We start from the raw sequence: 57,671 nt of genomic DNA on the forward strand, positions 1-57,671 counted from the left end.
CCACATAACAACAATAACTAATATACCACATAATAAAAAATATAATTTGCCCAAGAGCATTTGATAAGAAATAACCAACAAAAAAATTAAACAAAAAAAAGGTAAAAACTTTAAGAAAAACACTATAATATTATTTCAATTTTTAAAGCTATTAATGTTATTGTAAATTGAAGATAATTTCTCATGTTTCACCTCCATTTTGGCAATTAAATATTTTCAAAATTATCAATGATGGTCTTTTGAAAGCATTAATGCTTTCGTGGAGGCTTTTTCTAGATATCCACTATTTAATTGCCATTTTTAAAAAATAATCATGTTTAAATATGATATTCTATAAATTATTAAATAGAAATTTACTTTTTTAGTAAACTTCTGAGATGAAATTTATTTAATGTCTGTATGGAATATTGTAGAGATTTTTCTCTGCAATAAGACATTAACATTATTTTTTAAAAGACAATTAATTCATTTGTTCATATCCAATAAAAGCTATATTTAAAATCGGCTCTTTTGGATACAGTTAAATTCTAACACATTATTGGTTTAATTCAGATTATTTATCTATGAACATGTTATGGGTATTGAAATTACTAATCGTAAAGTTTTCAAAACACATTATTTTCTAACTTTTTTTCTAAACATGTTTTTGTTATAGATTTAACATGATTGTGATTCCATGTCAATTAATTAATCTGAGTTTTTTAAATGCACGTTTCAGTCTATTTTTTTCGCGTATGGTGAAAATAGATAGTTTTATAAATTGCAGTTTTTAGGTCTAGTTCCATAAAATATTTCTTCAAATGGGGGTGTGTTTTTTCATAAAGTCACACTTCAAAAAAATTAATTATTAAAGAAATTGAAATATGATAGTATAAGAGTAATCGTTGGTGATTGTTAATGAATAATAGAAAAGAGATTGCTCATGAGTTTGCAAAGACAATAAATTCAGATAATATTATTAAAATCATATTATTTGGTTCAGTTGCTCGTGGCGATGATACAGAAGAATCTGATATTGATATTTTGATTGTATCTAATGACCGTGAAAATATTGAAGATGTAATCGCTGAAGAAGTAGCGTGGATTATGTATGATAAAAATGAGTTAATTTCTACTCATATTATGTCTGAAGATAGATTCATCAACACACAGCATTTTTCTTTTTTATCTAATGTTCTTTCAGAAGGTGTTGAAATTGGATGAAACTCAAGCATTTTTCAATAAATCTAAAAAGAAATTGCTTAGTGCTCAATCTTCATATGATTAGAGGATTATTCGTCTGCAGTTAGTTTATCGTATTATTCTATGTTTTTGGTTGCAAAAGCTTTGATACTAAAAAAAGGAGTTAAGGCTCCTAAAACACATAATGGGTTAATTTATCTTTTTAAAGTGAATTATATCGAACAAGATGATTTTTCATATGAAAAGTATGTTTATTTAGCAGACACACAATCTGACCGTGAAGACGCTGATTATGATGCATTTGATGAACTTGATGAAAGAATTGCTAGAAAAAGAATTAAACAAGCAGAAGAATTCATTGCCGAAGCTGAAAGATTCATTTAATTGACTAAAATGTATTATAACTATAATTTCAAAAATTTCTAATTCATAATCCGGATTTTTATTGTTTTGGAAGTGGTAAGTATACTATTTTTTAGTAATTAACATTTGTAAGTAAATTTTTAATTATCAACTGAGTTTAACTTAATTTAAGAGTTGTCATGTTTCTATTAACTTTAAATTAATAAGTCAAAAGCTATTTTTTTACTTGAAATAAATTATCACAAAAATCATGACTTTTTTAAGACTTACAAAGGATTTCGTTTGTTTGGTGGTGATGGATCTGATTTTGAAATTCCTGATTTTGAAGAAGTTCGAAAAGAATTCCATATCAAAGACACTGAAAAATACTGAAAACCAGCTCAAGCCAAATTCTCATCCATTATGGACCTATTAAATGGATTTATACTCGATGGAATCATGGGCAACTACAAACAAGCAGAATTACCACTAATGCACCAAAACCTAGAAAAATATCCAAGAATTAATCACACCAGAAAAATCAATTTTCATTTTTGACAGAGGATACAACGCAATGGAAATATACGCCAACATAATATCCATAAATAGTTATTTTATCGTCAGATTAAAAGATAAAAGCTATATAGAAGACAGATACAAAATAACAGAAAACGACTCAGAAATCCAATTAGAAATCACAAAAGAACGACTAAAAAAATTCCACAACAAAGACCTAAAAGAAAAATACGGCAAAGAAAAACACTTAAAACTAAGAATACTAAAAATAACACTCGAAAACGGAACAACCTAATACCTATTAACAAACATATTGGATAAAAACTTCACAATAAGAGATTTCAAAGAACTCTACAATCTACACGGGGGAATCGAAACCAACTACAATACAATGAAAAACAGACTAAACATAGAAAATTACAATGGAAAAAGAAAAATAACCATCGAACAAGACATATATTCCAAATTCCTCAAATATAACATCTTCCAATACTACAAAATATACTTCAACCTACTAATCAACCGAACAAAAAGACAAAAAGGAATAAAACAAGAATACAAAGTCAATCAAGCACACCTCATACGAAAACTCAAAAAATACCTGCCAATAATGATTCTAAATCCCACAAAAGACATAATAAGAAAATACACGAAAAAACTAATAGATTCCTGCACGCAATCACCAAACAAAAATGTCAAAAACCCAACAACAACCAGAAACAAGAAAAAACAACGAAAATTCAACATCAACTACAAACCGACATGAAAATCAGGAAAAAACATGAAATCAAAAATTAAGTTGACGACATTGCTATTTTTTCTTTGTTTCTCTAATTACATATCAATTTAAATATTTATAATTGTAAAATAATACATGTTTTCAATTAAATTTTAACATTATAACGGACAGTAACATGCAACAAAATACTTTAGATACAAAAACACGTAATCTGATACTTATTCTATTTTTAATAGGGGTATTCATGGGTTCTTTGGATACCGGAATAATCGGCCCGGTACTTCCTTCAATCGAACAGAGTTTTCATCTTACAAGCAGGGACTCAAGCTGGATATTTACCTTATTTGTAATTGCATTTATGGTCGGATCTCCTGTAATGGCCAAATTTTCTGACTTTTACGGACGTAAAAAAGTTTTCATCTTGGATGTGATACTATTTGGAATAGGGTCATGTCTTATTGCATTTTCAATCAGCATCGAATCAATATTTCTTGGAAGAATCATACAGGGCTTTGGCTGTGGGGGCATATTTCCGGTAGCAGGAGCATTTGTTGGAGATGCATTTCCTTTAGAAGAGCGAGGTAAAGCATTGGGAATTCTTGGTAGTGTATTTGGAATTTCTGCAATTGGCGGGCCTTTGGTTGGAGCAGTTTTAATTCCATATGGATGGAACTGGTGTTTTACAATTAATATACCAATCAGCATTTTTTTAATAATATTTGCATGGAAAATTCTGCCTGGCTTTGAAAGTAAAAGAAATCTGAAAATAGACTATCCTGGAATTTTCGTTCTGATTCTGCTTTCAGTATTCCTTTCCTATGGATTGAATCAGATTGATTCAAGTAATTTTGTAAACAGTCTGCTGTCTTTTAGTGTACTTCCATTTTTAGTAATGTTTGTAGTTTTAATTCCGATTTTTTTCAAAATTGAAAATATGGCAGAGGAATCAATTGTACCGATACACATGTTGAAAAATAAGGAAATAGCAATTGCATGCATTGAAACATTGTGTTATGGAATAATCTATTCTTCAGCAATATTCATTCCGTCTTTGGTGATTCTTTCAATGGGATTAAGCGAACAGTTTGCAAGTCTTATGCTGATTCCGATTCTGGGTGCCAATGCTGTTGCGGCACCTATACTTGGTAAAATTCTTGACTCTGCAGGTTCACGAAAGATTATGGCAGTTGGAACACTGATGCTGACTGCTGGTCTGATTGCAATTGCAGTATATCCTAATAACTTAATTCTTTTTATTGTTGCTGGAACTTTGATTGGAGTAGGTCTGGTTACAATTATTGGAGCCCCATTAAGATATATTGTTTTAACTGAGGCAAAACCTACCGAAAGGGGAGCAGGTCAGGCTATTGTAAATATGCTGTCAAGTGCAGGTCAATTGATAGGCGGAGCTTTAATTGGTGGAATAATTGCATCATTTTCAGGAATCCTGGGTTATCAGGTCAGTCTTTTATTGGCAGCAGTTGTAGGATTTGTTGCATTTCTCTTTACCTTGAAATTGAAAAGCCGTGACGAACAAATTGCCACCATTAAATCAAATCTATGATTTGTCATATTGCTTTTAGTGGAAAAATATTTCATCATTTGAAAATTCATTTATATGATTTATAATATATTATTAAGTAATGAAGGCTCTTGAAAAAACCCTAAAATCTGTAAGTGAAAACCCCAGATATATTTTTCGTTTAACAATCCAGGGGGTTCTGGTTGGTATATTCGCCGGACTGATGGTATGTCTATACCGATTTTTACTTGCAGGTTCTGAAAGTGTTTTAAGAAATTATCTAAGTATAATTCATGGAAATGTATTGTATATTGTCCTGTTTTTTATAGCTCTGGTTGTCATGGCTCTTTTGATTGACTGGCTGACCAAATGGGAAGCTGATTCTGCAGGAAGTGGAATACCTCAGGTTTATGCTGAGGTCAAAGGGCATATGGAAGCCAATTGGGCTAAAGTACTGTTTTCTAAAATCACAGCAGGAGTTATAACTGCTTTAGGCGGTCTGTCACTTGGTCCTGAAGGTCCTTCCGTTCAGATTGGAGGTATGGCAGGTAAGGGAATTGCAAAAATATTTAAAGGTTCCAAAACTGATGAGCTCAGATTAATTCTTGTTGGCTCAGCAGTTGGTATTACTGCAGCATTCAATGCTCCTCTGGCAGGAGTAATATTTGTTTTTGAAGAAATAAATCACGGATTTGACAAGACCTTAATTTTCATTGCATTGGTGTCAGCTATTGTGTCTGATTTCATATCAAAAGCCATTTTCGGTCAATCAACAATCCTTCATTTTCCTGTTTTAAATATTCCTCTTGAATCATTTTGGATTCTTGTGGCTCTGGGATTTATAATTGGTATTCTGGGTTATCTCTACAATTTAGGAATGATGAAGTCAAGTGATTTTATGGCCGGCTTAAAGATTCCTTCATGGCTCAAGTTTGTAATTGTGTTTATGATATCAGGTGTTATAGCGCTTCTGCTTCCTGAGATAAGTGACGGAGGTCACTTTATGATGGACATGCTGGATGTGGCCATTCCATCTTTAGGCGTTCTGGTATTGTTGCTGGTTTTAAAATATCTATTTTCCATGTTTTCATTTTCATCAGGAGCTCCTGGAGGCATATTCCTGCCTATACTTGTATTGGGAGCATATATCGGTGCAATATTTGGTTCTATTGTAGTTCCTGCATTCGGCTGGCAGCATGATTTGATATACAAATTCATCATCATTTCAATGGCAGGCTTTTTTGCAGCAACTGTCCGCTCTCCTATTACAGGCATAGTGCTTCTTGCCGAGATGTCAGGTTCAACAGAATCGCTTGTTGCAATGATTATTGTTTCTCTGATAGCTTATGTTGTTCCGACACTTCTTGGAAACGAACCGATTTATGAATCATTATATGACAGATTGCTTCTCAAGAAAAACAGAGAATTTGTTAAAAAGCCTTCAAAACATGTATTGTCAGAATATGTGGTGCCTCTTGATTGCAACTACATTAATTTTAAAATCAAGGATATTCCATTTCCAAAAAATGCAATTGTAGTGTCTGTTATCCGAAATGGCAAATATATTATTCCGACAGAGGATTTCCACATCAATTACAGTGACCAGATACAGGTGCTGACAGACAGTAATGATTATCCTTACGTAAGAGAGGAGATTGAAGAGTTGTTCGGTGGTTAAATGAGTATCATATTCAAAAGGCATAGCGTCCGCAAGTTTACACAGGAAAAGGTTAGTGATAAAAAAATTGAAAATCTGCTCAAAGCTGGAATGCAGGCTCCATCATCATGCAATTCACAGCCATGGGAATTTATTGTTGTATCAGATGAGGAAGATAAACTGGCAATTTCAAAAATGCATCAGTTTGCAAAGCCTGCTGCTAAAGCATCACACCTGATAATAACTTTAGGTAATCTCAATGAGGCAAAAGTGATAGGCATGATTGAACAGGATTTGGGGGCATGCAATGAAAACATTTTACTTCAGGCCACTCATGAAGGACTGGGTGCTGTCTGGTTGGGATTTCATCCGATAGAAGACAGAACATTAAAACTGAAGGAATATCTGGAAATTCCTGATTACTGTATACCTTTTTCAGTAATTTGTGTTGGCTATCCTGCAAATCAAAGTGAAGTGAAACTCAGATATGACAAATCTAAGGTTCACTATGACAGATTCTAAAAAAAAACATTATTTCTTTGAAGATTTTTTTAAGACTGCATTTTGGCGAAAGCTAATTTAATTTTAAATTGAAATACATTTTATATATTTATTCGTACAAAGTATATTTAGTAAATGTAAAGATGATTAGATGATAAGCAAACAACTTAGAGAATTTGAGCTATTGAATACTACCACTCAAAGTATTTATGAATTAAATGAGTTAAAGGTTTTAATAATACTTAAGGACGGATCCAATTTAACAGATTGGAGTTTTGTTGAAAACAAAGAGGACATTATCTATATCAGTGAAGATCTCTTTGGAATAACCGATTTGACCGGAAGATATGAGGATTTGATAAACCTTAAGGCTATTGTAGCATTCGGTTTTGGTGAAGTTCACAACATGGAAAGAGTGTTTAAGGGATGTGAATCCTTAGCTGACATAAGCTCTTTAAAATCATGGGACGTTTCTAATGTGGTAAGCATGGCCAGCATGTTTGAAGGCTGCCAGTCTCTGAGTGACATTTCCGCCCTGTCTGGCTGGAAAGTATCTAATCTGAAAAATATCTCTAATATGTTTTGGTATTGTGCTTCCCTTGAAGAAATTTCAGCTTTAGAAGATTGGGATATCAGCAATGTGGAGGATATGCATTATATATTCGCCGACTGTTATAGTCTCAAGGACATTTCAGCTTTAAAGAAATGGGATGTTTCAAATGCAAGGGATATGGGCTGCATATTTGACTATTGTACTTCACTAACAGACATTTCAGCTTTAAAAAATTGGGATTTGTCAAGTGCCTTCAATATCACTGCAATGTTTAGAGGATGTGAATCTCTAAAAAACATATCTGCCCTAAAGAATTGGGACCTTTCAAAAATGCGTGAAAATTCAGGATTATTATCTTTATTTGCAAACTGTACTTCACTAACAGACATTTCAGCTTTAAAGAAATGGGATGTTTCAAATATAACAAGAATCAGCGGACTGTTTGAAGGATGTACCGCGCTGACAAATGTTTCTTCATTGAAAAAATGGGATGTTTCCAATGTTTCCAATATGGAAAGCCTGTTTAACGGATGTGTATCTCTGGAAGATGTAAACGGCTTGAAAAAATGGGATGTTTCAAATGTCACCAACATTACTGAAATGTTTTGCTCTTGCACTTCTCTTAGTGATATTTCCGCTCTAAAAGAATGGAATATAGGCAATCTATCTAAAATGGAGGATTTATTCAATTCATGTGAGGCACTAACAGAGATTTCTGCACTGGAATCATGGGATATCTCCAACATTGAAAGTTTAACTGGTGTATTTGCAGGCTGTGTGGCATTGTCAGACATATCTGCACTGTCATCATGGGATGTATCAAACGTAAAGACAATGGAAAGTTTGTTTGATGGCTGTGAAGCATTGAATGATTTGTCTTCACTTGAAAAATGGAACATGGCTAATGTGATAAACATTTCAGACATGTTTAAAGACTGTAAGGCTCTTGAATATACTGATAAGCTGGATTTCTGGATTTTATATAACGTTCAGTATGCTGAAAATGTATTTGAAGACTGTGAAAATATAAAAACCTATCCTTTATGGTATCTTGGAGGCATCTTTAGAGGAACCAGTGAAACCCTGCTTGAATTCAACAGACTAAACAAAACCACAGAAAGCGTTTTCGATTTGGGAGATTTGGAGGTTCTGATAATCCTGAAGGACGGAACCAATTTAACCCGTTGGGAGGATGTAGAAAGAAGAAGTGATGTTTTATATGTAAATGAAGACCTTTCAGGATTGGAAGACATATCTGAAAGATATGTAGCATTTACATCTCTTAAAGCTATTTTTGCATATGGTGTCGATAAGGCTGAAAGAATGATGGGAATGTTTGCAAAATGTGAATCTCTGGTCGATATTTCATTTTTAAAATTATGGGATGTCAGCAATGTAGTTGATATGAAATTCCTGTTCAATGACTGCAAATTCCTAACCAACCTCTCTCCAATTGCCTATTGGGATGTCAGCAATGTCACTGACATGAAAGGGATGTTTTTAGGTTGTTTTTCATTGGTTGATGTGCCATTGTCCAACTGGAATGTGGGAAATGCCAAGTATATGAGGGCAATGTTCTGGAACTGTATTTCATTTGTAAATCTCTTTTCATTGGCAAACTGGGATGTTTCCAATGTTGAAAATATGAATGGAATGTTTTTCGGATGTATTTCCATGAACAACATATCTCCTCTTGCCAATTGGAATGTTTCTAATGTAACTGTAATGTCTGGAATGTTTGAACATTGCAGGGCTCTCTCAGACCTTTCTCCAATTGCGAATTGGGATGTATCCAATTTAACCAGTCTTGATCATATGTTTTTTGACTGTGAAAAATTAGAAGATGCATCTGTTTTGGATAACTGGCAAATTAAAGAACCTGAAAATATGGAATTGGTATTTGGTGAGTGCAACTCTCTTGAAAAACTTCCAAAATGGTTTACAATTGAGCAAGAAAGACAAAAAGAATTAATAAAACAAAAAATCATCGAAGAACAGGAAGAAGAAATGGAGCAAAAGCTTAAAGAAGAAAAAGAAAAAGAAGAGATTAAGCAGAAGCTTAAGGAAAAGCAGGAATTGGTGGATAAGGAAAAGGAAGAGATTAAGCAGAAGCTTAAGGAAAAGCAGGAATTGGTGGATAAGGAAAAGGAAGAGATTAAGCAGAAGCTTAAGGAAAAGCATGAGTCAGATAACTAAAATTTTTTGGTGGTTAAGTTATGGTTCATGATGGAGTTTTTCTATAATTTCCATTTTGTATGCTTCATATTCAGTATTGTTTTCCTGCATTTTTAACAATTCTTCAAAACAGTTCAGGGATTCAGGCAATTTATTCATCAATCTTAGAACTAGTGCTTTGTTAAAAAGAGAACAATAATAATTTTTATTTATATTTAAGCATTTATCAAAGCATTCAATAGATTTTTTGTATTTTTTACAGATAAATAACACTCCTCCTTTATGGTTTAGTGTATTTATATCATTTTTATTAATTTCTAAAATCAGATTAAATAGTGTAAGTGCTTTTTTGTGATTATTTTCTTCGTTGAATGCACGCAATGCCTGAATTTTTAATCGGTCAATTTTATTGTTGATGTCAAATTTGTAATCGTCATATTTGAATTCTTTTTCAATGATTATCAGTATATCATCTATCAATTCATTTACATGTTTTTTGCATGTTCGGTCTGCAGCAATAGCTTCCATTAAGGTTTCAAATGAGTCCCATAATTTATTTTCATTTTTTAATTTAATGCCATTTTCAATCAGTTCATTTGCCTGTTCATTAAATCCGTTTAAATAATTTTCATTTGTTGCAACTTCATTTTTCAGGATATTCACGATACTTTTCAAATTTGGATTTAGTTCGCATGCTTTATCATAATACTGAAATGCTTTATCAAGGTTATTTCTATGTTTACATATATTTCCTTTATTTAAAAATGCTGATGGATTTTCATGTAGTGATAAAGAATGATTGAAACATATTTCGGCTTTATCTAATTTATTAAGTTTCATTAGTGTAGATCCTTTCCCATTAATGGCTTCAATATTTTCTGGTTCGATTTCCAATATTTCATCAAATATTTTTAGGGCGTTCTCACTATCATTTTGCATATAGTCGTAAGCTTCCCTAATTTTGCCGTTAATGTAGTTTTCTATCATATTTTCACTTGAAAAACATCATTCTGAAAAAATAGTATGGATTTAAGTGAAAAATGATTAATATGGTTTTTAGTTATACAGGTAGATAATTTACAATAAAAATGGGAGTATATTGCTTTACTCATGCCAAAATTAATCATTTTTTAACACCTAATATTTACTATTAATGTCTAAATTAATAAATGATATAAAGCAAAATATTTCATTAACTATATCTTTTAAATCAATAGGATTTAAATTATATGTCTAAAAAATGTGACAACATAAGTTATCTTAAAAAAAAGAGTCTGTTAATGTTTTTATATCGATTTTTTTTGATGTATGATTGTTTTTGTAAAATATATGTGATTATGTGCTTATTATTAAAAATTAATCTGTTTGATTAAATGTATTTCTTTATATAAGTTAAATATTTATAAGTTCTATATTATGTGTGTTAGATTGTTCGAGGTGAAAGTTTAATATTTGGGCATCGGAAATATGGCCTGTATTTATAGCCGTTTTTAAGTTATTGATGTTGCAATGAATGAATGAGAGTTTTTCGCACCATAGTAAGAGTGGGTCATGATGAATTTCAATTGTATATGTCAATAGTTAATATTTTAAATAATGTTAAAGATATTATTTAAATGATTGAATTGTAAAAGAAGTTTACAATTTTAAAGCTTAAAAAGGGTTATAATTATGTCTGAGTTAAAATATATGGATTTATCATTGGATGAGGTCATCAAAAATATCAGTATGTGCAAATCAGTAATCGCAAATCAGGAAGAAGCCATCTGTAAATTCAGAGATGTTATTCTTACTGCATCCAATAAACGCGTTGCCTCCAGTAGAAAAACTACAATATTTGTTGCAGGTGCCGGAAGATCAGGTCTTGTTGCAAAGGCATTTGCCATGAGGCTGATGCATCTTGGATTTTATGTGTTTGTATTCAATGAAACAATAGCTCCTCCTGTTCGTGACGGGGATATAATAATAATTATTTCCAAATCAGGCAAATCCAATTCAATTACTCAGATTGTAGAAGACTCTAAAATTGACAATGTTAAGTTTTTAACAGTTTGCGGCAATACAGATAGTGAGCTTTCCCAAAAAGCAGATGCAAGAATAGTAATTGATTCTCTTCCGCAGATTCTTGTAAATCTTGAAGATGAAGATATTTCCAATTTCGTTGAATTTTTACCAAAGACAATCATGAACTTTGAAACAAATGAAGAGGTTAAGGCTAAATTGGAAGCACTTCCTAGAAAATCATTGGACATGTCCGATAAGAAGGTCATGGCCAGTCTTGATGAATTGCCTTCAGAAATTTCAGGAATAGCTAATATTTATCGTCCTTTGGAATTGCTTTTGATGGGAACTGCCTTTGAAATTTCAGCTTTGATAATACTTGATGCATTAATAGTTGAATTGATGCATAAATTAAATTTACGTGAAAAGGACTTAAAGGCATTCCATGATGTTTTAAGCAGTGCAATTTAGATGTCTTTAAGTCACTGCCATAAATTTTGGAGAAAATTATTATGTGTGACTCAGATATAAACAAAACCGTTATTATTGATTCAGAAGGTTCCACTTTAATTTCAGAAAAGATTGCTGCTGTAAACAATAAAGTCCGATTTTCTATTTTGGAAATTTTAAGAGATAATCAGAAATCCAATAAATTCAAACAGGGTGATTCATTATACTCCCGTGAAATCAACACCCTTCTTTTAAAAAACTATAACATTAAAATTACTCCCCAAATGCTGGGTCAGCACATGAAACAGCTCCAGAATGCCAATCTGGTTAGTGAAGTTGAAGTCAAAAAAGAAGTGCCCAACAAAGTAGGAAAAAGAACAGTAAAGGCATATTTCTTAAAGGAAGACGCATTTGAAGACTTGTTTTTGGACATTAATTTTTTATCAGATAAGCTTTTTTCATTCTTTGATCTGTTCAAGTCAAATCAGAAGTTCCATGAAGACGGCAACTGTGTTTTGACAATATTCAATGGTGTTGATAAAGGAAAAACATTCAAAGTACATAAGGATGAAACTGTTTTAATAGGCCGTAAAGGCAATTTCTCACAAGGGGATTTAGCCCCATTTTCAATTCTTCTCGATAACAGTTATGAAACAGTTTCAAAAATATCCAAGCCTCATTTGAGATTATTCTACAAAAATGATGGATGGTATATATTTGATGAAGCCAGTTCAAACGGAACATTTATGGGGGATATGGAAGTTGAAAAAGGAAAACCTACTAAATTAAAATCAAATTCATTTTTAAAATTGTCCAAAGGAAATGGCGGTGCTGTTATTTTTTGTTCTTTTTAGTTAGATTTTAAAATCTGATTTGGTGGTTTAAGTGGGCTTTGATGAGGTTAAATACCAAATTGAAGAATTTTTCAACGGCAAGTTTGAAGTTAAAAAATTTCTGGGTGAATGACCCTTTGCAAAGGTTTATTTGGTTTTTCGACCACGGATTTTTCTCGGCAATCCTTGTTTTAAACTCATGAGGATATCTGATTCAGGAAAATTCAAAAAATCATGACTTTTTTCTTCTATCCTATTGTGGACGGCGCCACTGCAATTCTGCTGCACAATTATTACAGGAATGTTTTACAAAAAAGCCCATTTAACTTGCCTGCACTCCATCCGATTCAAAACCCTCTATCATATCTGCTGATATTGTGCGACGAACTTCAGGAATGGAACAGACAGCCTTTTGGAATTAAAGACAAAAAGAGAAGCCACATAAATGATTTGAATCTGATAATAGATGATACAAGATTGGAAGTTGACTACATTGTAAAAAACGGTTCTATGGGTTTGGGATTTTCTGAAGATAAGGAGGAACTGCTTAAACATGTACTCTCAATACCCAGCATCTTTCAAAGGGGCTTACTGATATTTGCCGATGTGAAAAACGACGCAAATATCTTAAGAGAAATTGTCAAATCAGAAATTCAGTCTCCGGACACTCTGCTTAGAAACGTTGAAAAATTGGCACTTCAGATTCACCAGCAGTATATTGAAACCACAACCATTCAGTTTGAAGAAAAGAAAGCCAAAGGCGAATTGACCGATGAGGATATAGAAGAATTCAAGCAAAAGACAAAACCTTTCGAACAGCTGTCTTCACATCTCAAGATTGCTAATATCCGCCAGGCAAAAACCATTCCTAAAAAGCTGAGCATGATTGGCTGTGAAATAGCTCACATTCAGGATCCTAGGGAGGAAATAACAGAATTCAGTACCAAGGATGTTGAGGATTTAGCTATCTATGAACATAATGAATGGTGGGAAGAAAGAGAAGGTATGGGCTGGATTTACGGTCCTGTAAAAATTGCCGAAAAGCGTATTTCCCCATATCTGGTTTCATGGGATGAACTTGAGGAAGATAAGCATAATGATGGAATAAAGGATTATGGTAGGGATGCCGTTAAAAATATTCCTACACTTTTAAATTCCATAGGTTTAAAGGTTGTAAGAAGCAGATTCAAGGTTCTCACATATAAGATGAATGAACTGTATGAAACAAATAAAATTGATTTGGAATCTGATGGAAAAGAAAGATTTGATGAGTTGAATAAGAATATTCAGTTTTCTAATTATAAGCAGACTGAAGATTTGATTAAAATCTTAAAAGAAAAAGGATTTGAACTGGTTTCTGTAGATGATATTGGAAATCCTGTTGAAGCATTTGATGAGGAGGACATATGTTACTTTGCCAAAAGGGAGCATGAAGCATGGTATAAGCTTAAGCTTAACATGGATGATACCTCCAGTAAAAACTTTGTTCCGTGGGATATGGTTTCTGATGAATTAAGAAATAAAAACAAACAAACCTTTGCCCGTCTTCCGGAAGTCTGCGCTCATCCTAAAGTGGGATTGAAGATTATAAGAAGTGCATAGATTTAATGTTGATGGAATAACTCCTGTGGGAGTTATTTTATTTTTAATTTTTTTTTTTGAATTGCCTCAAAAGGTATATTTAATATCATTTGCAAATATATTTGTAATGAATTTAATGGATACTTTTGGTTCGGATATTATTTATTTCATAATTGAAATTGTAGTTTTCACTATTTTAATATTTGTTGGGGATTCTATCTATAAAAAAATCCTTAATAGTGATAACAGGTATTTAAATCCAAAAGAATTTCTTCCTGATGATGAATTATTAACTTTAAAGCAGGTTTTCTATCTAATTATTATGGGTGCTTGTTTTATTGTTGTTTTTTATAATTTTGTATATATTAGTGAGGAACTGTATTCTTTAGCCATTTTTGACATTGTTATTTCATTATATATTGCAGTTCAAGTGAAGAATCGTTCTGTTAAAAATATATTAATATTTTTATGTTTGGTCCCTTTCGGGTCTTTTACAGTATTTTTTGACTATTATAGTTATTTATATCTTTTAGATATTTTCCACATTTTAATTTTCATATATTTCATTAAGGTTTATTATGAAAAATTTAATGAATATACAAATGCAAATGGTCTGGGAATCACTATACTTTTATTATTTTTCATAATCTTCATCAGTTTTTTAACGACTCAATTTACTGAACATGTAAATCCTCTTGACTCTCTTGTAATGGTTTCTAATGCTTTTACAAGTAACGGATATACAGTTTTAGGCAATTCTATAGTTGGAAAAATTAACAGTATCTTTTTAGTTTGGGGAGGATATATTATATCCGGTGCAGGTACAGCCACTTTAACTGCAGCTCTGTTATTAAGAAGATTTAATAAAAGGTTTAAGGAACTTGAAAGACTAATAGGAGAGGGAAGTGATGATAATGATTGATTTTATTTTGATTATTGTAGAGTTAATTATTGAGATTCTACTTACAATAGTCTTATTTTACGGTTCAGTTATTTGTATAAAATGGGCTTACAACAAGATTAAATCAAGTTCCATGATTCAAAATTCAAAATATTTTAATCTCTTGGAATATCTTCCTGAAGAAGAAGCAAATTCAATGAAGCAGCTATTTTATTTGGTAATGATAACCATTTTTGTTTCAAATATCATTTATCTTATATTGGGATTGCGTGGCGAATCGTTTAATTTGTTATTACTGGATATTTTAGTTTCAATATTTCTTGTAATCAATGATGAAGTTGATTTTTCAAAAAAACTGCTGTTATTTGCAGTAATTCCGTTCGGTTCTGTTTCCTATTTGATATTTGGAAATATCCTCATTGTTTTCCTTGATATTTTCCATGTCTTTGCGTTTTTATACTTCATTAAAGTATATTATGAAAAATTCGTTGAATTCACCGAAACAAACAGTTTGGGAATTACTATAATGCTTTTATTTTTGATAATTTTTATCAGTTTCCTGCTTACTATGCTGGTTGAAGGTAAAACTCCTATTGACTCTCTTGTAATGGTTTCTAATGCTTTTACAAGTAACGGTTATGCTGTTTTAGGCAAAACTGGTTTGGGTAAGATAGATTCCTTAATACTTGTTTGGGGCGGTTTTTTCCTCTCCGGTGTTGGTACTGCAACTTTGGCGGTAGGTATTGTAATGAGAAAAACAGATGAAAAATTTGATAGACTGGAGGAATTGATTAAAAAGAATAAAAAGAATTAACTGATTATTCTTTTTGCAAATTCCTGTGCGTTTTTTAAATCCTCTTCATTTGGATGGCCTCTGTGGACGAACTTGAATGCTCCTCTGCAGTGGAATTCATCTTCACTCATCTTAAGACCTTTTGCTTCGACTTCACCTTTGACCTGTTTGTAGGTGGATTCAATCAAAGCTGCTGATGAAAAATTAACGACTTCTCCAACATTAACATCAATGTTTGCAATGAATTTTTTTATTTCTCCGCTTATTCCGGCGCCATATACTGCACTTCCTAAAAATAAGATATCTACATCTTCTGTTAGTGGTTCATCTACTGTTTTTGGTTCAACATTGATTGCGCTGCCTATAGCTTCCGCAAGTTTTTTTGTATTTCCTGTTTTTGTGTAATATCTGATTTCAATTTTCATAATAATATTAATATTATTTAATATAATATAAAATTAATGCCTGCCAATGATAATATTGAACTGATTACTGCAAATCCCCGAAGGGCCATAAACAAACTGGCTTTTCCTACAATATTGTCTTTGCTTTTGATGTTTCTAAATAATTTAATAGACAGTTTTTGGGTTTCAGGGATTAATTCAGATGCTCTTGCGGCTTTAGGTTTCATATCTCCATTATATCTTGTTATGATAGGTCTTGGAAGCGGTATTGGAGCCGGCGCAAACTCATTGATATCTAGATATGTAGGAGCCAGACGTTTCGAGGATGCAAACAATGCAGTAATGCACTCCCTGATTATCATGGTGATTGTATCCTTTTTGGTTTTATTAGTTGGTGTTTTCTTTTTGGAGGATTTGATTGTTCTTCTTGGAGCTTCAAGTGTTCGTTCATATTGTCTGAGCTATGGTGGTGTGATATTTTTGCTCAATATTGTATTTTTGGCACCGAACATTCATGCAAGCATATTCAGAGCTGAAGGGGATGTGGCCCGTGCAACAAATCCCTTGATTATGACTGCCATTGTAAATATGATTTTGGATCCGATTTTGATATATTGGCTTGATTTGGGTATTTTCGGAGCAGGACTGGCAACAGTTGTTTCCTCATTTTTGGGATGGCTGTGGATGATTTACTGGATTTATATTAAAAAGGACACATTTTTCAAGTTCAAATTCAGCTATTACAGGGGTAAACTGGAGATATATAAGCAAATATTGTTTGTATCTCTTCCGGCTGCAATAGAAGAGATAATCTTTTCTCTGGTTGCAATAATCCTTAACTTTTTGATAATCCATACTGCAGGTGTCAGTGAGGTCGCATCATTTACGATTGCCTGGAGATTCATTTCAATTGCGTTTCTGCCGTGTATGGCAATTGGAATTGCTACAATAACAGTTTCAGGAGTTTCCTATGGGGCCAGAAATTGGCAGAACTTCAATGAAACAATTAAATACTCCACAATTTTGAGTTTAGCTATCACTCTTCTGATTTGTTCGATGTTTTATATTTTTGCATTTCCGATTTGTGATGTTTTCAACTTTCAGGCAGGCAATCCTGAACTGGTTGAAAGGGCGGCTGAAATCCTGCGGATTCTTGTTTTCTATAACTGTCTGATTTCCCTTGGTGCAACTGCAGCATATACATATCAGGGTATCGGTTCGGGTTTCAAGTCTCTGGCATTGACAATCCTTCGTGAACTGGTATTGAGCATGGCCTTTGCATATGTTCTTGCAATACCGTTGAACATGGGCGTTTTTGGAGTCTATCTGGGAGCTATTATAGGCATGAATCTGGGCTCCATTATTGGTTTTGTCTTCATCTGGATATTCAATATGAAGTTCAAAAAGGAATGTGGACTCTGAAAAGTATTACTTTTTTTGCTAATTTTTAGGTTTTAGTAATACTTTTAACATTAGTATTACTTTTATTTATTTTATTTAAATACTCTGTATTACTGTTTTTAATTTTAAAAATATAGTATTACTTTTTTTAAGATTTTAAGGGTTTTCGTAATACTTTTTTTAGAAAATTATATAATGGATTTTATTACAAATTTATTAATGGTAGTAATATTTTTGTTTAAAATTTTACTATTCAACTCTCAATTACCTTTAACTTAAAGGAGATTAAAATGAAATTTTATAGAAAAAAACAGAATATAATTTTGATACTTTTAATAGTTCTATCAGTCTTGGTGCTGTCTGGAGCGGCATTTGCAGTGTCAAATGATACTTCAACAGCCGGTGATGTTGATAGCGAAGCAATTTCTATTGCTGATGCGGAAGTACACAATATTAATTCTGGTGGCTCTAATAAGATTTCAATTGATAATTCAAATGAGGATTTATCTGATTCTCAAAATACTACTTTATTTATAATTAGTGATAATCCCGGAACTAATATACTGGATAAAGCTAGTGTCGAACTTTTTAATGAAAATAAATTGAATAATGTCAATTTGGTTATCAGGAGCGGTGACCAGGTTAAAACAATGAGTGAAAATGAATTGACATATTTGCTTGCTAGTTGTGATGCATTTATTGGTGAATGGATTAGCAGTGATGTTGATTCAGTTTTAACAAGTGTTTTAGGAAAAAATCCCGGTTTGTCCAATAAAAAAATATTCTTAATATTGGAACCTCCTTCTGGTAATTTAAATTCTGATTCCAGTTCAATTAAACTGCTTAGAAACAATACTTTGAACTATAATAGAATATTTACTACTTATTCTAATGAAGAACTAATCAAATACTTTAAAAATACAAAAAGAGGTCTTTCGTACTCAAAAGTTAATGATTTCATAACTAATGATGCAAAAGATTTCAATAATTTTTTAAATCAGCTGGTTCTTTACAAAGACCTGAATGATAAGGATAATTTAAAAAATCAGATTTTATACATTTTAAATTATTTGGGTTTAAATGTTGCTTATAAAGCACCTACATTTACAGGCAGTCAAACATACGGTATTTATAGGGATAGATGGTACTCATTAGATGAGTATATCGCTACATTTTTCAATCCTGAATATAATCGTACAGTTGGTGTGCTTGAAAGTACAATGTATATTGGGTCTCAGCAGTTGCATACCTGTTATTCCATAATTGAATCTCTCGAGGCAAGAGGTTATAATGTAATTCCTGTTTTTGCTGCTGGAGGTTCATCAGACCAGCTTAAAGTCATGGTTGAATCATGGACAAGTGCAGGTGAGGATATTGCCGGATTTTTAGCAGATTCATCTTCTTACGATGTTTATGTTGATGCTATCGTTTCTATGGTTGCATATGGTGTAGGTGGTGAAAACTTCACTAAAGCAACTGACTTCTTTGAACAAGCAGGTGTTCCTGTATTCAGGGCAGTACACTCAGATTATGTATCAAATGAACGTTGGGAACTGGGATCAACAGGTTTAACAACAGAAAAAAGTGATAAATGGTGGCATATTACAATTGCTGAAGCGCAGGGAATCATTGATGCTACATTTATAGGCGGTGCATCCAGCTACATTTCAAATTTAACCGGAGCCCGTATCACCACATACATTCCTCATCAGGGAAATATTGAACTTTTAGCCGATAGAATCGATTCATGGGTAGATTTAAAATACACTTCAAATGATGATAAATTATTATCTATAATATATTACAATTACCCTCCTGGAAAGCAGAATATCGGTTCAAGCTATCTTGATACAATAAAAAGTATTTATAATATACTTTACACCTTAAAGGATGCAGGATATAATGTTGGTGATTTGCCTAAAAATGTTTCAGAGCTTGAAAATTTAATCATCTCCTGCGGTATCAATGTAGCTACCTGGGCACCGGGGGAACTTGCTAAATTAGCCAACAGATCTGAAGTCACTTTGCTTCCTGTAAGTGAATATACCTCCTGGTTTAACTCTCTTGATGATATTGTTAAAATCCAGGTTAATAATGGTACAGTCGCATACATAGGAGAGCTTGCAAGACGCGCTGTTGAGCTGAATTATACTGCAACAATCTCTGATACAATTGATGATTGGTACAATCAGGTTGTCTCACTTCTTCCGGATGAAAAAGCAGATGAAGCTAAAAAAGTTTTAGACAATATTGTTTTGAGTTTAAAAAATTATGCAAAAACTCAATCAATAGATTATTATAATTTATATTTAAAGTACTATGATGAATTTAAGAATTTAAACATTTCAGGATTAAACGGTTGGGGTGAAGCTCCGGGTAATGTAATGGTAATAAATAAAAATGGAACCGATTACTTTGTAATACCTGGTTTGACCTTTGGTAATGTTTTCATAGCACCTGAACCTCAAAGGGGATGGGAATCCGACATTGAAAACCTTTACCACTGTACTGCAGTTGCTCCGACCCATCAATATTTGGCAGCTTACTATTATATGCAAACTAAATATCCAAATTCAATGATTTTCGTAGGAAGACATGCAACACACGAATGGTTGCCTGGTAAGGAAATTCTTTTATCATCAACCGATTATGGTTCTGTTGTTGTCGGAGATGTTCCACAATTGTATTTCTATATCAGTGACGGTTTGGCTGAAGCTATTCAGGCTAAAAGAAGAGGTTTTGCTGTAATCATTTCACATCTGACCTCTCCAATGGCTTACACTCATCTGTATGGAAATTTAACTTTTGGAGCTGAATTGATTAATGATTATCAAAATACTAATGATAAATCTAAAAAACAATCCATTGAATCTCAATTGCGTAATTTAATTATTTCCAACGATTATTCCACAAACTTGGGATTAAACAAAAGCGAAGTGGAAAAGATTCCAATAGATTCATTAATCGACAAGTTTAACATGTTTTTAAAGGCAGCTCAGGATACATTATATCCTTTGGGTCTTCATGCATTGGGAGATTATTGGAGTGAAAATGATTTGGCAAATACAGTTTCCGCAATGCTTTCTAAAGATTATGTTTTACAAAACAATCAGGGAGTTATTAATTTATTCAGTGAACTTTCAAAAGCTTATTACTCAAAAGAGTACAGTCAATTATCAGCATTTGAAAGGGAATTCATCTTGAATAAATCCTATGATATCTGTAAGGCTTTAATTTATTGGGATGCGGATACAGTTAGTCAAATAATAATTAATTCCAATGAAAAACTCAATAATTCAAATGTTATCGGTTGCTTGAATCTGGCAAAAACATACATTGATTTAATCAATCAAAGTATTTCCACTGAGTTAAATGCAATGCTCGACGGTTTGAACGGACGTTATATTCCAGTTGGTGAAGGTGGAGAACTCATTGTAAAACCTAGTGTTCTTCCAACAGGAACAAACATGTTCCAGGACCAATCCTGTGAACTTCCAACACAGGAAGCATGGGATTATGCAAAAACTCTTGCACTATTGACATTATCAGACCTGAATGATACAACTGAAAAGATTATCATGGGAATATGGTGTGTTGAAACAGCAAGAGACGACGGAGCATTGGTCTCAACTGTCCTATACCTGCTAGGTATGAAACCAGTCTGGACAGATTCCTCAAGTGCTGGTTATGATGACGAAGGAAATCCTACAGGTAAAAAGGTAGGGGCAATGCCTGAAGTAATCAGGCTCAAAGATTTGACACGTCCTGACGGATGGGCCAAAAAAAGAATTGATGTAACAGTAATTACCAGTGGTCTGTTTAGGGATTTATATTCTTCACAATCAATTTTAATGGATAATGCATATAGAGTTGCACTTGCAAGATCCTATTTGACATTAATAAATAATAAGACATTAATGACTGATGAATTAAAACAGGCTTTAGAAGGTGTCATGCAGGGAATTAATTATTATGGAATTTCAAATGAAGCTCTGGAAGATAATTATGTTGCTCAACACTGGATTGAAGACTGTCTTTATTATTTAAGTATAGGTTACAATGCAACTTATGCAGGTGAATGTGCCATTACACGTATTTTTGCACCTCCGAACGGTGATTACGGTGCAGGAATATCAAAACTGGTATCAATGTCATGGACATGGAACGATACAGATGAGCTTGCACAGTTCTACCTGGGCAGAATGGGAAATATGTACTCCAAAAACTATTGGGGAGATACAAATCCTTTAGTTTTCATAAGGGCTTTGTCAAACTCCGATACAATTATCACAAGCCGTAACACCAATCAGTATGGTGTACTTGATAACGATGACTTCTTTGATTACTGGGGAGGTCTTTCAATGGCTGTAGAGAATGTTTCCGGAAAATCTCCAAACATGAAAGTTCTCATGTATGCCGATAAGAACGCAGCATACATTTCATCCCTTGAAGAAGTAATGTATCGTGAAATAGCTGCAAGATATGATAATCCGAACTGGATTAAAGGAATGATGAATGAAGGTTACAGCGGTGCTCGTTACATGTCAAATAAATTCATTAGCAATTTATACGGCTGGCAGGTAACAAGACCGGTTTCAGTTACTGATGACCTGTGGAATAGAATCTACAATACCTATTATAATGATAAATATGGACTTGGCGTTAAAGACTGGCTGATGAGTGGAAATAATGCTTACTCTCTTATTTCCATGAGCGGTACCATGCTGACTTCAATCCATGAAGGTTATTGGAATGCCGATAAGGCTACAATAAGCGACATTGCAAATACATGGGCAAAGGCAACAGTTCAAAACGGTGTTGCATGCTGTGATTGTAGCTGTGGTAATATTGCAATGATGCAATGGGCTGTTCAGTATGTAAATCCGGATATTTTGGCTCAATTGTTGCCGAAATTATATGAGGCTACCCAAAATCCGGTATTTGTGCAGAACACAAATAATAATATTCCTCCTGAAAATACTGACCCTTCAAATGTTGATCCTTCTACTCCTAATCCAACAAAAGGTTCTACATCCTCTTCAACAATATCTGCAAACTCAACTACTACAAACAATAATCAATATTCACAAAGTAGCAGGGCTTCAAATGGCCAGGATGTTTCAAATGTTGGAGAAAGTGCATCATCAGGTGATGTAGGCGGTGCTTCATCACAGGGTGCGGATGTGAAAAAATCAATTGAAATAAATCCTGTCACTCAGCAGTCTGCAAGTGAAGTCGGAATGAGTTTAATCGCTGTTTTAGGGGTAATTTGTTTAATTCTAATAATTGGAGTCGGATACTTTAGAGACAAAGATGAAAGTAAAAAATCAAATAATAATTTAGATGAGCTATTTAATCAGGAATTATAATTAGTTCATTTAATTTTTTATTTTTTTAAAAGAGGGAATGTGAATGGAAGTAATTAGTTTATTATGGCAACTGGGAATATTATCTGCCGTTTTAATCTTTGGTATAAAATTGGGACTTGCAACGGGTCTTGCAAACATGTCCAAAAGATATTTGGCTATGGTTACCATTGGTTATGGAGGCGGAGTTTTAATATTGACAGAAATCTCATCATTTTACACTGCACAGATTACAGACTTGATTTATACCTATAATTTCGAATTTTTCCTGATAATGGCTGTAATAATGATTCTGGCAGGAATATTTACAATCAGAGAATATAAGGTATTTGAAAAAAATACTACTGCAGCTACATGTATGGCTGTCGTTGCTCCTTGTCCTTGTTGTTTCGGTTCAATCATTGTAAGTATTATGCTGGTAGCGCCTACTGTCGGTTTAGGTCTTTTCAATTTAAGTGTTATTGTTGCAGCGGCATTGGTTTTAACAATTCTTGGAACCTATTATGCATCAAATCATCTTATTAGATTTATCAAAAAACCTTATCCGATAGTTTTGGGAAATTTCATGTTCTTTTTAGGAATCTATTTCCTATTGTCTGCATTATTCCTGCCTAACATTACTGCTTTGCTGATGGATCCTATGGATGCAATTACAATCCAATCTCCAGAGTATATTTTGGCAGTTTTAGGATTAATGTTAATGATAATGTTTTTAGGTGGATTCTACTTTAAGAATAATAGTTATTTAGATTAATGGTGTTTATATATGGTAGGAACAACAATTCCAGGAAGTGAGATATTAACTTCAGGTTTGAATATGATTGCACAGAGTCTGCAGATTCCTGTAATCATATTTCTGGTTATCTTTGCATTTTTTGCAATTCTGACCTTGGGAAGTCTCGTTTCAGAATATACTTCCCGTAAGAAAATCACACCGGACAGCCTTGAAAAGCTGATTTATGCAATATCTAAGGCCACATCCAGTGATGAACTGATGAATATAATTAAAAATGCTAAGCTATATGAAAATCAGAAAGTTATTTTGGTTAAGGTTTTAAGAGCCGAATCATTGACCAACGAGACAAGAGAAACCTTGGCCCGTAAACTCATAGAATTTGAGGAAACCAAACTTGGAAAAACAATTGAAAGAACTGATATTGTAACCCGTATAGGTCCTACATTGGGTCTGATGGGGACTTTAATTCCAATGGGTCCGGGGCTTGCGGCATTAGGTGCAGGAGATGTAAATACTCTTGCTAACGCTATTATTGTTGCATTCGATACAACTGTTGTAGGTATCGGTGCAGGGGCTGTTGGTTATTTTGTCTCAAAAATCAGACGCAGATGGTATGAGGAGGATTTATCTAATCTTGATGCATTGTGTGATGCGATTTTGGATAAATTGAAACATTAGGAGTTTTGGCTATGGTTAGACGTAAGTGTAAAAAACGTTTTTCTGAAGGTGAAGAGGATCCGATGGCCGGAACTTCAAATCTTGTTGATGCAATGCTTGTTATCGCTGTGGGTTTTTTGATTTTTGTAGTTATCAGCTGGAATATGCAAAGCGTTATATTTCAGGATACCTCTCAGGACCAGAGTCAGGCTGTTCAAAGCTCACACCCTAATGTAACTGAGGTAAGTGAAGGTCAGGAACTGAATGATACTCCTGAGTCATCCCAAAGTTCAGGCCAGGGTTACATGGAAATGGGTAAGGTCTATAAGGACCCCGCAACGGGAAAACTGATAATGGTTGAAGGTTAAGATATACTTTTTAAAAAGTATTACTTTTTATTTTTTTAATTTAAGAGTTATTATTACTTTTTTTGATATTTTTTATTGATTAGTATTACTTTTAGCTTAAAGTAATACTTTTTTGATTTTTTTAGCTGATTTGTAATAAGATAATCTTTATATTGTTATTACTACTTTATTTTATATGGAGTTATTTAATTTTAATTCTTTATTTGACTTTTATTTTAATTAATTGAATAACTTATCAAAGAATATAACGGGATATTATGAAAAGTAAATCAATAATTTTTTTATTGGCATTGATTTTCATGATTGTTCTATCAATTGGTGCAGCATCTGCACAGGATGTGGATAATGCTGCGGTGTCCAGTAGTGATGAAATAGCTATTGGGGACTCAGAAGCTGTTTATGGTTCAGTTTCAGGGGGAGTTGATGTAGCAACTGAAAATCCTTGGAATACAAGTGGTGAACTTTCCTATGACATTCCGGCAGATGCAAAATCAATCCAGAGTGCAGATGTTTATGTGAATGTCTATGGAGGAAGTGCTAAAAATACTCATGGTGCTAATGCTAATGTCACTATTACAACACAAAATGATGTTGCAAAATACAGTGAATCATTGTGGATTGCTGAAGGAAGTGCAGACGGAACTGTTTATACAGTAAACGACCACACTACCAAATGTTATTCCGATTATATGATTCATTATAATGTAACCAATATGCTTACAGGATTAAATGGAACATCCTTAAAAATAAATGTTGATACCTTCAAAATGGAAAACAAAACATTTGACGGTAGAATCAAATTAATTGGATTGGTTTTAGCATATAATGACGGCAGCAACGGTATAATTAACTATTGGATTAATGATAATCAAATATGGACAAATTCCAATACTACTCTCACTTTCGACACTTCAGCATTTGTTGATGTGTTGGATGCATCATTAACCAATATAGCACTCTCAAGTTCCGAAGCTACTTATAAAATGAATGGAGAATTTTTGGCTGAATCTCCGGAACACAAATCCGGAAATTATTATCAGTATAACAAATGGGATGTTACAGATAACATCAAAAACGGTACCAAAACTGAATTCACTGCAATAGGTACTGCAGGAAGCTACGGTGTATCATACAAGAATGTTTTATCAGTACTCACTGTTAAACCTGGAATTATTCAATCCAGCGTTTCCATAGCTACTGAACGTGCTAACGGCGGTTACACTATTGTCTATCCTGGTACCTACAATCAGATTACAGTAACTGTCAACACAAACAAAAAAGGAAAATATACTGTTCAATTATTGGCTGACGGTGAAGTTGTAAACACTACTGATGTTTCATTAGCAGTAGGTTCTCAAAAAGTAAATGTTATTGACCCTACAATTAGAGAACTTAATCAGGCTACTTTCTTTGTAGCTGGAGGTAATTTCACAAAGGTTAACTATACTGCTAAATTACTTTTAAAAGATAAAAATCTCAATGAAAGTTCCATTGAAGCAACTGTTTTATATAATGGTTACTTTGCTAAAGACTTATCATACCCTGGTCAGGACTACACTTCATTTTTAAATGAAAGTGTTACAGGAGGATTTGAATACTTAGTCAGCGATGCAGCTTACGCATCAGGTACTGCCAACAGAGTAGATACCTGGAATGTCACATTGCCTGATAATTCCACATTTGCAAAAGCATTTGTATATGTAGGATACTGCTATGGTGGTGCTGATTCAATCGACTTGTTCAATGTTACCTTTAACGGTGCTGTACCAAAAGCAGTATCATTTACAAGAGATCAGGCCAATATAATATCTACCTCAGGATATGGTCTTATAGTTTATGATGTAACTGACTTGATTAAAGTTGGTGAAAACACTTTCACTTTAAACAAAACCCACAGTACCGGAGCTTACCCTAGTACCTTAATTTACTTATACAACACAGAAGGCAGTGGTGCCGTTAAAAATGTATACTTATACAATGGTGCTGATATTATTGGTGCTACCGGTAACGGTGCTGGCAGAAATATCACTTTAAACACTGTATTGAATGTTGATGCATCTGAAGCTTCAGAAGCTGTTGCATATATTTTCGGTGCAGGATCCTTAACCGGCAGGGCTACAATAACAATCAATGGTGAAGAAAATGCTACTGCATGGGATACAAGTGTAAGCAATGCAATAAATGTCTACGAAACAGACATTACTAAAACCTTAAAAGACAGCAATGATGTTTCTATCCGTTTGAACAGTAACATGTTTACTGCATTGCAGCAAATTATTGTAACCACTCAAAAAGCTGAAACCACTATCTCTGCTCCTAGCAGTGTAAGTGTTGTATACAACAACAATAAAAATATTGTTATAACATTAAAAGACAATAATGGAAAACCTGTTTCCGGTGCAAATATCACTGTTGTATTGAATAAGGTTGGAAAGACCATTGTCACCAACACTCAAGGTAAAGCTACCTATACTGTTGCAAACAATTTAGTTCCTAAAAACTATGTTGCAACCATTTCATATGGTGGTAATGGCACTCTTGCAAAATCATCTGCAAGCACTAAAGTTGTAGTTAAAAAAGCTACTCCAAAAGTAACTGCAAAAGCAAAAACCTTTAAAGTTAAAACAAAAACTAAAAAATATGCTATAACTTTAAAGAACAACAAAAATAAAGCTATTAAAAGTGTTAAAGTTACTATTAAAGTAAACAAGAAAACTTACTCTGCAATAACAAACAGCAAAGGTGTAGCTACCTTTAAAATTAATAAATTAACTAAAGTGGGTAAACACACTGCTACCATTAAATTTGCAGGTAACAAATACTACAACAAACTTAGTAAAAGTGTAAAAATAACAGTTAAAAAATAGAGAGACTTGCTTCCTCTATTTTCCTTTTTTTATTTTAAATAAATAATTAATTATTTTATGAGTTTATTCATTCATTATCATTTTAATCAATATTAACATTGATTATTTGAATTCATCACATTAATGTTCATCATTTGGAATGTAGGATGTATATGTTTTTAGGAAATTTCATTTTCCCTGTTAAATCTAAAGAAGGAAACGGCAAATTAAATATTCAAATAAATGTAATATATATTTGATTTTTTTAAACTATGTTTAAATTATATATACTAAAAGTTTCTTAAATTTTATATAATAGAGGTTAAAATTATGGCAACTCAACATGTAACATTAATGATTACAAGCACATTCTATGATATGTTTTCGGAATATTACTACTTCATTACAGAAGTTTTCCCGTATTTAAAGGAATTTTGCGCAAAACATGATATCATACTTTATTACAGGGATGTGGCATTTTCTCTTCTTAACGATTACACTGACAAAAGCATTATCCTCGATGATTTCAGATCAATTGATTTTGACAGGACATTTTTCATCTGTTTCAGAGGTCACAAGTTAGGATGGAAGCCGAATTACAAGAATGTCAATGAGTTAACCATAGATGAATATCCTGAAATCATAAAGTTTGTCGGGAATGTTTCAATTACCGAGCTTTCAATCATGCATGCTCTTCATCCATTCGATAAGTTTGAAAACGATGAACTTGAAGAGTTGTATCCTTCCAAACACGCCCTTTTCTACTTTAGAGATGGAAAGTTCATCGAAGGATTGTCCAAAACCCAAAAGATGTTTTATACCAATATGGATAATAACGACAACAAGAAGGTCAATGACATGGAAATTGCAAAAGCCAAGGATTTGATTTATGAAGTCAAAAGGGAATATGATAAGAACGGCAAAGCCGATATTAATATAAGATATTACAAGGGCAGCTGGAATAAGGATTTGGATGGGCATGAAATCTTTTTGCAGTATGCTGATGAATACTCCAGACTTACAAACATGAATCTTGACATGTTCATAAAAACCCATGAAATCAACATGTGCTATGATTATCACGGCAGTCTTGATAATCTGGAATGTGAAGGCAAGCCTTTAAAGGAAATACTTATTTACGATATTATTGAAGGTTTAAAAAAGGAATTTCCAGAAAACTTTAAAGAATAAGCTATTTTTAAAAACATTTAAATATTAAATATTATAATATCTAATTAATCATTTCAGAGGTGAGACGATGAAAAAAGATTGGGATGATATTAAAGTTTCAAGAAGAACCTCAGGAAAAAAATATTTCGAATCAACCTTACTTCAAAATATTTCCGACGGCATAGACTATTTAAGGCAAGAAGCTGATGATATTTTAAGCGAACTGGATTCCAGTGAATTTAAACAGCAGATTGATGAAATGGATTTGGAAGAATTCGGTGAAGATGTTTTAAATCAAATCGATGATGTTGTAATTGAACTTTCAAATGCCAAGGATGACCTTATCCAATCCGAAGATGTTCCGGATTTCATCAGAGATTCCTCCAAAAATGCTAAAGTCGCATTGAACCGGGATGATGATTATATAGTCATGGCAAAAAGGAAATTCAAAAGACTTGACGCCAAAAGAGATGACATTGATCCTGAAAAAACTAATCGCAGAATCATAGATTTGTGCGACAAGGCAATTTTTGTCAACAATTCAAACCCTCAAGCCTATTACCTTAAAGCAAAGGCATTAGTCAATTTGAAAAAATATGATGAAGCAGTTGAAGAGTTAATTACCTGTCTTGCTTTGGAACCTGAAAATCTCGATTACAGACTGGCCATTGCAGATGTCAACAGGCTCAACTGCGAGTTCAATGATGCGATTGATGTTTACAATTCAGTTTTAAAAATCGATGATAAATGCTTTGAAGCTTTAAGGGGAAAAGCGCTGACATATTATGACTGGCAAAAATACGGTCAGGCAAACAAATTTTTCAACCAGGCAAATTCCATATATTCCCTTGATGAAGAGGATATGGAAATTTGGGAAAAGTGTAAAGATTAATTTTTAAAGTATAAGGCTGGAAAACCAACCTTATACGCCAATTTTAATCTAATTCAGAAACTAATTTTTGTGCATGTATTGTAAAGATTCGGGGAAAAATCTCCACAACATTAATTTTCAATTTCATTTTATAAATCTTTTTTCTTTCATTTAAGCTTATTTGAATTGATTTAAAGCAATTTGGTTATTTAAAATCAATATTTATCAAAAACAATACTATTTATATTAAGACATATATATGTATTATTGAGGTTAATAAATGGTTAAACAGCATGTAACATTAATGATTAATAGTACATTTTATGACATGATGGCTGAATATACTTGTTTTTTAAACGAAGTTTTTCCAAAATTAAAGCAGGAATGTTCAAAATATGATATTGACATTGAATTTAGGGATGTAGCTTTTTCAGTTCCTAAAAAGGATGCCGACAAAAACATCATACTTCAGGACTTCAGATGTATTGATGAGGACAGAACATTCTTTATTTGCTTTAGAGGTCAGAAACTTGGATGGAAACCTACTCACGAAAATGTTAATGGAGTTACTGTTGATGAATATCCGGAACTTGTCCAGTACATTGGAAGTATATCCATTACTGAATTGGCCATTATGCATGCTTTAGTACCATTTGACAGATACATTGACGGTGTGAAATGTGATTTGAAACCTGTAAAACATTCCCTATTCTACTTTAGAAATTCCGGTTATGAAAATGATTTAAGTGATGTAAAACAGCCTTATTACATGAACAAATCCAATGGGAAACTTAAAGAAGCTCAGGATATAGAAATTGCAAGAGCTAAAGATTTGATTTATGAAATGAAACTTGATTTTGATAAATCTGAAGACGGTCCTCGTGTTATTATCAGACAATACGATGCTGTTTGGGATAACAGCAGTAATTGCCACCAGATGTTTTTGGATTATGCTGACAAATATTCAGAATTGGTCAACAAGCCATTGGATGATATTATTGAAATCCATGAAAAATATCTCTGTAGTGAATGTGGCGGCAGTCTGACAGATCTTAGATATGAAGGAAGGCCATTGGGTGAAGTCATATATGAGGATATAATGAATGAATTGAAAATCGAGTTTCCAGAAAATTTCGAATAATTTCATTCATTTGATTACTTTTTTTTTAATGACACTTCAAGTATTGAAGCAAATTCTCTTACCTGAATATATCATTAATTTTTCACTTATTTTTAATTTTAAATTTAAAAAAAATTAAAAAATATGCTTTTTTAGGTAACTTTTATATATCTTTTCAAATATAATTATTAATACTTAAATAATTAAGTAACAATCCAAAAATGAGTGAAATTATGACAAACGAAGATTTTGCAAAAAAGATTAAAGACATCAGAGCTAGACAAAATATGTCTATTGAAGAACTTTCCGAGAGAAGCGGAGTAAAACTTGAAGTCCTCCAGGCAATGGAAGACGGTGAAGTAATTCCATCCCTTACTCCATTAACCAAAATGGCAAGAGCATTAGGAGTTCGCCTTGGAACATTTCTCGACGATACACCTGAACTCGGACCTGTAGTCACAAGAGGGGGCGTAACTCAAAACTCACTATACTTTTCAGGAAGAGAAGACGTTACAAATGCAACCAACCTTGAATTCCATTCATTAGGTGCAGGTAAAATCGACAGAAACATCGACCCATTTTTAATCGACATTGACTATGAGGAAGGCGAAAAAGAACTTTCATCCCACGAAGGCGAAGAGTTCATATATGTGCTTGAAGGAGAAATTGAAGTAATTTACGGAAAGGACACCTATACAATCGGTAAAGGAGACACAATATTTTATGATTCAGTAGTGCCTCACCACCTTCACGCCAGTGGAAAGGATAAAGCTAAGATATTAGCTGTACTCTACACTCCATATTAAATAATATAAAAGAGGCTTGATAAATATGTTTAAATTAGAATCAAAAGTAAATGCAGACGGCAAAATGAATTTGTTTACTCATCAGTTGGGATTGTTATTGTTGCGTTTAAACATATTGGGCCAAAAATTACAGATTACAGACATTAACGGAGGAGTATTATGAGTGAATTATTTACAGAACTGCCACTAGGAAAATTTTTCGAATCAATGGTTGAAAAACAGCCTGACCATGAATTTATCGTTTATCCAGACAGAAACTTAAGATTTACATACAAAGAATTTGATGAAAGAATTGATAATCTAGCAAAAGGAATGCTGGCTATAGGAATTAAAAAGGGAGACCATGTCGGAATTTGGGCAAAAAATGTCCCTGAATGGTTAACCTACATGTTTGCAACTGCAAAAATAGGTGCAACAATAGTAACAGTAAACACTGCATACCAGTCCCATGAGCTTGAATATGTATTAAAGCAGTCAGACATGAAAGCTTTGGCAATGACTGACGGATTCAGAGATACAAGTTACTTTGATATCATTAATGAACTGGTGCCTGAACTTAAAAGCTGCGCCCGTGGTCATCTTGTTGCTGAAAAATTCCCTCATCTTAAATTCATATTCCACGTCGGCCAGGAAAAGCACAGGGGAATGTATAATACCAATGAACTGATTTTACTTGGTATGAGTTATGATGATGAGGAATATCAAAAGATTAAGGATTCCGTCACACAGCATGATGTCATTAACATGCAGTATACTTCAGGTACTGAAGGTTTTCCTAAAGGTGTAATGCTTACAAGCCGTAACATTGTAAATGACGGTTACTACATCGGAGAAAACATGAACTACACTGCAAAAGACAGACTTTTACTTCAAGTACCTCTGTTTCACTGTTTCGGAACAGTTTTAGGTGTAATGGCAGTTATAACTCACGGTTCAACCATGGTTGTTCTTGAGGAATACGATCCTCTTCTTGCAATCTCATCCATTCAAAAGGAAAAATGTACTTCAATATATGGTGTTCCTACAATGTTTATCGGAATGATGAACCATCCTATGTTTGAAATGTTTGACATGAGCTCACTTCGTACAGGTATCATGGCCGGTTCAACCTGTCCTGTCGAAACCATGAAAGATGCCATTGAAAAAATGAACATGAAAGAGATTACAAGTGTATACGGACTTACTGAAGCAGCACCGGGATTTACACAAACCAATGCTGCAGATTCATTCGAGAAAAAAATCAACACCGTAGGACGTAAATTCCCTAACATTGAAGTTAAAATCGTAGACCCTGAAACCGGTGAAGAATTAGGTCCTGGTGAAACCGGTGAAATAATGTGCAGAGGTTTCAATGTCATGAAAGGATACTATAACATGCCTGAAAAAACCGCAGAGACAATTGAACCTGACGGATGGCTTCACTCAGGAGATCTTGCTACTGTTGATGAGGAAGGATACTATTCCATTGTCGGACGTATCAAGGACATGATTATCAGAGGAGGGGAAAATATCTATCCTCGTGAAATCGAAGAGTTTTTATTTACTCATGAATGCGTTCAGGATGTTCAGGTTGCAGGAATTCCTGATAAAAAATACGGAGAGATTGTAGGTGCATTCATCATTAAGGAAGATGGATTTGATGATGTAACCGAAGCGGATATCCGTGATTTCTGTATTGGGTCCATTGCAAGATACAAAGTGCCTAAATACGTTTTCTTTGTTGACGAGTTCCCGCTCACTACAAGCGGTAAAATCCAAAAATATAAACTGGGCGATTTGGGTCTTGAACTTCTTGAAAAACGCCGTGAAAATGGAGAGCTATAGGCTCTTCAAAAATTATTTTTTTTAATTTTCAATTTTTTTTCAAAAATCACCAAAAAACCAAAACCTTTATATATAACCTAAAAATAATATTAATGTGCAAATAAAATTTGATATAATTTTACCACACCATTATATCCAAAGTACTCAGTCTTTATATAAACTCTTGAAAATATTTAAGGAGTTGATAATAATGCCACAAGTAAAACAAACTACTGCATGGAGCGTAGTATTCTTTTAAACTCATTAAAATAGCTGTATAAAATATATTCTCACCTGCAGCTATTTTTCATTATATATATGTCATCATACATAATGATGTTAGCCATAGAAATTTTAAAAAAGGGATAATCTTGCTTTAAGCATTATCACCTGAAACTGTCACCATTAAGAGGAAATAAATATGAGTATAGTAAGAAAAAATAATTTAAACGTAAGAAAGACTGTCGAAAAAGCTATAAACAACCATCCGGAGTTTCATTTCTTTGTCGATGAACTCACATCCGACAACTACATGCCCACATACGCCGGCAATGCCGATGAAAAATATACCTACGATGAAATGGATGATGAATTTTTCAAATTCATTGACCGCAAGATTGGAGAAAATGGAATCTATTTGAGAATCTGCTATGCAACATCATCTGAGATAAACGGCGAAGCAGTTTTTGAAGTTGAAACTGCAGGCCGTGAGTATACATTCACCACAGATAATCTGGATAATGTTCAGATTGTTGAAATGGCCGATTACGGAATCAAAATAGAAAGCGACAGGATAACCTACGGAACTACTGTCGAAGGGGGATGTGCTCACACTCCATACTTTGCAGAGTTCGGATCCAAAAAGGGAAATGAAAGCTATCTGTCGCTTGAAAACCCATTTAACAAGTTCATAATATCATTGATAGATGAATTTCTTGAATAATCATATATTTTAACTGGAGGTGGTAACGTTCATTTTTAAATTTTAAATTTTTAGATGACTGTTAAATTTTTTGATATTCGAGGTTTAAATGAGCATAGATTTTGTTAGATATACATCTGAAATAATTGAATTTAAAAACGCACAGACTTTAGAGGCGATTGACTGGGGAATTCTTGATTTGGGAGATATAAATGATTTGGAATTGAAAAGAGTTCTTGTAAGAATTGAAGAGGAACTGACTGAGGAGCTTATGAGAAATTACAATCAAAACTCAACAGGCATATTCAGGGTAAGCTACTTTAGAGGCATCTGGAGCTATAGGGAATATGGCTGCAGGATAGATGCATCGTCACTTTGTGAGCTTAAACGAAGAGTAATTGCTCAAAATAGGATTTGGTATGTTTTTGATGAGTTCAGTGCGAAAAGATTAGGGAGGTTGAATCTTCGATAAAAAGGAATTGGCAAAATATGTATTCCTGATAGGATATCTTTTGGTATGTGTATTATACGGAAATTTTTTGGTTTTAGAGGTGAAAATAAATGGTTAGTTGTCCAAATTGCGGTGAAAAAGTAAGAAACAACTTTGTCTATTGTAGAATTTGCGGATGCCTTCTTGAAGGAGGAGACAGTGAAGATCATATAACGGATCTGCTTAATGTCTTTAAGCATTCAGATGAGTATCTCTATCTTTTCTGTGAGAGGGGAAATCAGGTAGTTCTTAAAGCAGAATCTCTTGAAGAACTTGAGGGACTGGTCAGTGAAAAGCAGTATCCTTGGGGTTTTAAAGACTGGAATAATAATGTTTCATCTCCTAAAAAAGAAACATTACCTTCACCTGAGGTAAAAACAGAATTTCTAAAGGCAAGTGCATTAAAGGAAGCAGAAATCATTCCAACTTCCTCAATCAAAAAACAAAAGGATAATACTGAAGAAAGCTACACTCCTGACTATGAGGTCTCACGAGTAGTCGAATAATCCCATTGACAGCCGTTTAACTGAAAGTTTTTTTTCACTTCCATTTGCCTCGTTGTTTTTCTTTCAGTTAAACGGTAATAATCTATTAATAGAATATAATTCAATATATTATCAATGACTTTTCTTAATGTTCCTGATAATCATATTCTCGAAAAAACAGAGGGCAAAATCACTTATGATTTTGATTTGACTATTTTTACACATGATGATAATGTAAGATTCAGCAATGGCGATATCTCCACTTCATGGATGAGTTCTGATGACGGATTCATTTCAAGAATTCAGTTTGAAAAGCTGAATCCCGACTTTAGAAAAGAGCATTTGACAAAAGAGATAGAATTTAAAAATATTCTGGATGAGGCTAAACGCTTTTTGGAAAATGGCAAGTATGCAAAAGCCATTGAAAAGTTTGATGATGTAATCTACTATGATTTAAATTATTGTGAAGCTATTTTTTACAAATCAAAGGCATTATTTGGACAAAAACACTTTGTAAAGTCTTTACGCCATTATAAAAGAGCTGTTAAGTGTAATCCTGCATTAAAAGACATGGAATATTATAAGATGCTTTTAAAAAAATCCTCTGAAGAGAGGGACAATTTCCCAAAAATAAAGCAGAATATATATGCCGGAGATGAATATTTTGCAAAGCAAGACTATGTTAAGGCTCTGGACTGCTATTCAAGGGCATTGAAAAATCCCTCCAAATTCAAGGACAAAATACTCTATAAACTCTTGAATAAAAAGGCAACTGCTCTTTTGAAGTTGAACCACTTTCATGATTCCGGGAAATGCTTTTTAAAATCAATAGATGTTTTTGAAAATGATTATGCTTATTTCGGACTTGCTGTTTCACTGCAAAAAACAAAGGGTCCTAATCAAAAAATTAAAGAGGCTCTGGATAATGCCATTAAAATCAATCAAAAGCAATTGCTTAAAAAGGCCATGATTTTAAAGGATATCGGTGAGCTTGAAGATTCTCTTAAATGTATCGATGAGTTTTTAGCCATCCACTATTGTGTAGATGATGATTATCAAAAAGCCTTGAACTTGAAATTATCTGTTTTAAATAATCCGCTCAGAGATAATTGTGAAATTAAAAATTAAAATAATGAAAGCCAGAGTAGATATTTAAAGCTTTTTTTAGTTATTTGACGGTCATGGCATTACGGGATATTAATTTAAATCCAATCTCAGATATTAGATTTTTTTTAAAACGTCTATTGTCCGTATTTTTCAATGATGCATTTGATTTCGGAATTTTTGCTTTGTGTTTTTATGTCCCGTCGTAGGTATGTGAATAATAGCTATTTTTCAACTATCACTTGTTAAGAAATTTAATTTTGTAATTTTCAATTTTTTGTGTTTTTCCTTCAAAATTCAGTATTTATTTATATGTCCGACAATATATATCTAACCATATTTTCAAAGTTTTTATAAAAAACTGATGTTTTTAACAACAATATTTTGCACACAATAAAACATATATCAAATTAATGGAGGATTTTATAAAATGAATTTTAAAAAGACTTTACTGGTCTTTTGCCTAATTACTTGTGTATTATTTTCAGTTTCCAGTGTAGTTGCTGGGGATGTAAATGATGAAGTAATAGCCAGTGAAAGTCAAGATTCTGCTGTTGTCAGTCAGGCAACTCTTGAAATAGACAATGATAATCAAAAAATTGAAAATAATTTAATTTCATCTTCTAACGAAGACATTTTAAGCGAAAAAGATAATGGAACCTTCACTGCGTTGCAGGACAAAATCAGCAATGCGACTGAAGGCGCTACAATAGCATTGGAAAATGATTATGTAAACGATGGAGTTCTCGCAGATGGAATTCAAATTTCCAAAGCTGTTACTATTAATGGGAACGGATATACAATTGATGCACAACATAAATCAAGAATATTTAATATCGCTGCAAATAACGTTATTTTAAATAACCTTACATTTATCAATGGTAATGCTACTTCAGGTGGAGCAATCTGCAACTCAGGTAATTTAACAGTTACAAACTGTATATTCACACAAAACAGTGCAGAGTTGGGTGGTGCAATTTTCAGTAAGGGTAATGATGTGACTATAAGGGACAGCATTTTTAAAAATAATGCTGCAAATTATGGTGGTGCAAACTACTTTGATGGTACATTAAAAAATTTAATCCTAACTGGAGAGTTTACAAATAATGTTGCACAGGTATCCGGTGGTGCAAACTACTTTAAGGGTTCTGCTTCCAATGTTTTAATTGATGGAAACTTCAGCGATAATGTTGTAGTAAATGGTTCTGGCAGTGCAAACTACTTCTTCAAAGCAGTATCTGATGTTACCTTAATTGGAAATTTCAACCGTAATGTGGCTAATTCCAATTGTAATGGTAGTGATAAAACAGGTAGTGGAGGTGCAAACTGCTTTAATAAAACAGTAAATAATGTTGTTATATGGGGAAATTTCACAAATAATACAGGATACCGTGGAGGTGCAAATTTATTCTATGGTGCAGCATCTAATGTTTCCATTATGGGAAACTACAATAACAACACAGGTCTTTTATTTGGTGGTGCAAACTACTTTATGAATACATTATCTGATTCAAGTATTGTTGGAGATTATTCTAATAACAAAGCAACCAATTGGGGTGGTGCAAACTACTTTAATAAATTTGTAAGTAACGTTGTAATATCTGGAGACTATATTGAAAATTCTGCTGCTGGAGGTTCTGCCCTTTTCTTTGATAGAAAAATGGAAAATGTTACTATTTCCGGAAACCAAATCGATAACAAAGGAAAAAATGCAATTTATATGTCTTATAGGATTGATTCTACATTAACAGTCGATGACATGGAATTTGTTTATAACAAAGTAGGATCTACTGAAGTTTCATTCAAAGACGCCACAGGCATTACTGCAAGTGTAATTGACCAATCTGACGCAGTTGTTAAAGTTAATAATAATACAATATCTGTATCCGGTTTGGCTGCAGGCACATACATATTATCAGTTAAAACAGTAACTGATGAAGAACACGATTCAGTAACAGAAGAAGCTAAAATAACAGTCAAAAAAGCAACTCCTAAATTGACTGCTAAAGCAAAAACATTCAAAAAATCTCTAAAAACCAAAAAATACAGTGTAACCTTAAAGACCAATCTCAACAAGGCTTTAAAAAATGTAAAACTTACCATTAAAGTTAACAAGAAAACATACACTGCAAAAACTAACAAAAATGGTGTTGCAACCTTTAAAATTACTAAATTAACTAAAAAAGGTACTTTTAAAGCAACAATCACCTACAAAGGCGATGCTAATTACAATAAAGTAACTAAAAATATTAACATTAAATGTAAGTAGATGTGAATAACATCTACTAATATTATTTTTTTTATATTAAGGTTCATATGTTTAAATTTTTATTTTAAGTTTTTTTTAGTTCCTTGACGGATATTCCGGTATTGAGGGATATTAATTCTAAGTCTAATTCTTCAGATATTAGATTTTTGGCAACATCGAGTTTAGCATTTTCAAATCCCTCTGCTTTTTTGTCAAAATAGATGGCGTCAAATCCTTGTCCGTATTTTTTAATTATGCATTTGACTTCCAAATTTTGGGTTTGTGAACTTTTATTATTGATATGTTCACATTAATTTTAGAAATGAAGTAAATTATTTAAATAAGATTGTTTAAAATTTGTAGTATGGAAAATATTGATTGGTTTAAATTTGAAGATAAGGATTTGGACTTTCCGTTTTACAAGAAAAATCCTTACATTCCGAAATGGGGTTGGTTTGTCTTATTCATTGCCCTAATTATGGGTGTGTTATTGGCTTCCGACTCAATTATAGTATCAATAATAGGCTGTCTGGTACTGGTAGTGCCTGTATTGTATTTTTTAAACTGGGACTATCATGCAATTTTTCAAAAACCAAAGGCTAAGGATATTGCTCTTGCGGTAGCTCTTTTTATAGGCTACATGATATATTCAATAGCAATGGGTATTATTTTGGAGCATTTTGGTATAACCAGTCCGGGTACGGTTGAACAGAGCTCTGTAAATATATTCTCTATATTCTCGCTAGTATTTTCACTGATGGGTGAAGAATTCATGAAATTCATTCCGTTCATATTCTTCTTAAGGGTATTCTATAAATACTCTAACAACCGTAAACTCTCAGTAATATTATCAATTATTATTGTCATGATATTTTTCGCTTCTTTGCATGCGTATAATTTCACAATGTTTTTATTTGCATTGTGTATACAGGGTTTCGGTTCAATTTTTGAATATATCGGTTATGTCAAGACAAAAAACATGTGGATTTCATACCTCACACATCTGCTTACAGATCTTTTTGTCTTCTCAACTATGCTTCTGAATTTTTAATGAAAATTGATTTTGAAATGATTGCTGCATTTTCAGGCAATTATTTCCAGCCTTATTTTTTTTTAATTTCTTAATTCAGCTGATTTTTTTTATCAGAATTAGAGTTGTAGTTAAAATTATTTTGATAAAGTCCATGTCATTTCATTTAAAAACAGTTATAAAAAAAGCAGTATTTTATTTTAAGTCTAAAAATAGTTTTTTTAACTGTCTGTCTGGTATTTTTTGCAAAATCCGAAACAGACAGCATTTCTGAGTTAATTTTTACTCGCAGTTTTTCACCTCCAAAACTGTGTTTTGTGAATAAGTTTTTTTGTGTGTTATTGTTTATGGGAAGATTGCTATGATTGCATTCATTATCATTTTTTTCACCTCTGTTATTTTTAATTCGTAGTCTTATGCCTTTTTGCTTAATGAGTAAGATCTCGGGTCCAGTAGTCAATCATATTATCACCTTAATTATTTTTGAAATTGGAAGTTTTCTACATTAAATGTCAGTAGAACTCTTCACACCTACTTATTAGTTTAATCAATGCTATATAAATAGTTTTTCGAATGTAAGTGCTCACTTACATATTTAAATCAGTAAAATAAGACTAATCGGGCTTTTTTACCCTATGCTGATTGCAGTAATGATTTACATTAACCTCACTGTTAATGTAAAATCCGCTTAATATTTTCAATGCTTTTTCTTTTAAGTTGTATTTTAATTTCATGCTTTTCTTTTTTTCATTCAAAACAATTAAAAACATATAAAGAGGGTAAAACAGATATATATCTACCAAGTGCACAAGTGTCATGTTGCACATTCTTCTGACTTAATAGGTGAAAATATGGATAAGGTTGACAACTCTTCTCTTGAAGAGCTAATGAAAAAGGAATTGACTGTGGAAATGCAAAACGAGTTTTTTGAAATATTAAAAGAATCTCAGCTTTTTATGCCTGTCAGCTACAGCAAAAACATCTTTGAAGGCATTGAAAATGCTGAGGCGGGTGACGTTATAGAACCTGAAGGACAGGTCGGATTCAATATAACATATATAACTGACAGTGACGGAAACAATGCAGTGCCGCTTTTTACCAGTTCAGAAATTTTGGATTCTGTTGTTGAAAGCTCTTCAATGGCTATATACATGAGCGATTTGGCTGATTTATTAAAACAGACTGACAAATATTCAATAATTGCAATCAATCCTTTTACGGATTTTGACATTAACATGCCTGTTGAAGCCTTTTTAAGTCTCTTTGAAGATCCTTTAGAAAAGCAGAAAAAGTCTTTAAATAAAATTTTAGCTATTTTAAAAGAGCATTCTGTTGAACTGGAAGAGAATACTACACTTTTTATAAGGGCAGATGAAAACTTCATGATTGAAAATGCGGTTGATAAGGTATTCACAGCGAAAGTTCCCTTCTATGTAAGCAGCAGTCCTAAATATGGTGAAGATATGAAATATACTAATATACTGCTTATGCCGAAGTCTAAAAAGATTCTGCCGCTTGACCCTGACAGGCAACTGGATATACTGATTGCACCAGGAACTGAATTTGAACTTCAGGATACAATGGACGGAACTCAAAATCTGTGGATGTGCGGTGCACAGCCGTTCTATGAAAAATAAGTTTCTGTCTGTTTAAATTCGTGAGGATTATACGTCCGGCAGGTATTTGCGGAAAATATTTGAAATAGCTTAAATATAACTTGCAGACAAATTATATATTATGTACTGTGACAACTGCGGAGCTGAACTTGTTGACGGCGCCTCATTCTGCTCCAGCTGCGGAAAAAAGGTTAGGGTTAAAAAACCCCATAAAAACATATACATTGCTTTGGTATTGACCTTCTTACTTACAGGGCTCGGTACAATATATGCAGGCAATACCATGAAAGGATTAAAATTGCTTGCACTTAGAATACTCTTTATCAGTCTGGGAGTATTTTTAAACTTTTTCTTTATTTTCTCATTCATCGTCTGGGCCTATGCATTCTATGAGGCATACAAGGATGTTCAAATAGCCAACGGTCACAGCAATCCTGATATTATAAATGACTTTAAGAGCTGGAATCCCAACACTCAAAAAGTCGCCCTAATAATCATAGCGGTTATATTAATTTTAATGGTTGTCGGCTGTATTTCTTCTCTGACTTTGAACAGCTATTCCAGCAGTGATTCAAAATCCCATTACTATTCAAGCGGAAGCGGCAGCAGTAGCGGTTCATCACATTCCACACACTCTTCACATTACTCCGGTGTTGACGATTCGCCTCATACTATTGCCAGAAATGATCCTGACTGGTATTACGACCATTATGAATACGGTGACAATCCCGATATAGATGACTATCTCGAATCTCAGGGTTATGACTAGCTGAAAAAATAAAACTGATTATCTGAGTGAATATACTATTGACCTTATAATTGTAATCAGACAAACAACGCTGATTGCAATAGGATAGCCTAAAAATCCAACAATGAATCCTATAATAAGCAGTATAAATGGAATAACTATAGCATTTTTCAAATCCACGACTTTTGCTAAATATTCATTATCATCATTGATTTTCATCAGATATCTGCTCATGGCAAAGAGAATAATATCAATTAAAATAAAATCCAAATCATATAAAGACTCGCTTAATAGGGAATTCGGATTATTGGCAACGAAAGTTGCTAAATATGGAATCAGTGAAATTACAAACATTAAAAGAATGTTTAACCAAATAATTTTAGAATCTATTTTTTTACATGGGCATATGTTAAATGGTGATATTGCCAGATATTTGCACAGATTAGAAAACTGATTAGATAAGTAAAATAAGAACCTTTCAAGGCAAGAATTCATGCGATAGTTGCAGTTTCAGGCTGCGGCAATTCCAAAACTAAAACGGTCACGATAATTGCAATAATCGCGTCATAAAAGGCTTCTAATCTGTTGGTGTCCATCAGGGTTTTTGTTTCCATATTACATTATTTGGTTATAATGATATATCAAAATATTGTATTGTGATATTAAAAATATAATTCCAATCATGGATGCTATTTAAGTTTTAATATCAAAAATCTTTTCTTTAATATTTAAATAATCTAAACAAAGAATAATCATTAAAATGAAAAAATTGGTGATGGTGTTTTGTTAGTTATAATCACCTAATAGTATTTCTGACTTTTGCAGAATTTAATTTAACAAATTCATTTGCCTTTTTGTAACCTAAAAGCCATTTATGACAAATTATATTTCCTGCACGATGTTGATTTGATGTTGTAAGCTCTGCTACATATTGACATGCTGGAAGGCTTCCTGTATATTTGTAACTACCGTCATAAGCTATGAAAAAGATGACTTTTGATTTTACGGTTTTGGTTGTACTTTTGAAAGTCTTTTTGTTAATCACATCAACTTTTTGTTTAATGGTTTTTCCAGTGTTTAATTTAAAAACATAAGTTTTTTCATTGTATTTGGCATTGACAAGCTTTTTATATTTGTCTAGTGGAATAACAACTTTATAGCCTTTAATGGATATGGTTCTTGCAGATTTGCTTGTACTCAATACCCGAATCTTGCTTTTTTTAGTAATGGATGGATTATGGTCTTCATCACCTAAATATGATGCAGAATAAGTGAATGTTCCCTGTTTATTCATTTTAACTTTCAAAGTGGCAACACCGTCACTATCAATGGTTCTATAATAATTTTTATTGTTGACTGTAAATTTTATTCTGCCGTCTTCATAGATGGAATCTCCCTCAAGATCAGTTACTCTTGCTTTAATAATTGCATAGTCGCCTTTGACAACATAAGTTTCTTTTAAAATTAATTCAACATCTGATTTAACAATCTTAAGATTGAAAATAATCGGTTTAATGTTATAGTAGTAATCGTCCACTATGATTTTACATGAATGAATTCCAACACCCATGGCGCTGGGGCTGCACCAGTATGCATCTTCGGTTTCGTCATATTCAAATTTCATTAATTCTTCATTTGTATCGGCATCAACTAGTCTAACTTCCATATCCTCAATATTATAACCGTCTTCATCTACAACAGTTACGTAATATCCGAAGTAATCATCAAAGTCTGTTGTATAGTTTATTTCATCGGGTATATTTTGCCTGTAGCTGTATCCTTCAGGAATTATTCTTGGTTGATATTCATCATAATCGTATTCACTTACAGTATTTTCATCATTTAACTCAATAACTTCAGTTGCATCATCTGCACTGACAGAACTGACAGTAACATTTTCAGATGCGCTGACTGCTGAGACTGCAAGCAAACTTACTAGAAACATTACAATCATTATTATCTTTGTATACTTCAATTCATTTCCTCCTAAATTTTTAATTAATATATGTTATATACAACTTATTATTAATTATTATTTATTGGACTGATATCAATTAGTAAGATGTAAATAATGTGCTGTTTACGGAGCTGTTAATATGTATGATTTAAAAAAAGTAGAGAAAAAATTTCACGAATACTTAAAATCAAGACTAAACGATAAAACCTATAAGATTGATGAAATCCGAATAACTGAAGAATTATTAAAACAGGAAAAAGCATTTTATATGCCGTTCGGATGGATATCCTATTTTTTAGTCATTGAAGATGAAAAACCTGCAGTATATGCAAATGCCTGTTCAAGAATGGATTTGGATATTATTGCAGTTATAGACGAAAACGGCTATGAGGATTACGATGTGTGGGACGGTGACCATCCGGATATAATTAAAAAATATCGCAGACATGCCAGTCATGTTAAAAAATTCAATTATGATGATTTGATGTTTATCAGTGATGTTGAAAGATAACTTTTAACATATTTTCACTTTTTTTGCCCATCAATAGACTGAACTAATTTTTTAATTTAATCGTTTACTTAAAAATTAAATTGAATAACTGTTTTTTTTATTAAAGGGTTATTTGTTTTTAACCAGTTTTTGATGTCTTCATGCAGCTTCTTATTTTCTTCTTTTACAGTTTTCAGCTCATCGAAGAGGCTTTCGTATTTTTCTTCAATGAGATTTTCAAGTTCTTCATCATCATCCTTCAGCAGACGGTCAGTTAAGAATGATGAAATGGCAGCTGTGATTGCTGTTGTTAAAGTAAGGATTACGAAATTAAAATCATCAAACAGTCCGTATGATTTACTCCAGGCATACAGCACTCCTGTAAAAATAAGGATAGTTAAAAAGACTTCTAAGAGAGTTACATTATCACATTTCTTTTTTTGTCAATCTCTGTTTCATGTTATCTGTATTTTAAGCATTCATTTTTTTTTTCAAAAATCGTATTTTTGTTATGATGATAGCAGTAGTAATTAATTAAAATTCTAAATTCAATTCTCTGTTTAAATAAGGGTATTTTAAGTTTAAAGCAATATTTGTAGGGCAATGTAAATTTTATCCCATTTCAAAGCAAAAATATTTAAATATATTGGTACAAATAATTAATTGAATATTTGTATCATCATTATAATTTTTTAGGTGTTATTTTAAATGTAATATGAATCTCTCCGAAATTAGTGGTTATCACCTGTTATTAAAGTAGGAGTTAATTGATAAATTTCTGAGGGGAATATCTTGAAGCTATTGAGTTAGACTTTGTGAAATTAGAAGAAATATTGAATATTTAAAATTTAATATTCATTGATACAATTAATAAACTGGAGGAATACATGTCTGAATATGTTGTTAATGAAAATAGAAATATAATAGATGATTTTTTAGACATTTTTAAAAAGTTCTATTATTCAGTTAAATACAAATTTTCAAAAGATGATGGAATGTCTCTTGATGAATTTATAAATAAGTATTCGGAGGATGATGAATTTTTAAACTATATTGACTATATCAAATCATCTTTAAATGAAATTTCTGAAATGATGACTCAAATCAACTTTGATTATGATGAATATTATAACTTTGCATCAATTAAAAAAATGATTATATACATTATTGATCATCTTGAAAAATATTTTTACTATTCTTCATTTATAGTTCTTCTTTTAAAAAATTTCAATGATTTAATTATTAAAGAAAAACAGTTGGATGATTATAAGGAAGAATATGAAAAATTTGATATTTTCTTATATGAACAAGAAGATTACTTCTACACTGAAATCTTTGAGCATGATTCCAAATATGATGATGCAATAGACAACGTAACAAAGATATTGGGGTAACTTATGAATATATTTTTAGATACTAATGTAATAATTGGTTATATCTATTCACTAGATGCATTACATTCTTCTTCTCGAAAAGCAATTGTTAGAAAAAGTAATAATTATTATTCTTTTCATGTTAATCAGGAAGTGATATGTGTTTCTCGAAGAAAAGATAGAGAATATTCTAAATTTCTAATTGAATTGGGAAAAATATTTAACCGATATGGCGATAATGATTTCATCGACTTATCTGAAATTCACATTAAAGTTAACCAATTTGGCCAAATTGGAAAATTGGAAGTGGATAATATGCACTTGGCAGTTGATGCATTTAAAGTTAAAACAGAATTTAATAATTATTCACAGAATTTTGAATCAAAACATAGAAAATGCAGGATAAATTGCTTAAATGAAATGACTTGCATTCCAGCATATCAAAATAAAGATTCAAATGTCCTTGAGGTTATTGAGAAAAAATCTCTTAGAGATTATTTTCACGGTGAAGATGAAGATATTCTTTTTGATGTTCATGAATATCTAAAAAATAATCCCATTTCAGATTTAACATTTATTAGCAACGATAAAGATTTCATTAAAGTCATTTCTAAATTAATTAATGTTTTGTCATTTAATAGATATATGTATCTTGGAGATTTTTCAGAATTTAGCTAAACAATTTCTGCTGATTAGTTTTCCAATTATTTTTCACTTACTTCTTTTTAACCAGTTCCTTAAGCTCTTTGATGTCTTCATGCAGCTTCTTATTTTCTTCTTTTACAGTTTTCAGCTCATCGGAGAGGCTTTCGTATTTTTCTTCAATGAGATTTTCAAGTTCTTCATCATCATCCTTCAGCAGACGGTCAGTTAAGAATGATGAAATGGCAGCTGTGATTGACCATATCCGACTGTTGTTAAAGTAACTATTACGAAATAAAAGTCATCAAACAGGCTGTATGATGTTCCCCAGATATACAGCGCTCCTGTGAAAATGAGGATAGTTAAAAAGACTCCTGCGAGGATTTTATCCAGATTTGTTTTTTTGATAAAGCGGTTAATGCCGTCAATGAACATGTTGAAGAGAGCTATTATTCTAAGTAATTTAAGAAGTCTGAAATATCTCAAAAGATTAATGCCCGGAATAACGATAGGTATGATAACATCAAAAGGAATGGATGCAATCAGGGCAAGTATATTATATTTTTCCTTTAAATATTCGGTTTTTGAAGCTGAAAAATAAAGGTTAATCAGCCACTCTGCCATAAGGAGTATGCAAACGCAAAAATCAAACATTTGAATCCCCATTTCAGTACCTTCCGGAAGGGTAAATAGCATTGCAATTGTAATCAGCAGAATGTCGATAATGATTAGAATGTTCAAAGCGAACCAGATTATCATTTCAAAATTAACTTCCTGACCTTTGAATTTCATTTCAACACTCCAAAATATTTAATAGCTTAGTTTTATCCGAATAATGCCCCAACTTCTATAAGTTAGTTGAATTGCAGAGTTGGGTTATACTATTATTTTTAGTATTAACTGTATTTGTTTGTTTTGTTGAATTAGTTGTATCAAGTGGTTTTTAAAATCATTTTTTAATTGACTATTGTGCCGTTAATGTTAATGTTTTGGGAGTTTAATGTTTTTTAATTGAAAGTTTAATTAAACAAGATATATCAAAGCGATTCGGAAATGAAGTTTTGAATAGCTAAATGTTGATGTTAATGTGAAAAATAATCAGAGGATTATATATTAAAAAATATTTGAAACACTTTCCCTGTATGGCTTATCATATTAAATTGAATAATGAGGGTGTTAAATTGATTTTTAATTTTAATTATCTTTTATATGTGAAATTAAACGTTTATGCGACATCTAATAATCTGACTATGATAAGTTAAATATATAAAAATTGAAAACTATTTAAATTATAATAATTATAATTAATATTATTAGTTTTTCGGAGGAATTATTATGGATGATTTAACAAATGATAAAGTTAAAGAGTTATATGATGTATTAGGAATATCTCCAAAATCTAATGAGTTAAATGACAAATCTTTTTTTAATACTAATGAAAAAGATGAACATTTGGCATGGAAGTCCTTAGAAGTTTAGGGGGTGTACCAATGCCGAATTTTCATGAGATTACTAAATGAAAGTAATCCTCAAAGTGTTATTTCAAAATATATTAATTCATATTCTGAAATGACTGGAAGAAATGTAATTGTATATTATTCAGGTTGGTTAAATCACACTCATCCTAGGTCTGGATCTAGCATTAATGATTTGGATAAGAATGGTTTCATGAGTGTTATTCATGGTTTAGACAAATCAAAAGGTTTAGACTTATTTTTACATACTCCGGGGGGTGATGTTGGAGCCACTGAATCTCTTATTGATTATTTGCATGATTCATTTGGAGGAGATATTAGAGCAATTATTCCACAAATAGCTATGTCTGGCGGAACTATGATTGCTTGTTCTTGTAAAGAAATTATAATGGGAAAACAATCAAGTTTAGGGCCTATTGATCCACAATTCAGAGGAATACCGGCTGAAGCCATAATTAAAGAATTTGAAAGAGCTAAAGAGGAAGTGTCTAAACATCCTGAAACCACTCCCATTTGGCAGACTATGCTTTCGAAATATCCTCCGGCTTTTGTGATAATCTGTGAAAATGCTCGGAAGTTATCTGATGAAATTTTAGAAAAATCTTTAACATATTCTATGTTTGATGAATCTGAAATTGATTCAATCGAGAAAATTAAGGAAGTTTTAGGCTCTCATGAAAACACAAAAAGTCATGGGAGACATCTTTCTGCAAAAGAATGTTCTAATATTGGTCTTAAAATTAAAAACATGGAAGATAATAATGAGTTTCAGGATTTAATTTTGTCTGTACATCATGCCTGCATGGATTTTTTCAATAAGAATGAGAATGCCATAAAACTTCTGGCTAATAATCAAAGGAAATTTTTCATGCAATAATTTTTTAGTTTTGAGCATTGTTGATTAAATGGGATTACATTTGGAGTATTGTATCTCTATTTTTCTCCTCTTTTTTTTGAATGGACCCTGCAATATAAATATAAATTTACAGTTTATATGCCTTATTAAATGTTTTAAGTAAAAACATAACTTTAATATTTTTTGTATAATTTGCAGTTTCCTTTTGATTAATATTATTGTAATAATCGCTGTGAATAACGGAAATTACATTGGCAATCATTGAAGATAATCTTAAGCCTTCCGGAGCTTAGAGCATATACAGAATGTAATCAGAATACAGATAATGCAGGAAAACTAATATAATGTTTTAACAATATTTTTAATTAGATTAAATAATAGACATTATATTGAAAATGAAATTGATAAGGATGATAAAATGGCTATTGATTTGACAGATATCGGAATTGAAGAAGGACAGAAATATGAAGGGATTTACACTACCATGAGCAAAGACGGTGTAAAAAATGCAGCGCCAATAGGAATCGTATGCAAGGGCAAAGACAAACTTGGATGCAGATTATTTGTCGGCACCCAAACCCTGAAAAACATTATGGAAACACGCAGATATGTTGTAAATATTACTTTTGACCCTATAAATTTTGTAAATTCAACCATCGGAAATCTGGATATTGAAGAGTTTACAGATGATGAGGACATTGCAATACTGAAAAATGCAGAAGCATATATCATTTGCGATGTCACAGACATCAGAAAGATGGATCCGATTAAAGACCATGTAACATCAAATGGAGAAGCTTATATCATAAGCAGTGATGTTTTAAAAATCGTCAAAAACCATCCGTGTGCAAAGGCTTTAAACCGGGGAGTATTTGCCCTTCTGGAATGCCTTACTAACTATACTCGCCTTGACCTTGTAAGTGAGCAGCAGCAGGATTATTTTGTCGGAAGGTTTAATGAAAACAATCGCATGATTAAGAGGGTTTCAGGACCTGATACGATAAAAGCCATGGAGATTCTTAAAAACAGTATGATAGAAAAGGGTTTTGATGTTGAATAGAACCTGATTTTAATTTCATGAAATGATTGGGCTTCGCATTGGCATGGATTACAGCGTTTGTGTTAATCCTTATTTATTTTTTTAATTTTTCATAGTTTTTTACAGTCAAATCGATAGGCTTATTAATATCAGTTTATTGGCTTAAATAATATGATTTGAGATGGTGTGGTTTTAAAGATTGTTCATTTTTTTATATTATATTGAATGTTATTTTATATAGTATCATTCAATATATTGAATAAGTATTTATATAATAGTATTCAATATATTATTGAAGAGGTAGGTTTTTATGAATTCTGAAAATGAAGATTCAATTTATAATTTTTTACAAACTCAGATTACAGATACTCCATTGTCTTTAAATAATGATTTATCAAATATGGGTGTTAAATTTAATCAGAGGGATGATTTTGAAGAATTAAAAACATTTGTTGATGAATTTATAGAAGGGAATAATGTTAATCGATATATTGTGTTACCTGGTCTTAGAGGTGTTGGAAAAACAACAGTATTGCTTCAAGTATATGACTACTTAATGAACCAGAAAAATATCAATCCTGAGCAGATACTATATGTTTCCTGTGAAGAGATAGATAGAATAGAAGATTGCGATATCTATGAACTAATCAAATTTTACTTAAAAACATTCCATAACTGCTCACTACAAACATTAAATAAAAAATTATTCTTACTAATTGATGAATCACATTTTGATAAAGATTGGTCAGTTTCAGGTAAACTGATTACTGATAAATCAAAAAATATCTTTGTGATTTTCACAGGTTCATCAGCTATAAACCTAGAATATAATGCAGAAGCAGCAAGAAGAATGATAAGATATCCTATAACTCCTCTAAATTATTCACAACATCTTAAATTAAAATACAATTATCATTCAGATATTTCTAATGACTTAGTTGATTTATTATTTAATGGAAATGTTGAAAATGCAATCATTAAAGAAAAGCAAGTAAATCATGATTTATTAAATCTGAAAGAATATAATTCAATGGATTGGAATAATTATTTTAAATTTGGTGGATTTCCATCAGTAATGCATGATACAAATTACAGAAATGCAACAAAAAAATTATATTACTCTATTGAAACTGTAATAACAAAAGATTTGGGAACAATGAATAATTTAACTGCCAATACACAAACTAATGCATTAAGATTAATAAAATTTTTAGCAGAAAAATATCCTGGTGACATTTCACAAAATGCACTTGCAAACAAAATCAAAACATCAGCAGGATCAGTAAATACGATAATGGACTTGTTGGAAAAGACCCATTTGATATTTCATATAGAACCATATTCCGATGCAAATACAAGAGCAAAAAAATCATGGCAATATTATTTTGCAACACCCAGTCTGATGAATGCAATAAATATCAAATTTGGATTTTCATCAATAAACTTAACTGAATATGAAGGAGTATTGCTTGAAACATTAGTAGGATCAAGCTTGGTTAACCTTAAAAATAGTGAACAATTCTTTGAATTTAGCATATTCTATGACACACATAAAGTTAAAAAGCAACGTGTTGATTTTATTATAAAAAAAGATTTTGATGAAGTTATTCCAATTGAAGTTGGCCATGGCAATAAAAGCACCAATCAGATTAAGGATGCTATTAGGCGTTATAAGTCTCCTCATGGAATTATTATATCTGATACAACAAAAACAATCAAAAAAGTTGATAATATAATATTTGTACCAATAAAAACATTTTCATTAATGTAATTAAAAAATTGGAAAAATAATTATTTATTTCTCAATTTTTTACTGCATTAATGGGTTGTTTTTGACTTTTTTAGATTATTTTTTTCTCTTTTTTGAGGAATTCAGAGATATTTTTTTATCATAAGCTCGTAATCTCTTTTCACAGTTATTTCGTTAGAACTATTAATATCATTTAATCTCTCTAGCATTTGTGTTTCGTTTACAATTTTAGGTTTATAAGACTAACTTTTCTTATTTTATATTAAAGTTAGGTTTATGGGAAAAATTTAATATCAAAGTTTTCACCATATGTTTTAAGATTGATTTAATAAATTTTTTCATAGGGTGATTTAAATGAAAAATGAACTGATTAGATTAATAGAAAGTAATATGGAACATTATCTAAATGAAATTCAAATAGCACGACTTAATGAATGTCTTAAAAGTATTTTGAATGATTTTGAATTGTTTAAAAAGGACAATAATTTATCGTTTGATGAATCAAAAGAAAATCATGAATTGTTGGTGTCTTTTCTTTCAGCCAAACAGATTGAAGGATGTTCTGAAAAAACTATTGATTATTATGGGAACACGATTTTCAAGATGATGGAGTCAGTTAATCTTAAAATCGAAAGCATCACAACTGATGATTTGAGAAAATATTTAGCGGAATATAAAAATCAGAGTAATGCATCAAAATCCACGATTGACAATATCAGACGAGTTTTATCTAGTTTTTTTAGCTGGCTTGAGGATGAGGGACATATTTCAAAAAATCCGGTTAGAAGGATTCATAGGATTAAAACCAAAAGGGTGGTGAAAGAGGTTTTAAGCGATGAGAATTTTGAAGTCCTAAGGGACAAGTGTGATAACATCAGAGATTTGGCAATGATTGAGCTTTTAGCATCAACCGGTATACGTGTAGGGGAACTTGTAAATCTAAATATTGATGATGTTCTGTTTAGTGAAAGGGAATGTGTTGTATTGGGCAAAGGTGACAGTGAACGTATAGTTTACTTTGATGCAAAAACAAAAATTCACCTTCAAAAATACTTGGAGTCCAGAAAAGACAATAATCCTGCACTATTTGTATCTCTCAGAAAACCTCATAATCGGTTGGGAATTCCTGGTGTTGAAAAAAGAATGCGTAAACTTGGCAATGAAGCTAAAATCAAAAAAATACATCCACATAAGTTCAGAAGAACAATGGCAACAAATGCAATTGATAAAGGAATACCGATTGAACAGGTTCAAAGGCTGTTGGGTCATGTGCAGATTGACACTACCATGCAATATGCAATGGTGAATCAAAACAACGTGAAAATATCACATAGGAAATTCATTGGATAATCTTGTTCGTATTTTAAATTTTAGGTGTTTTGGTGGATATTTCTTCCATTATTTTCTTAAAATGGTAGGTACATAAATATCAGTTTATAGGCTTTAACATGATTGGGTGAAAATAGGTTTATTATTTAATCATTTCATTTCGTTATCTAATGAGCTAATTTTTTGCCCAATTCTCTTTTTGCACAATAAAGTTTATATGTGATGTTTTTCTCACTGCAATTTTATAAAATGGCTTCAACAAGCCTTAAATAACATATAACACATAAATATTCTCTTGAAAAGCCTCAAACTATAAAACATTTGGAAGGAGGTGAATAAACATGATAATACAGATTATACTCAATGTTTATTTGTTAAATCGGAGAAGTTTCCCTATATGTCTGCTCTGGTGTTCTTTCCATGCATCAAATGGAGGTGGAAAAAGTGGAGTTGATTCTCTTTCTTATTGGATCATATAGTCTGAATATTATGGCACTACTGATTCAACTAAAAGATAGTAGATAACGACTCAAATTTTCACCTCATAAAAGGTAATTAAATATAAACAAGTCAATGAGGGCCTTTGAAAACTAATGTTTTCGTGAGGCTTTTCTCCTGAGATAGCTACTATTTAATTGCCTATTTTTCTAAAATTAGTTAAGTTTATATATGTTATTTAATAATAGAATTATACAAGGGATTTACTTTTAAGTAAACCTCTATTAAGATGCAGAAATGTTTTTTATTAATGTCTAATATAGGGTATTGTAGAGATTTATTCTCTGCAATAGGACATTAATCTTATTTTTAAAACCTGATAATTTACATGAATTTTTAAAGATTAATCATCGACCAATTTTAGTAAATCTATGATTCATTTTTCACAGTCAAATTGATAAAATATAACTATCATTTTTTAATCTATTTTCACAATAAATCGGTAGGTATATAAATTACAGTTTTTCAGTTAGATGACATGTTTTTAGTAAATCTTATTTTAAATTTTGCTTTGGAATTTGAAAATTTATTTAGTATTGTTAAATTTATCTAATATTATATAATTGTGTTGGTAAAAAACCAACAAATATATAAATACTCTAATAAATATATTATTATATGACAAGGAAAAAACAAAACCAAATCTCAATAGGGGATAAAATTCTCTACAAGGTAAAAACACCGAACGGGTGGTCAATTATTATAATGCCTGATAATATTCTAATTGACAATTATCATGTTGGTAAAGCACATATCCACCCTGATTCTCAAAATCATACTTATAGGGTTGAATTGTCACTGCAGGATTGTGAAAAAATCTATGAACTGATTAAGGACTACTTAAATGTTACAAATAATTTTGATATTGAAGAGTTAATGGAGATGTTAAAATGATCATTACTTTAGTTAAAAAGCAAAATGGCTATGAATTCATTCGTGAAATGGAAGAAACCTATAAATCCATCAGCGAATTGGAAAAACTATTTAAACGAACTAATAACATGAAAATGTATGTGGACTTGGAAAACTGGAAATACTATAATCAAAATCCTGATGAGATGATTGAAACAACAGAAAGTCTGGTTACAAACAAATTATCCCTGTCCGACTTGGATTTAATTATACTTAATACCATTAAACATGAAAAACCAAGAAGCATAAGGGATCTGGCCAAAAAAATTAATAAGGATGTCAGCAATATTCAGCCAAAAGTTAAAAAATTGGAAGAAGATGGATTTATCAAATTCGAAGAAGGCATTAAAAACAGTAAAATACCTTATCTGACATTTGATGAGATTAAACTGGAGATTTGAAACTTTTAAATTCCAGTTATTATAGTTCAAATCCATTTTCACACTCAAATCTATAGTTTATATATCCTTTATTTTTCAAATCAGTTATCTATTTATATATTCGTTTATAGATTTTTAAGTATGAATTGAATGTTTTAAACTTTGAACACAGATTCATATATTGTTCGTTTAGAATAAAATAAAATTCTTATAAAATATTTATCATAATAAAAAGGGAGAATGGGATATGGAATTTGGGAAAACAATTATCCTGCTGATGCTTGTTATTTTTCTGTTCAGCATAACCAGTGTTTGTGCAAGTGAAATAGATACTCCAATAGCCGGTGGGGATGCAGGTCAAATGGAATTATCCGTAAATGATGAAATGTCTGTGGATAATCTGCAAAAAATCGAAGAAAATGTTGAATTGGCATTAGTCGATAATGATGAAAGTGTAAGTGCACAAACTGGTGCGGATGTGTTAAGTGGTGATGAAAACAGTACCTATTCGGAGCTTTTCCGTGAGATTAGTCAATCAGGGCCTGTTAAATTAACACACAAGAATTATGTTTATGACAATAGTGAAGCTATTGCTGTCACTGAGGACAATAAGGTAATTGACGGTAACGGTGCTGTTATTGACATGGCAGAATCAACCATTAGGGCATTTGATGTAGTTGGGTCAGGTGTAACAATTAAAAATCTAACAATTAAAAATGCAAACTTTAATGGGGATGGTGGAGCAATTTACTTTAGTCAAACCGGAACCGTATCAAATTGTAATTTTGCTGGCAGCACAGCTTTTAATTACGGTGGTGCCGTTTACTTTAATGGCAGTGGTGAAGTGGCAAATTGTAATTTTGTCAATAATACTGCTTTTTATCGCGGTGGTGCCGTTTACTTTAATGGCAGTGGTGAAGTGGTGAATTGTAATTTTACTAAAAACCGGGTAATTGATGATGAAAATTCCCATGGCGGTGCCGTCTTCATGACTTCAGGCAGTGTTGAAAATTGTAATTTTACCAATAACAGCGCAGGACTCAATGGCGGTGCCGTTTACTTCAGTATTTCAGGCTCTTTTCATACTTTAACAAATTGTATTTTCACTAATAACTCTGCTACCTATGGTGGTGCAATTCTATTTGCCAGGATGGTTCATTTAACAGATTGTAATTTTACTAATAATTCCGCTTTCAAAAGTGGTGGTGCAGTTTACTTCCACGATGATGGTGAAGTGGCAAACTGTAATTTTGTTAGTAACTTTGCTTATCAGCAGGGTGGTGCAGTTACCTTTGTAAAGTCAGGTTCTGTTGAAAATTGTATTTTTGCCAATAACGCCGCTGATGGTTGGGCAGGTGCAATTCGATTTCAAGGTGATGGTAATGTAATGGATTGTAATTTTGTCAATAACACTGCTTCCAATTATGATGGGGGTGCAATGCTCTTCAGCAGTTCAGGTGCTGTTGAAAAATGTAGTTTTATTAACAATAGTGCTAATACTGCCGGCGCAATTCTATTTGAAGGTGATGGTAATGTAACGGATTGTAATTTTACAAATAGCTATGGTGCCGCTTCAGCTGGCGCAATTCTATTTGGTGGTATTGGTAATGTAACTGATTGTAATTTTGTCAATAACACAGTTTCCAAATATGACGGTGGTGCAGTTTACTTTGACAGTACAGGTTCTGTTGAAAATTGTAGTTTTGCTTATAACTCCGCCAGGTATGGTGGTGCAGTCTATTTCGAAAGGGGTTCTGACGGCACTGTTAAAAATTGTAATTTTGTTAATAACTCTGCTTTCGAATGTGGCGGTTCAGTTTACTTTAATAGTACAGGTTCTGTTGAAAATTGTAGTTTTGCTTATAACTCCGCCAGGTATGGTGGTGCAGTCTGTTTCGAAAAGGGTTGTGACGGCACTGTTAAAAATTGTAATTTTGTTAATAACTCTGCTTTCGAATGTGGCGGTTCAGTTTACTTTAATGGTGCCGGTTCTGCTGAAAATTGTTATTTCATTAATAATGCCGCTTTAAATGTTGGTGGTGCAATTCTATTTGAAGGTGAGGGTGATGTAACGGATTGTAATTTTGTCAATAACACTGCTTCCAATCATGATGGTGGTGCAGTTTACTTTAACACTTCAGGTTCCGCTGAAAATTGTTATTTTACTGATAACACCGCTATCTATGGTGGTGCAATTGCACATTATGGTGGTGTACTTAATTGCAGCAATTCCAGATTCATTGACAATTCCGCTGAAATAGGACCTTCCATATATTCATGTGATGCCATATTAAATGTCTGCAGCTCATCTGTCACTTCAAACAGATCAAGTAAATATGGTCAGATTTTTGCATCAAATTCCACAGTCAATATAGATACTTCAGAATTCATAAACATATCCTCTGCTTATGCATCTGCACTGAGTTTTATATTTTGTGAAATTTCAATTATCAATTCCAGATTTGTTAATCTTACTGCTGAGAAATCTGCAGGTGCAATTGCCTTAAAGTTTTCAGGCAACTCTTATATCAAAGGCAGTGAATTTATAAATGTCAAATCATTTAAAAATGCAGGTGCCGTACTGGTGGATTATAGAATGGAATCCTGTAATTCCACTTTAATTGAGTGTGTGTTTAACAATGTTTCATCCATGATTGGGGGAGCATATATTCAATTGGGAGGCAGTCTGTTCCTGAACAGTTCAAATTTCATAGGCAATAACGCAGGTGTTGGAGGGGCAGTTTATATTTCATTTACCAACAGCATAATTGACAATTGTATTTTTGATTCAAATAAACTGTCCGATGTGGATTCCACCAGTTGCGGCGGCGCAATATACTGTGATATGAGCAATATGACATTGGCCCATTCCAGATTCATAAATAACTCAGCATATCTGGGAAATGCAGTGTATGCATGTGATTCATGGTATAATATAGCCAACTGTCTGTTTGCAAACAATACCAATGCGATTTTCACAGATTTCGATAAGAATCAGTGCAGTCTCAACGGTAATGAGTATAATAATGACAG

Annotated in this window: 52 protein-coding genes and 1 pseudogene (1 of these 53 running past the window's edge); 44 read left to right on the forward strand and 9 right to left on the reverse strand. The window is 32.3% G+C overall.

Translation table 11 applies throughout. The features are described 5' to 3' along the window. Window positions 1-897 precede the first annotated feature (897 nt). From QZU75_RS06685 to QZU75_RS06720, 8 genes and pseudogenes are all read left to right on the forward strand, one after another. The gene (locus QZU75_RS06685; RefSeq protein ID WP_296882559.1) at window positions 898-1,203 is read left to right on the forward strand and encodes a nucleotidyltransferase domain-containing protein; all 306 of its coding nucleotides are present in this window, start codon (window positions 898-900) and stop codon (window positions 1,201-1,203) included. A gap of 75 nt (window positions 1,204-1,278) precedes the next feature. Continuing rightward, window positions 1,279-1,566, forward strand: a pseudogene (locus QZU75_RS06690) (HEPN domain-containing protein); the annotation flags it as partial. A gap of 532 nt (window positions 1,567-2,098) precedes the next feature. Next, window positions 2,099-2,335, forward strand: coding sequence for a hypothetical protein (locus tag QZU75_RS06695; protein WP_296882481.1), 237 nt, complete (start codon window positions 2,099-2,101; stop codon window positions 2,333-2,335). Window positions 2,336-2,353: 18 nt separating this feature from the next. Continuing rightward, a complete protein-coding gene (locus tag QZU75_RS06700) occupies window positions 2,354-2,806 on the forward strand; it encodes a hypothetical protein (protein WP_296882482.1) in 453 nt (150 codons plus the stop codon). Window positions 2,807-2,954: 148 nt separating this feature from the next. Further along, entirely contained in the window at window positions 2,955-4,343 is a 1,389-nt protein-coding gene (locus tag QZU75_RS06705) for an MFS transporter (protein ID WP_296882484.1), read from the forward strand. A 79-nt stretch (window positions 4,344-4,422) separates the two neighbouring features. Continuing rightward, on the forward strand, window positions 4,423-5,979 hold the full coding sequence (locus tag QZU75_RS06710; protein ID WP_296882485.1) for a ClC family H(+)/Cl(-) exchange transporter: 1,557 nt from the start codon (window positions 4,423-4,425) through the stop codon (window positions 5,977-5,979). Continuing rightward, window positions 5,980-6,480, forward strand: a complete 501-nt coding sequence (locus QZU75_RS06715) for a nitroreductase family protein (protein ID WP_296882486.1) — start codon at window positions 5,980-5,982, stop codon at window positions 6,478-6,480. It abuts the gene before it with no gap. 130 nt (window positions 6,481-6,610) lie between these two features. Beyond that, window positions 6,611-9,208, forward strand: a complete 2,598-nt coding sequence (locus QZU75_RS06720; protein WP_296882488.1) for a BspA family leucine-rich repeat surface protein — start codon at window positions 6,611-6,613, stop codon at window positions 9,206-9,208. Between the two features lie 18 nt (window positions 9,209-9,226). Here the strand turns inward: QZU75_RS06720 and QZU75_RS06725 are convergent, their stop codons facing one another. Continuing rightward, window positions 9,227-10,174: a tetratricopeptide repeat protein gene (locus tag QZU75_RS06725; RefSeq protein WP_296882489.1), complete on the reverse strand. Its 948-nt coding sequence runs from the start codon at window positions 10,172-10,174 to the stop codon at window positions 9,227-9,229. A gap of 684 nt (window positions 10,175-10,858) precedes the next feature. On the opposite strand from QZU75_RS06725, the gene QZU75_RS06730 reads away from it, so the two are divergent. From QZU75_RS06730 to QZU75_RS06750, 5 genes are all read left to right on the forward strand, one after another. Then, on the forward strand, window positions 10,859-11,659 hold the full coding sequence (locus QZU75_RS06730) for an SIS domain-containing protein (RefSeq protein WP_296882490.1): 801 nt from the start codon (window positions 10,859-10,861) through the stop codon (window positions 11,657-11,659). 41 nt (window positions 11,660-11,700) lie between these two features. Then, a complete protein-coding gene (locus QZU75_RS06735; RefSeq protein ID WP_296882491.1) occupies window positions 11,701-12,492 on the forward strand; it encodes an FHA domain-containing protein in 792 nt (263 codons plus the stop codon). A 213-nt stretch (window positions 12,493-12,705) separates the two neighbouring features. Next, complete coding sequence (locus tag QZU75_RS06740) at window positions 12,706-14,073, forward strand: hypothetical protein (protein ID WP_296882493.1); 1,368 nt, start codon at window positions 12,706-12,708, stop codon at window positions 14,071-14,073. Window positions 14,074-14,179: 106 nt separating this feature from the next. Then, a complete protein-coding gene (locus QZU75_RS06745) occupies window positions 14,180-14,974 on the forward strand; it encodes a hypothetical protein (RefSeq protein ID WP_296882494.1) in 795 nt (264 codons plus the stop codon). Next, on the forward strand, window positions 14,967-15,767 hold the full coding sequence (locus QZU75_RS06750; RefSeq protein ID WP_296882495.1) for a hypothetical protein: 801 nt from the start codon (window positions 14,967-14,969) through the stop codon (window positions 15,765-15,767). Before QZU75_RS06745 ends, QZU75_RS06750 begins: the two co-directional genes overlap by 8 nt. On the opposite strand, the gene QZU75_RS06755 is transcribed toward QZU75_RS06750, so the two are convergent. After that, window positions 15,764-16,171, reverse strand: a complete 408-nt coding sequence (locus QZU75_RS06755) for a flavodoxin family protein (RefSeq protein WP_296882496.1) — start codon at window positions 16,169-16,171, stop codon at window positions 15,764-15,766. The two genes, QZU75_RS06750 and QZU75_RS06755, sit on opposite strands and share 4 nt — an antisense overlap. A 36-nt stretch (window positions 16,172-16,207) precedes the next feature. On the opposite strand from QZU75_RS06755, the gene QZU75_RS06760 reads away from it, so the two are divergent. The 17 genes from QZU75_RS06760 (at window position 16,208) to QZU75_RS06840 (ending at window position 38,564) form a co-directional block, all read left to right on the forward strand. Next, window positions 16,208-17,572: an MATE family efflux transporter gene (locus tag QZU75_RS06760; RefSeq protein WP_296882498.1), complete on the forward strand. Its 1,365-nt coding sequence runs from the start codon at window positions 16,208-16,210 to the stop codon at window positions 17,570-17,572. A 269-nt stretch (window positions 17,573-17,841) separates the two neighbouring features. After that, window positions 17,842-22,920 (forward strand): cobaltochelatase subunit CobN, encoded by a 5,079-nt coding sequence (locus tag QZU75_RS06765; protein ID WP_296882500.1) that lies wholly within the window; start codon window positions 17,842-17,844, stop codon window positions 22,918-22,920. Window positions 22,921-22,963: 43 nt separating this feature from the next. Continuing rightward, the gene (locus QZU75_RS06770) at window positions 22,964-23,671 is read left to right on the forward strand and encodes a DUF2162 domain-containing protein (protein ID WP_296882501.1); all 708 of its coding nucleotides are present in this window, start codon (window positions 22,964-22,966) and stop codon (window positions 23,669-23,671) included. Between the two features lie 12 nt (window positions 23,672-23,683). After that, window positions 23,684-24,331 (forward strand): MotA/TolQ/ExbB proton channel family protein, encoded by a 648-nt coding sequence (locus QZU75_RS06775; protein WP_296882503.1) that lies wholly within the window; start codon window positions 23,684-23,686, stop codon window positions 24,329-24,331. Window positions 24,332-24,342: 11 nt separating this feature from the next. Next, window positions 24,343-24,678: a DUF2149 domain-containing protein gene (locus QZU75_RS06780; protein WP_296882504.1), complete on the forward strand. Its 336-nt coding sequence runs from the start codon at window positions 24,343-24,345 to the stop codon at window positions 24,676-24,678. A gap of 257 nt (window positions 24,679-24,935) precedes the next feature. Beyond that, window positions 24,936-27,545, forward strand: a complete 2,610-nt coding sequence (locus QZU75_RS06785; RefSeq protein WP_296882506.1) for a DUF3344 domain-containing protein — start codon at window positions 24,936-24,938, stop codon at window positions 27,543-27,545. 309 nt (window positions 27,546-27,854) lie between these two features. Further along, window positions 27,855-28,715: a hypothetical protein gene (locus QZU75_RS06790; protein WP_296882507.1), complete on the forward strand. Its 861-nt coding sequence runs from the start codon at window positions 27,855-27,857 to the stop codon at window positions 28,713-28,715. Window positions 28,716-28,782: 67 nt separating this feature from the next. Next, window positions 28,783-29,586 (forward strand): M48 family metallopeptidase, encoded by an 804-nt coding sequence (locus tag QZU75_RS06795; RefSeq protein ID WP_296882509.1) that lies wholly within the window; start codon window positions 28,783-28,785, stop codon window positions 29,584-29,586. Between the two features lie 259 nt (window positions 29,587-29,845). Beyond that, window positions 29,846-30,706 (forward strand): hypothetical protein, encoded by an 861-nt coding sequence (locus QZU75_RS06800; protein ID WP_296882511.1) that lies wholly within the window; start codon window positions 29,846-29,848, stop codon window positions 30,704-30,706. Window positions 30,707-30,918: 212 nt separating this feature from the next. Next, on the forward strand, window positions 30,919-31,491 hold the full coding sequence (locus QZU75_RS06805) for an XRE family transcriptional regulator (protein ID WP_296882513.1): 573 nt from the start codon (window positions 30,919-30,921) through the stop codon (window positions 31,489-31,491). A gap of 25 nt (window positions 31,492-31,516) precedes the next feature. Continuing rightward, window positions 31,517-31,654, forward strand: a complete 138-nt coding sequence (locus QZU75_RS06810) for a hypothetical protein (protein WP_296882515.1) — start codon at window positions 31,517-31,519, stop codon at window positions 31,652-31,654. Then, complete coding sequence (locus QZU75_RS06815) at window positions 31,651-33,315, forward strand: AMP-binding protein (protein ID WP_296882517.1); 1,665 nt, start codon at window positions 31,651-31,653, stop codon at window positions 33,313-33,315. Before QZU75_RS06810 ends, QZU75_RS06815 begins: the two co-directional genes overlap by 4 nt. Window positions 33,316-33,715: 400 nt before the next feature. Next, complete coding sequence (locus QZU75_RS06820; protein ID WP_296882519.1) at window positions 33,716-34,237, forward strand: hypothetical protein; 522 nt, start codon at window positions 33,716-33,718, stop codon at window positions 34,235-34,237. An 88-nt stretch (window positions 34,238-34,325) separates the two neighbouring features. Further along, window positions 34,326-34,688 carry a hypothetical protein gene (locus QZU75_RS06825; RefSeq protein WP_296882520.1) on the forward strand — a complete coding sequence of 121 codons (363 nt, stop codon included), beginning with the start codon at window positions 34,326-34,328 and terminating at the stop codon, window positions 34,686-34,688. Between the two features lie 89 nt (window positions 34,689-34,777). Next, window positions 34,778-35,212 (forward strand): hypothetical protein, encoded by a 435-nt coding sequence (locus tag QZU75_RS06830; RefSeq protein ID WP_296882521.1) that lies wholly within the window; start codon window positions 34,778-34,780, stop codon window positions 35,210-35,212. Window positions 35,213-35,326: 114 nt separating this feature from the next. Beyond that, window positions 35,327-36,319: a tetratricopeptide repeat protein gene (locus tag QZU75_RS06835; protein WP_296882523.1), complete on the forward strand. Its 993-nt coding sequence runs from the start codon at window positions 35,327-35,329 to the stop codon at window positions 36,317-36,319. Between the two features lie 406 nt (window positions 36,320-36,725). Beyond that, window positions 36,726-38,564: a hypothetical protein gene (locus QZU75_RS06840; protein WP_296882524.1), complete on the forward strand. Its 1,839-nt coding sequence runs from the start codon at window positions 36,726-36,728 to the stop codon at window positions 38,562-38,564. A 64-nt stretch (window positions 38,565-38,628) separates the two neighbouring features. On the opposite strand, the gene QZU75_RS06845 is transcribed toward QZU75_RS06840, so the two are convergent. Continuing rightward, a complete protein-coding gene (locus QZU75_RS06845; RefSeq protein WP_296882525.1) occupies window positions 38,629-38,814 on the reverse strand; it encodes a hypothetical protein in 186 nt (61 codons plus the stop codon). A gap of 93 nt (window positions 38,815-38,907) precedes the next feature. Here QZU75_RS06845 and QZU75_RS06850 point away from each other — a divergent pair, with 93 nt between their 5' ends. Next, window positions 38,908-39,594, forward strand: coding sequence for a type II CAAX prenyl endopeptidase Rce1 family protein (locus QZU75_RS06850; protein WP_296882527.1), 687 nt, complete (start codon window positions 38,908-38,910; stop codon window positions 39,592-39,594). 593 nt (window positions 39,595-40,187) lie between these two features. Here QZU75_RS06850 and QZU75_RS06855 read toward each other — a convergent pair. After that, window positions 40,188-40,328 (reverse strand): hypothetical protein, encoded by a 141-nt coding sequence (locus QZU75_RS06855; RefSeq protein ID WP_296882528.1) that lies wholly within the window; start codon window positions 40,326-40,328, stop codon window positions 40,188-40,190. Window positions 40,329-40,424: 96 nt separating this feature from the next. Here QZU75_RS06855 and QZU75_RS06860 point away from each other — a divergent pair, with 96 nt between their 5' ends. Both QZU75_RS06860 and QZU75_RS06865 read left to right on the forward strand, forming a co-directional pair. Next, entirely contained in the window at window positions 40,425-41,210 is a 786-nt protein-coding gene (locus tag QZU75_RS06860; RefSeq protein ID WP_296882530.1) for an SseB family protein, read from the forward strand. Window positions 41,211-41,310: 100 nt separating this feature from the next. Continuing rightward, complete coding sequence (locus tag QZU75_RS06865) at window positions 41,311-41,958, forward strand: zinc ribbon domain-containing protein (protein WP_296882531.1); 648 nt, start codon at window positions 41,311-41,313, stop codon at window positions 41,956-41,958. Between the two features lie 18 nt (window positions 41,959-41,976). Here the strand turns inward: QZU75_RS06865 and QZU75_RS06870 are convergent, their stop codons facing one another. From QZU75_RS06870 to QZU75_RS06880, 3 genes are all read right to left on the reverse strand, one after another. Beyond that, window positions 41,977-42,291, reverse strand: a complete 315-nt coding sequence (locus QZU75_RS06870) for a hypothetical protein (RefSeq protein WP_296882532.1) — start codon at window positions 42,289-42,291, stop codon at window positions 41,977-41,979. 137 nt (window positions 42,292-42,428) lie between these two features. Then, on the reverse strand, window positions 42,429-42,551 hold the full coding sequence (locus tag QZU75_RS06875) for a TMEM175 family protein (protein ID WP_296882533.1): 123 nt from the start codon (window positions 42,549-42,551) through the stop codon (window positions 42,429-42,431). Window positions 42,552-42,733: 182 nt separating this feature from the next. Further along, window positions 42,734-43,912: an Ig-like domain-containing protein gene (locus QZU75_RS06880; protein WP_296882535.1), complete on the reverse strand. Its 1,179-nt coding sequence runs from the start codon at window positions 43,910-43,912 to the stop codon at window positions 42,734-42,736. Window positions 43,913-44,033: 121 nt separating this feature from the next. Here QZU75_RS06880 and QZU75_RS06885 point away from each other — a divergent pair, with 121 nt between their 5' ends. Then, window positions 44,034-44,405: a hypothetical protein gene (locus tag QZU75_RS06885; RefSeq protein ID WP_296882537.1), complete on the forward strand. Its 372-nt coding sequence runs from the start codon at window positions 44,034-44,036 to the stop codon at window positions 44,403-44,405. 68 nt (window positions 44,406-44,473) lie between these two features. Here QZU75_RS06885 and QZU75_RS06890 read toward each other — a convergent pair whose 3' ends face one another. Next, entirely contained in the window at window positions 44,474-44,761 is a 288-nt protein-coding gene (locus QZU75_RS06890) for a hypothetical protein (protein WP_296882538.1), read from the reverse strand. Window positions 44,762-45,271: 510 nt separating this feature from the next. Here QZU75_RS06890 and QZU75_RS06895 point away from each other — a divergent pair. Together QZU75_RS06895 and QZU75_RS06900 are read left to right on the forward strand one after the other, a co-directional pair. Next, a complete protein-coding gene (locus tag QZU75_RS06895; RefSeq protein ID WP_296882539.1) occupies window positions 45,272-45,778 on the forward strand; it encodes a hypothetical protein in 507 nt (168 codons plus the stop codon). Between the two features lie 3 nt (window positions 45,779-45,781). Then, window positions 45,782-46,435: a PIN domain-containing protein gene (locus QZU75_RS06900; protein ID WP_296882541.1), complete on the forward strand. Its 654-nt coding sequence runs from the start codon at window positions 45,782-45,784 to the stop codon at window positions 46,433-46,435. Between the two features lie 192 nt (window positions 46,436-46,627). Here the strand turns inward: QZU75_RS06900 and QZU75_RS06905 are convergent, their stop codons facing one another. Continuing rightward, window positions 46,628-47,191: an ion transporter gene (locus QZU75_RS06905; protein WP_296882542.1), complete on the reverse strand. Its 564-nt coding sequence runs from the start codon at window positions 47,189-47,191 to the stop codon at window positions 46,628-46,630. Window positions 47,192-47,734: 543 nt separating this feature from the next. Here QZU75_RS06905 and QZU75_RS06910 point away from each other — a divergent pair. The 8 genes from QZU75_RS06910 to QZU75_RS06945 all read left to right on the forward strand — a co-directional run. After that, window positions 47,735-47,878, forward strand: coding sequence for a hypothetical protein (locus QZU75_RS06910; RefSeq protein ID WP_296882544.1), 144 nt, complete (start codon window positions 47,735-47,737; stop codon window positions 47,876-47,878). A 90-nt stretch (window positions 47,879-47,968) separates the two neighbouring features. After that, the gene (locus QZU75_RS06915) at window positions 47,969-48,751 is read left to right on the forward strand and encodes a S49 family peptidase (RefSeq protein WP_296882545.1); all 783 of its coding nucleotides are present in this window, start codon (window positions 47,969-47,971) and stop codon (window positions 48,749-48,751) included. Between the two features lie 397 nt (window positions 48,752-49,148). Then, window positions 49,149-49,790 (forward strand): DUF447 domain-containing protein, encoded by a 642-nt coding sequence (locus QZU75_RS06920; protein WP_296882547.1) that lies wholly within the window; start codon window positions 49,149-49,151, stop codon window positions 49,788-49,790. Window positions 49,791-50,079: 289 nt separating this feature from the next. Beyond that, a complete protein-coding gene (locus tag QZU75_RS06925) occupies window positions 50,080-51,540 on the forward strand; it encodes an ATP-binding protein (RefSeq protein ID WP_296882549.1) in 1,461 nt (486 codons plus the stop codon). 333 nt (window positions 51,541-51,873) lie between these two features. Continuing rightward, window positions 51,874-52,869 carry a site-specific tyrosine recombinase/integron integrase gene (gene xerA / locus QZU75_RS06930; RefSeq protein WP_296882551.1) on the forward strand — a complete coding sequence of 332 codons (996 nt, stop codon included), beginning with the start codon at window positions 51,874-51,876 and terminating at the stop codon, window positions 52,867-52,869. Between the two features lie 1,095 nt (window positions 52,870-53,964). Further along, window positions 53,965-54,240 carry a hypothetical protein gene (locus QZU75_RS06935; protein WP_296882552.1) on the forward strand — a complete coding sequence of 92 codons (276 nt, stop codon included), beginning with the start codon at window positions 53,965-53,967 and terminating at the stop codon, window positions 54,238-54,240. Beyond that, entirely contained in the window at window positions 54,237-54,659 is a 423-nt protein-coding gene (locus tag QZU75_RS06940) for a winged helix-turn-helix transcriptional regulator (protein WP_296882553.1), read from the forward strand. The genes QZU75_RS06935 and QZU75_RS06940 overlap by 4 nt, the downstream gene beginning before the upstream one ends. Window positions 54,660-54,885: 226 nt before the next feature. Beyond that, window positions 54,886-57,671 carry the 5' portion of a C1 family peptidase gene (locus tag QZU75_RS06945; protein WP_296882555.1) on the forward strand. It continues 1,777 nt past the right edge of the window, so the window shows 2,786 of its 4,563 coding nt (coding positions 1-2,786); its start codon is at window positions 54,886-54,888; its stop codon lies beyond the right edge, outside the window.

Source organism: uncultured Methanobrevibacter sp. (assembly GCF_902764455.1).
GTDB lineage: Archaea > Methanobacteriota > Methanobacteria > Methanobacteriales > Methanobacteriaceae > Methanocatella.

Bases quoted from the DNA above. Each gene is read 5' to 3' on its own strand.
- QZU75_RS06685 (WP_296882559.1), top strand. From the start codon at position 898: ATGAATAATAGAAAAGAGATTGCTCATGAGTTTGCAAAGACAATAAAT.
- QZU75_RS06695 (WP_296882481.1), top strand. From the start codon at position 2,099: ATGGAAATATACGCCAACATAATATCCATAAATAGTTATTTTATCGTC.
- QZU75_RS06705 (WP_296882484.1), top strand. From the start codon at position 2,955: ATGCAACAAAATACTTTAGATACAAAAACACGTAATCTGATACTTATT.
- QZU75_RS06710 (WP_296882485.1), top strand. From the start codon at position 4,423: ATGAAGGCTCTTGAAAAAACCCTAAAATCTGTAAGTGAAAACCCCAGA.
- QZU75_RS06715 (WP_296882486.1), top strand. From the start codon at position 5,980: ATGAGTATCATATTCAAAAGGCATAGCGTCCGCAAGTTTACACAGGAA.
- QZU75_RS06720 (WP_296882488.1), top strand. From the start codon at position 6,611: ATGATAAGCAAACAACTTAGAGAATTTGAGCTATTGAATACTACCACT.
- QZU75_RS06725 (WP_296882489.1), bottom strand. From the start codon at position 10,174: ATGATAGAAAACTACATTAACGGCAAAATTAGGGAAGCTTACGACTAT.
- QZU75_RS06730 (WP_296882490.1), top strand. From the start codon at position 10,859: ATGTCTGAGTTAAAATATATGGATTTATCATTGGATGAGGTCATCAAA.
- QZU75_RS06735 (WP_296882491.1), top strand. From the start codon at position 11,701: ATGTGTGACTCAGATATAAACAAAACCGTTATTATTGATTCAGAAGGT.
- QZU75_RS06740 (WP_296882493.1), top strand. From the start codon at position 12,706: ATGACTTTTTTCTTCTATCCTATTGTGGACGGCGCCACTGCAATTCTG.
- QZU75_RS06745 (WP_296882494.1), top strand. From the start codon at position 14,180: ATGAATTTAATGGATACTTTTGGTTCGGATATTATTTATTTCATAATT.
- QZU75_RS06750 (WP_296882495.1), top strand. From the start codon at position 14,967: ATGATTGATTTTATTTTGATTATTGTAGAGTTAATTATTGAGATTCTA.
- QZU75_RS06755 (WP_296882496.1), bottom strand. From the start codon at position 16,171: ATGAAAATTGAAATCAGATATTACACAAAAACAGGAAATACAAAAAAA.
- QZU75_RS06760 (WP_296882498.1), top strand. From the start codon at position 16,208: ATGCCTGCCAATGATAATATTGAACTGATTACTGCAAATCCCCGAAGG.
- QZU75_RS06765 (WP_296882500.1), top strand. From the start codon at position 17,842: ATGAAATTTTATAGAAAAAAACAGAATATAATTTTGATACTTTTAATA.
- QZU75_RS06770 (WP_296882501.1), top strand. From the start codon at position 22,964: ATGGAAGTAATTAGTTTATTATGGCAACTGGGAATATTATCTGCCGTT.
- QZU75_RS06775 (WP_296882503.1), top strand. From the start codon at position 23,684: ATGGTAGGAACAACAATTCCAGGAAGTGAGATATTAACTTCAGGTTTG.
- QZU75_RS06780 (WP_296882504.1), top strand. From the start codon at position 24,343: ATGGTTAGACGTAAGTGTAAAAAACGTTTTTCTGAAGGTGAAGAGGAT.
- QZU75_RS06785 (WP_296882506.1), top strand. From the start codon at position 24,936: ATGAAAAGTAAATCAATAATTTTTTTATTGGCATTGATTTTCATGATT.
- QZU75_RS06790 (WP_296882507.1), top strand. From the start codon at position 27,855: ATGGCAACTCAACATGTAACATTAATGATTACAAGCACATTCTATGAT.
- QZU75_RS06795 (WP_296882509.1), top strand. From the start codon at position 28,783: ATGAAAAAAGATTGGGATGATATTAAAGTTTCAAGAAGAACCTCAGGA.
- QZU75_RS06800 (WP_296882511.1), top strand. From the start codon at position 29,846: ATGGTTAAACAGCATGTAACATTAATGATTAATAGTACATTTTATGAC.
- QZU75_RS06805 (WP_296882513.1), top strand. From the start codon at position 30,919: ATGACAAACGAAGATTTTGCAAAAAAGATTAAAGACATCAGAGCTAGA.
- QZU75_RS06810 (WP_296882515.1), top strand. From the start codon at position 31,517: ATGTTTAAATTAGAATCAAAAGTAAATGCAGACGGCAAAATGAATTTG.
- QZU75_RS06815 (WP_296882517.1), top strand. From the start codon at position 31,651: ATGAGTGAATTATTTACAGAACTGCCACTAGGAAAATTTTTCGAATCA.
- QZU75_RS06820 (WP_296882519.1), top strand. From the start codon at position 33,716: ATGAGTATAGTAAGAAAAAATAATTTAAACGTAAGAAAGACTGTCGAA.
- QZU75_RS06825 (WP_296882520.1), top strand. From the start codon at position 34,326: ATGAGCATAGATTTTGTTAGATATACATCTGAAATAATTGAATTTAAA.
- QZU75_RS06830 (WP_296882521.1), top strand. From the start codon at position 34,778: ATGGTTAGTTGTCCAAATTGCGGTGAAAAAGTAAGAAACAACTTTGTC.
- QZU75_RS06835 (WP_296882523.1), top strand. From the start codon at position 35,327: ATGACTTTTCTTAATGTTCCTGATAATCATATTCTCGAAAAAACAGAG.
- QZU75_RS06840 (WP_296882524.1), top strand. From the start codon at position 36,726: ATGAATTTTAAAAAGACTTTACTGGTCTTTTGCCTAATTACTTGTGTA.
- QZU75_RS06850 (WP_296882527.1), top strand. From the start codon at position 38,908: ATGGAAAATATTGATTGGTTTAAATTTGAAGATAAGGATTTGGACTTT.
- QZU75_RS06860 (WP_296882530.1), top strand. From the start codon at position 40,425: ATGGATAAGGTTGACAACTCTTCTCTTGAAGAGCTAATGAAAAAGGAA.
- QZU75_RS06865 (WP_296882531.1), top strand. From the start codon at position 41,311: ATGTACTGTGACAACTGCGGAGCTGAACTTGTTGACGGCGCCTCATTC.
- QZU75_RS06870 (WP_296882532.1), bottom strand. From the start codon at position 42,291: ATGTTTGTAATTTCACTGATTCCATATTTAGCAACTTTCGTTGCCAAT.
- QZU75_RS06875 (WP_296882533.1), bottom strand. From the start codon at position 42,551: ATGGAAACAAAAACCCTGATGGACACCAACAGATTAGAAGCCTTTTAT.
- QZU75_RS06885 (WP_296882537.1), top strand. From the start codon at position 44,034: ATGTATGATTTAAAAAAAGTAGAGAAAAAATTTCACGAATACTTAAAA.
- QZU75_RS06895 (WP_296882539.1), top strand. From the start codon at position 45,272: ATGTCTGAATATGTTGTTAATGAAAATAGAAATATAATAGATGATTTT.
- QZU75_RS06900 (WP_296882541.1), top strand. From the start codon at position 45,782: ATGAATATATTTTTAGATACTAATGTAATAATTGGTTATATCTATTCA.
- QZU75_RS06905 (WP_296882542.1), bottom strand. From the start codon at position 47,191: ATGAAATTCAAAGGTCAGGAAGTTAATTTTGAAATGATAATCTGGTTC.
- QZU75_RS06910 (WP_296882544.1), top strand. From the start codon at position 47,735: ATGGATGATTTAACAAATGATAAAGTTAAAGAGTTATATGATGTATTA.
- QZU75_RS06915 (WP_296882545.1), top strand. From the start codon at position 47,969: ATGACTGGAAGAAATGTAATTGTATATTATTCAGGTTGGTTAAATCAC.
- QZU75_RS06920 (WP_296882547.1), top strand. From the start codon at position 49,149: ATGGCTATTGATTTGACAGATATCGGAATTGAAGAAGGACAGAAATAT.
- QZU75_RS06925 (WP_296882549.1), top strand. From the start codon at position 50,080: ATGAATTCTGAAAATGAAGATTCAATTTATAATTTTTTACAAACTCAG.
- xerA (WP_296882551.1), top strand. From the start codon at position 51,874: ATGAAAAATGAACTGATTAGATTAATAGAAAGTAATATGGAACATTAT.
- QZU75_RS06935 (WP_296882552.1), top strand. From the start codon at position 53,965: ATGACAAGGAAAAAACAAAACCAAATCTCAATAGGGGATAAAATTCTC.
- QZU75_RS06940 (WP_296882553.1), top strand. From the start codon at position 54,237: ATGATCATTACTTTAGTTAAAAAGCAAAATGGCTATGAATTCATTCGT.